This window comes from Arthrobacter sp. NPDC057009, from assembly GCF_042673905.1.
GTDB lineage: Bacteria > Actinomycetota > Actinomycetes > Actinomycetales > Micrococcaceae > Arthrobacter.
Window position 1 is genome coordinate 56,721 of the sequence record NZ_JBHUSB010000005.1, and the last position, 57,671, is coordinate 114,391.

The 57,671-nt window shown below is 66.8% G+C and carries 49 protein-coding genes and 1 tRNA gene (2 of these 50 cut by a window edge); 31 read left to right on the top strand and 19 right to left on the bottom strand.

Annotated elements, in window-relative coordinates:
- Positions 1-2,026 carry the 3' portion of an alpha-mannosidase gene (locus ACFTR6_RS07050; RefSeq protein ID WP_377957359.1) on the top strand. Its footprint begins 1,001 nt before the window's first position, so the window shows 2,026 of its 3,027 coding nt (coding positions 1,002-3,027); its start codon lies off the left edge, out of view; its stop codon occupies positions 2,024-2,026.
- A 314-nt stretch (positions 2,027-2,340) separates the two neighbouring features.
- Here ACFTR6_RS07050 and ACFTR6_RS07055 read toward each other — a convergent pair whose 3' ends face one another.
- The 7 genes from ACFTR6_RS07055 to ACFTR6_RS07085 all read right to left on the bottom strand — a co-directional run bounded on the left by ACFTR6_RS07055 (position 2,341) and on the right by ACFTR6_RS07085 (position 7,927).
- Positions 2,341-3,159 carry an amino acid ABC transporter ATP-binding protein gene (locus ACFTR6_RS07055; protein WP_377957360.1) on the bottom strand — a complete coding sequence of 273 codons (819 nt, stop codon included), beginning with the start codon at positions 3,157-3,159 and terminating at the stop codon, positions 2,341-2,343.
- Complete coding sequence (locus ACFTR6_RS07060; protein ID WP_377957361.1) at positions 3,146-3,811, bottom strand: amino acid ABC transporter permease; 666 nt, start codon at positions 3,809-3,811, stop codon at positions 3,146-3,148. The genes ACFTR6_RS07055 and ACFTR6_RS07060 overlap by 14 nt, the downstream gene beginning before the upstream one ends.
- Entirely contained in the window at positions 3,812-4,648 is an 837-nt protein-coding gene (locus tag ACFTR6_RS07065; protein WP_076798728.1) for an amino acid ABC transporter substrate-binding protein, read from the bottom strand.
- 308 nt (positions 4,649-4,956) lie between these two features.
- Positions 4,957-5,694: a hypothetical protein gene (locus ACFTR6_RS07070; protein ID WP_377957362.1), complete on the bottom strand. Its 738-nt coding sequence runs from the start codon at positions 5,692-5,694 to the stop codon at positions 4,957-4,959.
- Entirely contained in the window at positions 5,691-6,422 is a 732-nt protein-coding gene (locus ACFTR6_RS07075) for a hypothetical protein (RefSeq protein WP_076798726.1), read from the bottom strand. Before ACFTR6_RS07075 ends, ACFTR6_RS07070 begins: the two co-directional genes overlap by 4 nt.
- Before the next feature lie 36 nt (positions 6,423-6,458).
- A complete protein-coding gene (locus tag ACFTR6_RS07080) occupies positions 6,459-7,193 on the bottom strand; it encodes a hypothetical protein (protein ID WP_076798725.1) in 735 nt (244 codons plus the stop codon).
- Positions 7,190-7,927, bottom strand: coding sequence for a hypothetical protein (locus ACFTR6_RS07085; protein ID WP_377957363.1), 738 nt, complete (start codon positions 7,925-7,927; stop codon positions 7,190-7,192). Before ACFTR6_RS07085 ends, ACFTR6_RS07080 begins: the two co-directional genes overlap by 4 nt.
- Positions 7,928-8,125: 198 nt before the next feature.
- Here ACFTR6_RS07085 and ACFTR6_RS07090 point away from each other — a divergent pair, with 198 nt between their 5' ends.
- Both ACFTR6_RS07090 and ACFTR6_RS07095 read left to right on the top strand, forming a co-directional pair.
- Positions 8,126-9,790: an ABC-F family ATP-binding cassette domain-containing protein gene (locus ACFTR6_RS07090; RefSeq protein WP_377957364.1), complete on the top strand. Its 1,665-nt coding sequence runs from the start codon at positions 8,126-8,128 to the stop codon at positions 9,788-9,790.
- Complete coding sequence (locus ACFTR6_RS07095; protein ID WP_076798722.1) at positions 9,787-11,700, top strand: ABC transporter ATP-binding protein; 1,914 nt, start codon at positions 9,787-9,789, stop codon at positions 11,698-11,700. Before ACFTR6_RS07090 ends, ACFTR6_RS07095 begins: the two co-directional genes overlap by 4 nt.
- A 25-nt stretch (positions 11,701-11,725) precedes the next feature.
- Here the strand turns inward: ACFTR6_RS07095 and ACFTR6_RS07100 are convergent, their stop codons facing one another.
- The 4 genes from ACFTR6_RS07100 to ACFTR6_RS07115 all read right to left on the bottom strand — a co-directional run bounded on the left by ACFTR6_RS07100 (position 11,726) and on the right by ACFTR6_RS07115 (position 15,675).
- A complete protein-coding gene (locus tag ACFTR6_RS07100) occupies positions 11,726-14,497 on the bottom strand; it encodes a galactose oxidase-like domain-containing protein (RefSeq protein ID WP_377957365.1) in 2,772 nt (923 codons plus the stop codon).
- 148 nt (positions 14,498-14,645) lie between these two features.
- Entirely contained in the window at positions 14,646-15,050 is a 405-nt protein-coding gene (locus ACFTR6_RS07105) for an NUDIX domain-containing protein (protein WP_076798721.1), read from the bottom strand.
- On the bottom strand, positions 15,047-15,601 hold the full coding sequence (locus ACFTR6_RS07110; protein ID WP_377957366.1) for a DUF6314 family protein: 555 nt from the start codon (positions 15,599-15,601) through the stop codon (positions 15,047-15,049). The genes ACFTR6_RS07105 and ACFTR6_RS07110 overlap by 4 nt, the downstream gene beginning before the upstream one ends.
- Before the next feature lies 1 nt (position 15,602).
- Positions 15,603-15,675: transfer RNA gene (locus ACFTR6_RS07115), tRNA-Arg, on the bottom strand.
- 87 nt (positions 15,676-15,762) lie between these two features.
- Between ACFTR6_RS07115 and ACFTR6_RS07120 the strand changes: the two genes are divergently transcribed.
- Positions 15,763-16,548 (top strand): DUF998 domain-containing protein, encoded by a 786-nt coding sequence (locus ACFTR6_RS07120; protein ID WP_076798719.1) that lies wholly within the window; start codon positions 15,763-15,765, stop codon positions 16,546-16,548.
- On the opposite strand, the gene ACFTR6_RS07125 is transcribed toward ACFTR6_RS07120, so the two are convergent.
- A complete protein-coding gene (locus ACFTR6_RS07125; RefSeq protein WP_377957367.1) occupies positions 16,545-17,189 on the bottom strand; it encodes a hypothetical protein in 645 nt (214 codons plus the stop codon). The genes ACFTR6_RS07120 and ACFTR6_RS07125 overlap by 4 nt on opposite strands.
- A gap of 88 nt (positions 17,190-17,277) precedes the next feature.
- On the opposite strand from ACFTR6_RS07125, the gene ACFTR6_RS07130 reads away from it, so the two are divergent.
- From ACFTR6_RS07130 to ACFTR6_RS07200, 15 genes are all read left to right on the top strand, one after another.
- A complete protein-coding gene (locus tag ACFTR6_RS07130; RefSeq protein WP_377957368.1) occupies positions 17,278-18,126 on the top strand; it encodes an inositol monophosphatase family protein in 849 nt (282 codons plus the stop codon).
- Between the two features lie 109 nt (positions 18,127-18,235).
- Positions 18,236-20,764, top strand: coding sequence for a DNA helicase PcrA (gene pcrA / locus ACFTR6_RS07135; protein ID WP_377957369.1), 2,529 nt, complete (start codon positions 18,236-18,238; stop codon positions 20,762-20,764).
- Positions 20,765-20,889: 125 nt separating this feature from the next.
- Entirely contained in the window at positions 20,890-21,561 is a 672-nt protein-coding gene (locus ACFTR6_RS07140) for a hypothetical protein (protein ID WP_377957487.1), read from the top strand.
- A gap of 224 nt (positions 21,562-21,785) precedes the next feature.
- Positions 21,786-22,952 carry an ADP-forming succinate--CoA ligase subunit beta gene (gene sucC / locus ACFTR6_RS07145; RefSeq protein ID WP_076798716.1) on the top strand — a complete coding sequence of 389 codons (1,167 nt, stop codon included), beginning with the start codon at positions 21,786-21,788 and terminating at the stop codon, positions 22,950-22,952.
- A 30-nt stretch (positions 22,953-22,982) separates the two neighbouring features.
- Positions 22,983-23,885: a succinate--CoA ligase subunit alpha gene (gene sucD / locus ACFTR6_RS07150; RefSeq protein ID WP_076798715.1), complete on the top strand. Its 903-nt coding sequence runs from the start codon at positions 22,983-22,985 to the stop codon at positions 23,883-23,885.
- Positions 23,886-24,027: 142 nt separating this feature from the next.
- Positions 24,028-24,501, top strand: a complete 474-nt coding sequence (locus tag ACFTR6_RS07155; RefSeq protein WP_377957370.1) for an SRPBCC domain-containing protein — start codon at positions 24,028-24,030, stop codon at positions 24,499-24,501.
- A 222-nt stretch (positions 24,502-24,723) separates the two neighbouring features.
- Entirely contained in the window at positions 24,724-25,128 is a 405-nt protein-coding gene (locus ACFTR6_RS07160) for a tautomerase family protein (RefSeq protein WP_377957371.1), read from the top strand.
- A 217-nt stretch (positions 25,129-25,345) separates the two neighbouring features.
- Positions 25,346-26,377 (top strand): 5-dehydro-2-deoxygluconokinase, encoded by a 1,032-nt coding sequence (gene iolC / locus ACFTR6_RS07165; RefSeq protein WP_377957372.1) that lies wholly within the window; start codon positions 25,346-25,348, stop codon positions 26,375-26,377.
- Positions 26,378-26,400: 23 nt separating this feature from the next.
- Positions 26,401-27,309 carry a deoxyribose-phosphate aldolase gene (locus tag ACFTR6_RS07170; protein WP_377957488.1) on the top strand — a complete coding sequence of 303 codons (909 nt, stop codon included), beginning with the start codon at positions 26,401-26,403 and terminating at the stop codon, positions 27,307-27,309.
- 3 nt (positions 27,310-27,312) lie between these two features.
- Positions 27,313-29,262 carry a 3D-(3,5/4)-trihydroxycyclohexane-1,2-dione acylhydrolase (decyclizing) gene (iolD, locus tag ACFTR6_RS07175; protein ID WP_377957373.1) on the top strand — a complete coding sequence of 650 codons (1,950 nt, stop codon included), beginning with the start codon at positions 27,313-27,315 and terminating at the stop codon, positions 29,260-29,262.
- 47 nt (positions 29,263-29,309) lie between these two features.
- Entirely contained in the window at positions 29,310-30,821 is a 1,512-nt protein-coding gene (locus ACFTR6_RS07180) for a CoA-acylating methylmalonate-semialdehyde dehydrogenase (protein WP_377957374.1), read from the top strand.
- Positions 30,822-30,908: 87 nt separating this feature from the next.
- The gene (locus ACFTR6_RS07185) at positions 30,909-31,820 is read left to right on the top strand and encodes a sugar phosphate isomerase/epimerase family protein (protein ID WP_377957375.1); all 912 of its coding nucleotides are present in this window, start codon (positions 30,909-30,911) and stop codon (positions 31,818-31,820) included.
- Between the two features lie 50 nt (positions 31,821-31,870).
- Positions 31,871-32,884 carry a Gfo/Idh/MocA family protein gene (locus ACFTR6_RS07190; protein WP_087872175.1) on the top strand — a complete coding sequence of 338 codons (1,014 nt, stop codon included), beginning with the start codon at positions 31,871-31,873 and terminating at the stop codon, positions 32,882-32,884.
- A gap of 114 nt (positions 32,885-32,998) precedes the next feature.
- A complete protein-coding gene (locus tag ACFTR6_RS07195) occupies positions 32,999-33,874 on the top strand; it encodes a sugar phosphate isomerase/epimerase family protein (RefSeq protein ID WP_076798706.1) in 876 nt (291 codons plus the stop codon).
- Positions 33,871-35,349 carry a sugar porter family MFS transporter gene (locus tag ACFTR6_RS07200; RefSeq protein WP_377957376.1) on the top strand — a complete coding sequence of 493 codons (1,479 nt, stop codon included), beginning with the start codon at positions 33,871-33,873 and terminating at the stop codon, positions 35,347-35,349. The genes ACFTR6_RS07195 and ACFTR6_RS07200 overlap by 4 nt, the downstream gene beginning before the upstream one ends.
- 88 nt (positions 35,350-35,437) lie before the next feature.
- Here the strand turns inward: ACFTR6_RS07200 and ACFTR6_RS07205 are convergent, their stop codons facing one another.
- Positions 35,438-35,887 (bottom strand): MarR family winged helix-turn-helix transcriptional regulator, encoded by a 450-nt coding sequence (locus tag ACFTR6_RS07205; RefSeq protein WP_377957377.1) that lies wholly within the window; start codon positions 35,885-35,887, stop codon positions 35,438-35,440.
- 171 nt (positions 35,888-36,058) lie between these two features.
- On the opposite strand from ACFTR6_RS07205, the gene ACFTR6_RS07210 reads away from it, so the two are divergent.
- On the top strand, positions 36,059-37,324 hold the full coding sequence (locus ACFTR6_RS07210) for an MFS transporter (protein WP_377957378.1): 1,266 nt from the start codon (positions 36,059-36,061) through the stop codon (positions 37,322-37,324).
- Between the two features lie 6 nt (positions 37,325-37,330).
- Here ACFTR6_RS07210 and iolB read toward each other — a convergent pair whose 3' ends face one another.
- The 3 genes from iolB to ACFTR6_RS07225 form a co-directional block, all read right to left on the bottom strand.
- A complete protein-coding gene (gene iolB, locus ACFTR6_RS07215) occupies positions 37,331-38,248 on the bottom strand; it encodes a 5-deoxy-glucuronate isomerase (RefSeq protein ID WP_377957379.1) in 918 nt (305 codons plus the stop codon).
- Between the two features lie 132 nt (positions 38,249-38,380).
- Positions 38,381-39,121: a GntR family transcriptional regulator gene (locus tag ACFTR6_RS07220; RefSeq protein ID WP_377957380.1), complete on the bottom strand. Its 741-nt coding sequence runs from the start codon at positions 39,119-39,121 to the stop codon at positions 38,381-38,383.
- A gap of 158 nt (positions 39,122-39,279) precedes the next feature.
- Entirely contained in the window at positions 39,280-40,260 is a 981-nt protein-coding gene (locus ACFTR6_RS07225; protein WP_377957381.1) for a gamma-glutamyl-gamma-aminobutyrate hydrolase family protein, read from the bottom strand.
- Between the two features lie 94 nt (positions 40,261-40,354).
- Between ACFTR6_RS07225 and ACFTR6_RS07230 the strand changes: the two genes are divergently transcribed.
- From ACFTR6_RS07230 to ACFTR6_RS07245, 4 genes are all read left to right on the top strand, one after another.
- The gene (locus ACFTR6_RS07230) at positions 40,355-41,062 is read left to right on the top strand and encodes a FadR/GntR family transcriptional regulator (RefSeq protein ID WP_076798700.1); all 708 of its coding nucleotides are present in this window, start codon (positions 40,355-40,357) and stop codon (positions 41,060-41,062) included.
- A 264-nt stretch (positions 41,063-41,326) separates the two neighbouring features.
- Positions 41,327-42,694 carry an MFS transporter gene (locus tag ACFTR6_RS07235; protein ID WP_377957382.1) on the top strand — a complete coding sequence of 456 codons (1,368 nt, stop codon included), beginning with the start codon at positions 41,327-41,329 and terminating at the stop codon, positions 42,692-42,694.
- 36 nt (positions 42,695-42,730) lie between these two features.
- Entirely contained in the window at positions 42,731-43,507 is a 777-nt protein-coding gene (locus ACFTR6_RS07240; RefSeq protein ID WP_377957383.1) for an SDR family NAD(P)-dependent oxidoreductase, read from the top strand.
- Between the two features lie 108 nt (positions 43,508-43,615).
- Positions 43,616-44,749, top strand: a complete 1,134-nt coding sequence (locus ACFTR6_RS07245) for an LOG family protein (RefSeq protein WP_377957384.1) — start codon at positions 43,616-43,618, stop codon at positions 44,747-44,749.
- A 33-nt stretch (positions 44,750-44,782) separates the two neighbouring features.
- Here ACFTR6_RS07245 and ACFTR6_RS07250 read toward each other — a convergent pair whose 3' ends face one another.
- Together ACFTR6_RS07250 and ACFTR6_RS07255 are read right to left on the bottom strand one after the other, a co-directional pair.
- Positions 44,783-45,925 carry a matrixin family metalloprotease gene (locus ACFTR6_RS07250; protein ID WP_377957385.1) on the bottom strand — a complete coding sequence of 381 codons (1,143 nt, stop codon included), beginning with the start codon at positions 45,923-45,925 and terminating at the stop codon, positions 44,783-44,785.
- A 62-nt stretch (positions 45,926-45,987) separates the two neighbouring features.
- Entirely contained in the window at positions 45,988-47,160 is a 1,173-nt protein-coding gene (locus tag ACFTR6_RS07255) for a VIT1/CCC1 transporter family protein (protein ID WP_377957386.1), read from the bottom strand.
- Positions 47,161-47,409: 249 nt separating this feature from the next.
- Here ACFTR6_RS07255 and ACFTR6_RS07260 point away from each other — a divergent pair, with 249 nt between their 5' ends.
- Positions 47,410-47,637, top strand: coding sequence for a hypothetical protein (locus ACFTR6_RS07260; protein WP_377957387.1), 228 nt, complete (start codon positions 47,410-47,412; stop codon positions 47,635-47,637).
- Positions 47,638-47,775: 138 nt separating this feature from the next.
- Here the strand turns inward: ACFTR6_RS07260 and ACFTR6_RS07265 are convergent, their stop codons facing one another.
- On the bottom strand, positions 47,776-49,299 hold the full coding sequence (locus ACFTR6_RS07265) for a sodium:solute symporter (RefSeq protein ID WP_377957388.1): 1,524 nt from the start codon (positions 49,297-49,299) through the stop codon (positions 47,776-47,778).
- A gap of 293 nt (positions 49,300-49,592) precedes the next feature.
- Between ACFTR6_RS07265 and ACFTR6_RS07270 the strand changes: the two genes are divergently transcribed.
- From ACFTR6_RS07270 to ACFTR6_RS07295, 6 genes are all read left to right on the top strand, one after another.
- Positions 49,593-50,168 carry a helix-turn-helix domain-containing protein gene (locus ACFTR6_RS07270; RefSeq protein ID WP_076798693.1) on the top strand — a complete coding sequence of 192 codons (576 nt, stop codon included), beginning with the start codon at positions 49,593-49,595 and terminating at the stop codon, positions 50,166-50,168.
- Positions 50,169-50,336: 168 nt separating this feature from the next.
- Entirely contained in the window at positions 50,337-51,443 is a 1,107-nt protein-coding gene (speB, locus tag ACFTR6_RS07275) for an agmatinase (RefSeq protein ID WP_377957389.1), read from the top strand.
- Positions 51,440-53,146: a thiamine pyrophosphate-binding protein gene (locus ACFTR6_RS07280; RefSeq protein WP_377957390.1), complete on the top strand. Its 1,707-nt coding sequence runs from the start codon at positions 51,440-51,442 to the stop codon at positions 53,144-53,146. The genes speB and ACFTR6_RS07280 overlap by 4 nt, the downstream gene beginning before the upstream one ends.
- Before the next feature lie 198 nt (positions 53,147-53,344).
- Entirely contained in the window at positions 53,345-53,839 is a 495-nt protein-coding gene (locus ACFTR6_RS07285) for a MarR family winged helix-turn-helix transcriptional regulator (RefSeq protein ID WP_087872163.1), read from the top strand.
- Entirely contained in the window at positions 53,832-55,910 is a 2,079-nt protein-coding gene (locus ACFTR6_RS07290) for an MDR family MFS transporter (protein WP_377957391.1), read from the top strand. The genes ACFTR6_RS07285 and ACFTR6_RS07290 overlap by 8 nt, the downstream gene beginning before the upstream one ends.
- Before the next feature lie 243 nt (positions 55,911-56,153).
- A protein-coding gene (locus tag ACFTR6_RS07295; protein WP_377957489.1) for an ABC transporter ATP-binding protein crosses the window boundary here: on the top strand, positions 56,154-57,671 show its 5' portion. 216 nt of this gene lie beyond the right edge of the window; only the first 1,518 of its 1,734 coding nucleotides appear in the window; it begins with the start codon at positions 56,154-56,156; its stop codon lies off the right edge, out of view.

Here is a 57,671-nt window from a genome sequence, read left to right on the forward strand (position 1 = left end):
CGGCATGTGGGTGGAATCGGACACCAACATGCCCGGCGGGGAGGCCATGGCCCGGCAGTTCATGGAAGGCAAGAGCTTCTTCCTCAGGGAGTTCGATATCGAGTGCAGGGAAGCCTGGCTGCCGGATTCCTTCGGCTACTCCGCTGCCCTGCCGCAGATCGTCAAGGCCGCCGGCAGCCGCTGGTTCCTGACCCAGAAGATCTCCTGGAACCAGATCAACCGGATGCCGCACCACACCTTCAACTGGGAGGGCATTGACGGCACCCGCCTGTTCACGCACTTCCCGCCCGTGGACACGTACAACTCCGAACTCAGCGCCCGGGACCTGGCGCATGCCGAGCGCAACTACCGGGACCACGGGTACGGCACCACCTCGCTGGTTCCGTTCGGCTATGGCGACGGCGGCGGGGGACCCACTCGGGAGATGGTCGCTGCCGCGCACCGGGCAGCCGACCTGGAAGGCTCGCCGAAAGTCCGGATCGGTGCGCCGCGCAGCTTCTTCGAACAGGCCGAGGCGGAATACACCGCACTGCCGGTCTGGGTGGGCGAGATGTACCTGGAACTGCACCGCGGCACCTATACGAGCCAGGCCAGGACCAAACAGGGCAACCGCCGGTCCGAGCATCTCCTCCGCGAGGCAGAGCTCTGGTGCACCACCGCGGCCGTGCGCTCCGGCGGGACGTACCAGTACCCCGCGGCCGAGCTGAAGCGGCTGTGGCAGCTGGTGCTCCTGCAGCAGTTCCATGACATCCTGCCCGGCAGCGCCATCGCCTGGGTGCACCAGGACGCCGAGCGCAACTACGCGGCCGTGGCCAAGGGGCTGGAGGCGCTCATCGCTGAGGCGGTCGCTGCCCTCCTCGGTGAGGGGACGCAGGAGTTCCTGCTCAACGCCGGTCCCCATGCCCGGCTCGGAGTCCCCGCGCTCGCTGCCGCTGCCGCGCACACTTCCGGGGATGCGGTCCAGGCCACGGCACAGGACGGCGGCTTTGTCCTGGACAACGGCATCATCCGTGCCGTGCTCGATGACAACGGGCTGCTGACCTCCCTGCGGGATCACGGGACAGGCCGCGAGGCCATCGCCCCGGGGCAGTTCGGAAACCATCTGGAACTGCACCGCGACACCCCCAACGAATGGGATGCCTGGGACATCGACGAGTTTTACCGGCGCAACGTTGTCTCTTTGGACGACGCCGCAGAGGTGAGGCTGGAGCGGCACGGCGGGGACGCCGTCGTCGTGGTAGAACGCCTGACCGGTTCCTCCCGGATCATCCAGCGCATAACGCTGGCGGCGGGCAGCCCGTCCCTGCGGATCTCCACCGAGGTGGACTGGCAGGAACGCGAGAAGCTGCTCAAGCTGGGCTTCCCGCTGGACCTCAGGGCCGACCGGTCGGCGGCGGAGACCCAGTTCGGCCATATCTTCCGGCCGACGCACGTAAACACCTCATGGGAGGCGGCGAAGTTCGAAATCTGCGCGCACCGCTGGATCCACGTCGCCGAACCCGGGTACGGAGTGGCCATCGCCAACGCCTCCACGTACGGTCACGACGTTGCCCGGTCTGTCCGGGACGACGGCGGCACCACCACCACCGTCCGGCTCTCGCTGCTGCGGGCGGCCAAGTTCCCCGACCCCCAGGCCGACCGCGGCAGACACGTGCTGGACGTCTGGGTCCGGCCGGCGGCGGGAATCGCCGAGGCCGTGGAGGAGGGCTACCGCGCCAACCTCGCGCCCAGGACGGTGCGGGGCGCGCACCCGGCCGAGGCGCTGGTCTCCGTGGACAACACGGCGCTGGTGATTGAAGCCGTGAAGCTCGCGGAGGACGGCTCCGGGGATGTCATCGTCCGGCTGTACGAATCCCTGGGCCAGCGCTCGTCCGGCCGGCTCACCGCCAACTTCCCGGCGAAGGGAATCCAGGCCGTGGACCTGCTGGAGCGCCCGGTTGAGGCCGCCGGCGTTCTGGCCGGGGCGGACTCCGCGGAACTCACACTGCGCCCGTTCCAGCTGGTGACCCTGAGGCTCGCCCGCTAAACGGTGACTCGCCAGGGCGAATTGCCAAAAAGGGCCGCTCGAGGGGCGACGGTCCGGGGATTTACCAAAAAGGGCCGCGTTGCTTGACTGCTGGGCGGCTTTTTTGGCGAAACGGCGAAGTTCGGGGCGGTTGCCTTCGTGCTTGGCGTGCGCTGGCGAGTCGTGACTTTGTTCTGGGCTCGTCGATTTACCAAAAGGGGCCGCTCGAGGGGCGATGGTCCAAGGATTTACCAAAAAGGGCCGCTTAGCTTGGCTGCTGGGCGGCCCTTTTTGGCGAAATGGCGAAGGCCAGCGCTGCCGGCAGCTACCCCGGCTTAGAATTCGTGCAGCAGGCGCCGGACGAATTGCCGGGTCCGCTCCTGCCGCGGGGCACGCAGGACTTCTGCTGCCGGTCCGCGCTCCACCACGAGGCCGCCGTCCATGAAGATGACCTCGTCCGCCACCTGCCGGGCAAAAGCGAGCTCGTGGGTGACGATGACCATGGTCCACCCCTCGTCGGCGAGTTCCTGGATCACGCCCAGCACGTCGCCCACGAGTTCCGGGTCCAGCGCCGAGGTGGGCTCGTCGAACAGCAGCAGCTGGGGTCTCAGGGCCAGGGCACGCACAATGCCCACCCGCTGCTGCTGGCCGCCGGACAGCTCGAAAGGATACGCATCGCGCTTGTCTGCCAGCCCCACCCTGGCCAGGAGCTTTTCGGCCTCGGCAACCGCCTCCGTCCGCTTCCGCTTCTGCACCTGGACCGGCCCCTCAATGACGTTTTGCAGCACGGTCATGTGCGGGAACAGGTTGTAGTGCTGGAACACCATGGCGCTGCGGTCCCGCAGCTCCGAGATCTCTTTCTTGGAGACCTTGGCAGAGAAGTCCAGGACAAGGTCGGAGCCGGGACCCGTAAAGGTGACAGTGCCGGCGTCGGGCATTTCCAGCGCGTTCAGTGAGCGCAGCACGGTGGTCTTGCCCGAACCCGACGGCCCGATCAGGGCCACCACGTTGCCGCGGCGCACGTCCAGGTCGATGTCCCGCAGCACCACGTTGCTGCCGAAGGCCTTGGCGAGGTTGCGGACCGACAATACCGGCCTGGCCTGGGACGCGGCGCCGGAAGAGGCGGCGCGGGCTGCTCCGTCAGTGGGCGACATAGCGGTCCAGTCTCCTTTCAAGGACGGACTGCCCGGAGGAGAGCGCCAGGCAGATGACCCAGTAAATCAGGGCAGCCTCGAGGTACAGCACCATGAACTCCTGGCTGAAGGCTGCGATCTGCTGGGCCACACGGAAGAGTTCGGTGACCAGGATCAGCGAGGCCAGCGACGTGTCCTTGACCAGCGAAATGAAGGTGTTGGACAGCGGAGGCACGGACACCCTCGCAGCCTGCGGCAGGATGATGCGGCGCAGCGACTGGCCCCGTGACATGCCGATCGTGTGGCCGGCTTCCCACTGGCCCTTGGGCACTGACAGGATCGCGGCGCGGATGACCTCGGCGGCATAGCCGCCCACGTTGAGCGAAAAGGCGATGATGGCGCTGGGCCACGGATCAAGCTTCACGCCGACGGTCGGCAGGCCGTAGAAGATCACGAAAAGCTGCACCAGCAGGGGAGTGCCGCGGATCACTGATACGTAAAACCGGGCGATGCCGGACACCACCGTATTCCGGCTCAGCCGCATCAGCGCCACCACCAGGGCCAGCGCAAGGCCTATTGCGAAGGACGCCAGGGTAAGCGGGATGGTGCCGGTGACCGCCCCCACGACGAGGGGGCCGAAGGAGCTCCAGACGAGATCCCAGTTGAACGGCATCTACTTGGTGACGTCAGTGCCGAAGTACTTCTCGGAGATCTTGGCCAGCGTTCCGTCAGCGCGGAGGTCATCCAGCGCCTTGTCCACTGCGGCGGTCAGTTCCGTGGAGCCCTTGCGGAACACAAAGGCGCTTTCCGACTTCTCCGTGGTCTCGGCGGCGATCTTCAGCCCGGCGTCCGGATTCGTCTTGGCGTAGTCGAGGTAGGTGAGCTTGTCATTGACGATGGCGTCCACGCGTCCCTGCTGCACCAGCGCCACGCCCTGGGCCCAGCCCTCCACCGACTGGACGTTGGCGCCGGCGTCGACGGCCATCTTGTAGAAGTTGCTGGTCAGCGACTGGGCTGTGGTCTTGCCCTTCAGGCTGTCAAAGCCGGTGATGCTGTTGTTGTCCGCCTTCGTCACGATCACACCCGTGGAAACGGTGTACGGCTTGGAGAAGTCGTACTTGGCCTTGCGCTCATCGTTGATGGAGATCTGGTTGGCGATAGTGTCGAAGCGCTTGGCGTCCAGGCCGGCGAAGATGCCGTCGAACTGCGTCTCCTGGAAGGTGGCCTTCACGCCGAGCTTCTCGGCCACGGCGCGGGCGATCTCGACGTCATAGCCCGTGAGGTCGCCGGCTCCTTCTGCATGGAAGCTGAACGGCTTGTACGTGCCTTCGGTTGCGATGACGATCTCACCCTTCGATTTCACATCGCTTAGTGAGGTGTCTGAGCCGGCGGCGGTACCCGGGCTGCTGGCGGCCGGAGCCTGGGATCCGCCCCCGCAGGCCGTCAGAGCCAGGGCCAGTCCGGCAAGGGTGGCGGCGAGTGCGGAGCGGCGGGAATGGACCTTCTTCATGGCGGGTACCTTCTTCTTCAGGCGGCAGCGGCGGGCAGCGCAGCGGCCGGGGCCGCTGCGACGCCAATCCATGCAACGCATCGGAAAACACGTTTTATTTCGCCATCATACGGGGGTGGCAACGCCGCCAAAGTGCAGGTACCGGCGTGCCCTTAAATAGGCTGAGTGGGGGCGGTCCCCAACGGCCGCCACCACTCATCCCCCCAATGTATGCTCCGGCAGGCGCCACGGCTTGTGAGCCAGGCAGCAACTGCTTTCACACATTCATGATTCTCTCACGGTCTAATGATTTTGTGAATCCGGATTTGCTACCCCTCGGTAGATGACGTTCCATGACTGCCGTGCTTGGCTGCCTTTACCCTGGCAAGCCACACCAGCACCAGGCCGGATATGAAGAAAACCACGGCTCCGTTGTTCACCGCGGGCGCCGCGGCAAACAGCCGGAGCGGCGCGAATTCGAGGCAGAATCCGGCAACAGTGGCCGCTGCCCCCGCCGCCATCAGCGCTGCCCCGGTCCTGACAAGCGGAGGCAGTTTTTCCCTCACGCTGCGGAGCAGGGCGGGCAGCAGCGCAAGGGCCACGTAGGCAAGGTAGCCCCGGGCCGCGGCCCAGTAGTAGGGCATCAGCGCCTCATTCCGGCCGCTTGCGCCGGCCACGTCCCTGAAGCCTGCCGACGTCGCGGAGTGGTCCATCAGGAGGAAGACGGCCACGAGGACAGCACAGAAAACCGCAAGCACGACGAGCCCGGGACGCCCGGCGATCATGCGGTGGGCATCCGGGGCACCAAACCCCTTCGTGACCCGGACTGCAATGAGGTAGATCGTTGCAAAAACAACCAGGCGCAGGAGGAGGTGGGCAATGTTCAGGCCGCCGAGGGCGCGGTCAATGGCCACGTAGAACTGTTCGATGCTCAGGACCGCGGCAGCCGTCGCCAGCAGGAAGATGAAGAACAAGGTTGGATTGACCCCGCGAAGGGCGCTCGGGATCCGGGCCAGGGCGGCGCCCGCACAGACAACCAGCGTTATCCACGGAAGAACTTCGCTCATACCAGGTTCTCCCAAATTCTTTCGGTCTGTTCCTGGTCGTGTTCCTGCCGGCGCAGGGTTTTGCCGAGTGCCTGGAGGCGGTCGCCGGCCAGGGCGGTGAGCTCGCCGTCGGTCAGCCGGTCCAGGGCTGCCTGCCGGGCGCCGGGTGGCCAGCCGGCTTCGGCTTCGGTGACGAGCCCGGTGGCTACCAGTCCGCTGGCGGGTCCGACGCCGGCAGCCCGGGAGGTGGCGACGGCCAGTTCGGGGGCGAGCCGGTTGGCGGTCAGCTGGGCGGAGTAGTTTTGGGGAGCGACGCCGGTGGCGGCGGAGACGCGGTGGCGGAGTTCGCCGTCGTCGATGGCGTCCACCCAGTTCTTCACGGAGGTGGCATGCGGCGGCGGGCTGAGCGCAGTCTTGGCCCCGCCGGCGAACCCCTCGGGGGCGGTCCGGGCAATGACTGCCCGCAGGAGGTCGACCGTGGCAATTTGGCTTACCAGTTCCTTGTCGGTCGGAGGGACCGGGGAACCGGCGAGGGCGCTGTAGCTATCGAAGGTGGCCAGCGCGGCGACCGGATTGATGTTGTAGGCCCGGCTGATGCTCACGACGGTGGCCTCGGCAACCTTTCCCCGCACCATCTGCTGGGCGAGGGTGGTGCGCTTGACGCCTGAGACCCGGCAAATATCGGCAGTGCTGGTATCCGGTGCTACGCCACTAAGCCAGCGCTGGAATGCTTTGGCGGGGAGGGGCATGAAACGCTCTCTGCTGAACGAAATGTTGGACTCATACTAGCGGCGCCGGGCGGACACCGGTCCCGGCTTCCGGCGTGCCCGGCTGCCGGCCACCCAAATGAGCGCCAGGCCGACGACGAAGCAAAGGATGGCCGTGTAGTTGATGATGAAACGCAGGAAACCCAGCTCCGGCGGGATGGCCGGGAACAGCAGCGAAAGGGGGATCGCGATGGTACCCACGGCCAGGAGCGCCGCACTTATCCGCAGCAGGGCGGGCAGCTGGCCCTTGACGGCCCGCAGCAGTCCCGGCAGGATCGCGAGGCACACATAGGCAGGGTAGGCGCGGCCGGCGGCACCGTAGTACTCGACGAGCAGAGCGTTCCGCGGGTTCTTTGCCGCCACTTCCGCCATTCCTGCCGACGACCCCGATGTGTCCATGAGGGCAAAGCAAACCAACATCGCGACAGAAATCAATGCCAGGGCCGCCGTGCCGATGTTTCCCCTGATCAGCTGCCTTCCGCGGCTGTCGCCAAAGCCGGCGGCAATCCGAAGGGCAAGGAAAAAGATGGCTCCGAAGATGATGAACCGCAACAGGAGGTTGGCAAGGTTGGTCCCGCCAAGCGCGGCGTCGATCGCCATGTAGGGGCCGTGGATGCTCAGCAGGATGGCCAGTGTCAGGAGCGCCAGCGCATAGAAGATGGACGGGTTCTTCCGGCGGACCAGGTTGGGGATCCGGCTCAGCGCTGCGGCGCCGGACGCGATCAGGGTGGTCCATTGCAGGATCTCAATCATCCGAGGTTCTTCCAGATCTGTTCGGTTTGTCGTTGGTCGTGTTCCTGCCGGCGCAGGGTTTTGCCCAGTGCTTGGAGGCGGTCGCCGGCCAGGGCGGTGAGCTCGCCGTCGGTCAGCCGGTCCAGGGCTGCCTGCCGGGCGCCGGGTGGCCAGCCGGCTTCGGCTTCGGTGACGAGCCCGGTGGCTACCAGTCCGCTGGCGGGTCCGACGCCGGCAGCCCGGGAGGTGGCGACGGCCAGTTCGGGGGCGAGCCGGTTGGCGGTCAGCTGGGCGGAGTAGTTTTGGGGAGCGACGCCGGTGGCGGCGGAGACGCGGTGGCGGAGTTCGCCGTCGTCGATGGCGTCCACCCAGTTCTTCACGGAGGTGGCGTGCGGCGGCGGGCTGAGCGCAGGCGGCCCTGCGGCTGTCCCGCTATCCCCGTCCTGCTCGCTGCGGGCAATGATGGCGTGCAGCAGGTCCGCGGTTGCGATCTGGCTGACCAGTTCCTGCGGCGTGGGCGGAACCGGCGGCTTCCCCAGATCCCGGTAGGTGTCGAAGGAGCCGAGCGCCGCCACCGGGTTGATGTGGAACGCCCGGCTGATGCCCACCACGGTCGTTTCGGCCACCTTGCCGCGGACCAGCTGCTGGGCAAGGGTGGTGCGCTTGACCCCCGACGCCCTGGCCACATCAGCAATGCTGGTCTCCGGCGCCACCTCATGCAGCCAGCGCTGGAAGGCCTTGGCGGGTAGGGGCATGGAACGCTCTCTGCTGACGGTACAGGCTGACGGTACAAAGGGGCGGCCGCCAGCCTCGATTTTGCATAGCGCGCCGCTTCAACTATGCTAGTTGGTCGAACCCGCTGGTCCGTACACCCCCCAAGTCCGGACCAGCGGGTTCTTTCATGCCCGCCCTGATTTTCAGGCGAAGACGGGCAGCGGTGAGAGGATGGATTGATGACTGCAACCCTTGTTGCGAAGGACCTTTCGGGCGGTCACGATCACCGCACCCTCTTCTCCGGGCTGTCCTTCACGGTAGCCCCCGGGGATGTTGTTGGCGTGGTCGGCGCCAACGGTGCAGGCAAGTCCACGCTGCTGCGGCTCCTCGCCGGGGTGGAGCAGGCGCAGGAGGGCACAGTCAGCCTCGCCCCGTCGGACGCGTTCGTGGGCTGGCTGCCCCAGGAACACGAACGGATCCCCGGCGAAACAGTCGCCGCCTACATCGCCCGGCGCACCGGCTGCGCGAAGGCCACCGCGGAGATGGAAGCCGCCGCCGAGGCCCTGGGCTCGGGGGCGCCCGGCGCCGACGACGCCTATTCGACGGCCTTTGACCGCTGGATGGCCTCCGGCGCCGCAGACCTGGACGAACGCATCGCGCCCGTCCTCGCAGACCTGGGCCTGGAGGTCGGCCCCGATGCCGAAATGACCGGGCTGTCCGGCGGGCAGGCCGCGCGCGTGGCGCTCGCCGCCCTGCTGCTGAGCCGCTTCGACGTCGTGCTCCTGGACGAGCCCACCAATGACCTTGACCTTGACGGCCTGGCCAAACTGGAAGCCTTCGTGCAGGGGCTTCGCGGCGGCGTGGTGCTGGTCTCCCATGACCGCGAGTTCCTCGCCCGCTGTGTGACCTCCATCGTGGAACTCGACCTCGCCCAGAACTCTGTGGCGGTGTACGACGGCGGCTACGAGTCCTTCCTGGAGGAACGCGCCGTCGCGCGCCGGCACGCCCGTGAACGGTACGAGGAATTCGCCGCCACGAAGGCGGACCTGGTGTCCCGGGCGCGCACCCAGCGCGAATGGAGCTCGCAGGGCGTCCGGAACGCGATGCGGAAAAGCCCTGACAACGACAAGATCCGCCGTGCCGCGAGCACCGAGTCATCCGAGAAGCAGGCGCAGAAGGTCCGGCAGATGGAATCGCGTATCGCCCGCCTGGACGTGGTGGAGGAACCGCGCAAGGAATGGCAGCTGCAGTTCAGCATCGGGCAGGCGCCCCGCTCCAGTTCAGTGGTGGCAATGCTGCGCGACGCCGTGGTCCGGCGGGGCAGCTTCACCCTGGGGCCGCTGAACCTGCAGCTCAACGCCGGTGAACGGATCGGCATCACCGGACCCAACGGCGCCGGAAAGTCCACGCTGCTCCGGCTGCTTCTGGGAACCCAGGAACCGGACTCCGGCGACGCTTCCCGCGGCGTGTCCGTGGCCGTCGGCGAGATTGACCAGGCCCGCGGACTGCTGGCCGGACACCTGAAACTGGCCGACGCCGTCGAATCCGTCCTGACCGACTACACCTCCGCCGAGGTCCGGACCCTGCTGGCGAAGTTCGGCCTCAAGGCCGACCACACCCCGCGCACCGTGGACTCGCTCTCGCCGGGGGAGCGGACCCGCGCGGCCCTGGCCCTGCTGCAGGCCCGGGGCGTGAACCTGCTGGTCCTGGACGAGCCCACCAACCACCTGGACCTCCCGGCAATCGAGCAGCTTGAAGAAGCACTGGAAAGCTACGACGGCGCCCTGCTGCTGGTCACCCACGACCGGCGGCTGCTGGAAAACGTCCGGCTGGATGTGCGCTGGAACGTGGACAACGGCGTCGTCACCGAACTGATGGCAGGCAAGATGGAGCAGAACCAATGAGCATGGATGGCGTCGCCTGGCGCTCGCTGCACCAAATCACCCGGGCCAAGAGCGGCTCAAAGCCGTTTTCGAAAGAGACCCTCAAACGGGTCCTGGGCTTCGCCCGGCCGCACCGCGGCAGGCTGGTGGCCTTCGTGGCCGTTTCCATCGCCATGGCTCTGCTTGCCGTGGCCACGCCGGTGCTGGCCGGGCAGGTGGTCAACACGATCGTGGCCCGTGCCGATGCCGGTGAGGTGATCCGGCTGGCGGCCCTCATCGCCGGCGTCGCGGTCGCGGAGGCAGGCCTTGGCATGGTGAGCCGCTGGCTGTCCTCCACCATCGGCGAGGGCGTCATCGTGGACCTGCGCACCAAGGTGTTTGACCACGTGCAGAGAATGCCCATCGCGTTCTTCACGCGGACCCGTACCGGGGCCCTGGTCAGCCGCCTGAACAACGACGTGATCGGTGCCCAGTCCGCCTTTGCCGGAACCCTGTCCGGCGTGGTGAGCAACGCCGTCGCCCTCATCCTCACCCTGGTGGTCATGCTGAACACCTCCTGGCTGGTCACCGTGCTGGCCATGGTCCTGCTGCCGATCTTCCTGATCCCGGCCCGGCGGATGGGCTCCCGGCTGGCCGACCTGCGGCGCGAGGCGGCCGAGCACAACGCCGCCATGGGCACCCAGATGACCGAACGCTTCTCCGCCCCCGGCGCCACCCTGGTGAAGCTCTTCGGCCGGCCCGACGACGAGTCCCGCGAGTTCGCGCTCCGCGCCGGCCGGGTCCGCGACATCGGCGTGCGGACCGCCATGCTGCAGTTCACCTTCGTGACGGCGCTGACGCTCGTCTCCGCGCTGGCCCTGGCCCTGGTCTACGGCCTGGGCGGCTGGCTGGCCATCGGCGGGCAGCTCGCCCCGGGCGACGTCGTGGTGCTGGCACTGCTGCTGACCCGCCTCTACGCACCGCTCACCGCGCTGTCCAACGCCCGGGTGGAGATCATGAGCGCCCTGGTCAGCTTTGAGCGCGTCTTCGAAATCCTGGACCTCGAGCCGCTGATCAGGGAAAAGCCCGGTGCGCTGGAAGTCCCGCCCGGGCCGGTGGCCGTGGAGTTCGACGACGTGCGCTTCTCCTACCCCTCCGCGGACAAGGTCTCGCTGGCCTCGCTGGAGGAGGTCGCCACCTTGGATACCCGCGGCGGCGAGGAGGTGCTGCACGGCATCAGCTTCCGGGTGGAACCCGGACAGACCGTCGCCATCGTCGGGTCCTCCGGGGCCGGCAAGTCCACCATCGCCCAGCTGCTGACCCGGCTGTATGACGTCGATTCCGGCGCCGTGCGCCTCGGCGGCTTCGGGCCGGCGAGCGGCCTGGACGTGCGGGACCTGACCTTCGGCTCCATCCGCGCCACCCTCGGCATGGTCACCCAGGACGGGCACCTGTTCCATGAAACCATCGCCTCCAACCTTCGGCTGGCCCGCCCGGAGGCCACCGCGGAGGACATGTGGGCGGTGCTGCGCCAGGCCAGGCTCGAGACCATGGTCCGTTCTCTCCCCGACGGCCTCGAAACCGTGGTGGGGGAGCGCGGCTACCGGCTCTCCGGCGGTGAACGGCAGCGGCTCACGATCGCCCGGCTGCTGATCGCCCAGCCCCGCGTGGTGATCCTCGACGAGGCCACCGCCGCGCTGGACTCCACGAACGAGGCCGCCGTGCAGGCGGCACTGGGCGCTGCGCTGGAAGGGCGCACCGCCGTCGTCATTGCGCACCGGCTCTCGACGATCCGTGCCGCCGACGCCATCCTGGTGGTGGAGGACGGCCGCATCGTCGAACGCGGCACCCACACGGAGCTGCTGGCAGCAGACGGCCGCTACGCGGAGCTGTACCGTACCCAGTTCGCCGAGGCCACGGCCGTCGCGGAGGAGGCGGTCCCGGAGTACTGAGCGTAACCGGCGATAAGCCGCCGGATTAACGGAAGATGTTGTACGCGCTCCAGCCGGAACCCAGGATGGTACGGGCGCCCCAGGTCCCCTTGCTGAACGGGTCGTGGGCCAGCCTGCCGTCAGTAAGCCGGGTGATCAGTCCTTGCCTGCCGGGGGTGAAGCCAGACACCCTTGTGATGCTGTTAACGGCGTTCCAGCCGGTGCCGATCACGCGCCTGGGCTCCGCGACGAAGGCGCCGGCCCCCGTGGAGCGGTACAGCAGCAGGCTTCCGTCGCTGCGCTTTGCAAGCAGGTCCTGCCTTCCGTCCTGGTCGAAATCGGCCATGGTGAGGTATTGCCCCTTCCAGCCGGTGCCGCTCTTGGTGCGGGGGCTTAGCGTCTTTCCGGCGCTGTTGCCGAAGTGCCAGAGGGTTCCGGCGGAATCATAGGCAAGGATGCTCGGGTATTTGTCGGCCGTGCGCCAGCGGCCCACTGTCACGTGGTAGCTGCCCCATCCCGAACCGATCGCTTGAGCGGGCGCAAATCCTCCGCCGGCCTTACCCGGATGGAAGCTTAGCCGGCCGTCCTTCCACTGCGCGATGATGTCAAACACGCCGTCGACATTCCAGTCAGTCACGAACCCTTTGGCGAGCCCTGCCCAGCCGCTGCCAATTTTTTCCCGCGGCTGAAAGGTGCCCTGCCCGGTCGGCCGGTAATTCCACAGCACGCCGTCAGGCCCCGCCGCTACGGTGTCGGCGGCACTGCGGATGGCCATGCGTTGGGTGCCGGAAGCCGTCGCGGAGCCTATGCGGATGGTGGTTGCGACGCTGGGGACCCCCAGCTCGTCCACCGCAAAGAGCAGGTAATTGCCCGGCACGAGCACCCCGGGATCCGCCGGCAACTTCAGCGAGGCGGTGTTGCCCGACATCGTAGTTGCGGTCAGCGGGATCCGGCGCTGGTCCGTGTTCACGCTGTGCGTCACTGTGCTCATCCTCATCAGCGAGAACTTGCTGATCTGACTCCCTGTGGTTACCGATATGGTGGTGCCGTTCTCGGCAGAGGCCGGCGCTTTGACAATTCTGGGCCGGGCGCGTTCGTTGCCGTTTTCGTCCAGCAGGTAGGGCGGCGTGAAGATCTGCCCGTCCAGGTGGTTGGAAGCGCAGGGGCCGGCGCACAGTCCGCCGCCGCCTGTGAAAACCCGGCCATCCGGGAGAAGCGTGGCAACACTGTGATAGTTCCTGGGAATGGCCATAGGGGCCAGCGTGGTCCATTGCCCGGTCTGCGGATTCCAGATTTCCGGCGACATTCTGTCCCCGCTGGTGCCGGGGGTCTCCGGTGTGCCTTGACCGCCAACCACGAGTACCTGGCCGTCGGGCAGCGCCACCCCGTTGGCGTATTGGCGGCTGACGGCCATACTGGCGGTCCGGGCTACGGTCACGCCGGCATTGATGTCAATGGTGTAAGCGTTCGCCGTCGCAGGGGCGCCCGAATAGGCTGTGGACCCGCCCACGGTGAGGATCTTGCCGATGTCGTACATCACGCCATTGCCGTTCATCGCGTCTGCGCTGTCGGAGCGCAACCCGGCCGGGCTGATGGTGCCGGCTCCGGTTGTTGAGATCCAGTTCATTTGGCGGCTCGGCCCGGCGTGGAAGACCCGGCCGCCGGAGACGGCGAACAGCCACGCGTGGTTGTCGGAGCGGAACTCGCCCGCAGGATCCCTGGTCAGGATGCCGCCTGAGAGCACGTTGGGCAGCGGACGCCAGCCGCTGGCGGCGGACCAGACCTCACCGTGTTTGTAGCCGATGCCACCGGACCAGGAACCGCCGATGGTGAATACCTCGCCGTTGGACGTGGTGACTGTGGACTGGTACCCGCGGGGGATTGTCATGGGAGGGCCGGCGGCCCATGCATTCGTCCGCGGCTCATACAGGGTGGTTTTGGTGCTGCTGCTGCCGCCGGTAATCATGATCCGTCCGTCCGGCAGCATGGAAATTCCAGGGCAGAACATGTCATGTCTGGTGTTGGCCACCTGGGTCTGGCTCACTTCACCAGTGGTGAGGTCCAGTGTGGACGTCTGGGTTAAGCTGCCGCCGCCACCGAACATGGCGGGGGCACTGGCAGACCACGTCAGCAGCCGGTTGCCGGGCAGCACCGCCGCGGCGGCTGGGACGATCGGGAAGATGATTGTCGGCCCCCACGACCCCCGTGAGCCGGTTGCCACTGCATGTACCGACAACGTGCTGCCGGTCCGGCCGACCAGATTGATCTCCGCGGCGTTGCTCCAAGGCCCGCGGTTCCCGGCTTCGGCAGTGGCGCGCAGCTCAACATAGCGGGCGGATACTGGAGCAAACGTCGCACGCTTCTCGTCACTGGTGTCTGCCCAGGTTCCCCGGGCCACTGGCGCGCTCCAGTCAGTGCCGTCGGTGCTGATCCGGATCTCGAAACCGCCGATCCGCCCGTTTGGATCGCTGGACGGGAGGTAGCGGAAGCCCGAGATGCTTCGGGTTACTTTGGTGTCAATGGTCAGGGTATGCGGCGGTTGGGCTGCGGGGGAACCCGTTTTGCTTTTCCAGGAGGTGGCGGTGTCGCCGTCCAGTACGTTCGCCGCCCGGCCGGTGCCCCCTGTGGCCTCTTCGTCGCTTGCCGTGACTGTCCAACCGGCCCGCGGCAGGGCGTCGGGAGCGGCCTGCGCCGCCGCGGGCGGCAACAGCAGGACGTGTTCGTGCGTTGCCGGGGAGCTCCGGGTGCCGGGTGGAGCGGCCGCCGAGCAGCCCGCGGTCAACAGCAGTATGACCAAAAGTGCGGCATATGCATGCATTTTGCCTCCGCCGGCTCCAGTCACGGATGCCGGCTCCAGTCACGGATGTACGACAAAGGGTAGACGGGGAGGCTTGCAAAAACCTTGGCATCACCTTGGACCATGGGGGGCCCGCCTGAATGTCGGTCGGAAAGACCCTAAACCGGTGTCAGCGCCCGGACTCCGCCAGCGCCGGCAGGATATGGTCCGTGAGCAGCGGCGCCAGGTCGCCGGGCCACTCCGCCGCGAGGTCCAGCCACCGGATCTCGGCGATCTCTGCGGACGGGTGGGCCACCCAGGTGCCGGGGGCCGTGAAGACGGTCGCCTCGATTTCCGTGGCCGCCTCGTTGGCGGCGTCGGCCAGCCACACGCCCATGAGCGTCAGTTCGCGGGGGTCGACGATGATGCCGACTTCCTCCTGCAGCTCCCGCGCGGCGGCCTGCACCGCGGTCTCCCCGGGCTCGGGCTTGCCGCCGGGATGCATGAACTTGTCGGTGCCGCGCTTGCGGACTGTCAGGAGCCTGCCCGCGGCGTCGTAGACACACACGGCGGAAACGATGATGCGGGGATTCACGGGTTCGAGCCTAGCCGGTCAGGTGTTGCTGTGGTGGCCGGAAGCCTGCGCAGCACGGACTCCAGAAGCAGGTCCTTGCGCGGGCCGGTGACATCCCACACGTAGCTGAATTCGTTGTCGCCGCGGCGCACGTACGTGACCCGGTAGGTATCCGGATCGCACCAGTGCCGGTCCTGGCTGGCCTCCGGCGAGAAACCCATCCGGTGGAACGGCCGGCCGTCGGGGAACAGCATGTCCATGGCGTCGGGTGTGTCAGCTGGCCGGAGCAGGTAGTCGCGGGTGGCCGGGCCGGTGAAGGTGTCATTGTCCCCGGCAGGCCAGTTCACAGTAGGCCAGACCACTGTCCCTTCCTCATGGAAGCGGAGCCCGCCGTCGCCGTCGGGGGAAAAAATTACGACGCCGGTAAAGGTGCCGCGGGTGCCCGCGGCCCGGTCCAGCATGGTCCGCTCCACGGACCACCGCCCTGCCCGGGGAGGGCCGGAGGATGGTGGGTCCGCCGGCGGTGCGCCCAGCAGATAGTCGCGGAGTTCGGACGGGTGCTGCAGATTCAAGTGCCCTCGATTGGAATCGAACCAACGACACCGGCTTTAGGAGAGCCGTGCTCTATCCACTGAGCTACGAGGGCGGGCGCCCGCCGCGGCCGGTTGGTGGACCGGCCCCTTCGGGCACGCCTATAAGCATACAAGGTGACGGCGCGTACTACGCTCTTGCCATGGCCGCCGCAGCTCAAGTTCCCGCCTTTAGGGCAACGTTCCTGCCAGACACCGCCTCCACGCGGCAGTACATCGGGGCGTGGGCAGTGCTCAGCGTCGTGCAGTATCTGGTGGCGGAGGCCGCAGTCATCGGAGCCTGGGCCGGACCGGCCCCCTACAGCCGGCGGACGGGGCTGATCAGCGATCTGGGAGCCGTCACCTGCGGAATCTACGACGGCCGCAGCATCTGTTCGCCGCTGCACGTGCTGATGAACACCTCCTTCGTGGTGCAGGGCCTGGGAATGCTGCTGGGTGCGCTGCTGCTGAGCTCGGCGCTGCTGCGGGTGGCCGCCCGGGCCGGTGTGCGGGTGGCGGCGAGCCATACCGGCGAAGTGCCCTGGTACACGGCAGTGGCGGTGCGGATCCTGACCGGGACCGCCGGCACCGGCACGATCATTGTGGGGCTGGTCCCGGAGGACCTGGAATCGGCCTGGCACTATGCCGGCGCCGTGATGTACTTCATCGCCGGCTCCCTGGCGCTGCTGCTGCTCGGCACGCTGTGGCTCCGCCAGTCGCCGCTGGGCTGGTTCGTCCTCGCCGCTGGCGGCGTGTCCACGGCTGCGCTGGTCACGGCCGCCGTCGCTGGCCTGGACGTCCCCGAGCCCGGAACTCTGGAGCGGCTGATGGCCTATCCGATCACTATGGGGCTCTCCGCCGCCGGCCTTGTTGTCGCCCAGCGCGTCCGGAAGGAACGGCAGGTGCGCAAGGCCTTCGCCGCCCGGGCCCGGGCGGCGTCCGGCGGCTAGGCTTCCTGCTGCGGGGCGGCTTTCTTCGAAGACCGGCGTCCCAGGAACATGGCGGCGCCGCCGGCGAGGAGGCTGGCCACGAACAGCACCCAGCCGGCCACGGTGAGGCCCGACGCCAAGGCGACCTGGCCGGCGTCGAGGTTAACGGCGGCGATCATGGAATCTATGGTGACGTTGCCCCACAGCCGGACCACCACGAATAGCAGCGGCAGCGCCCACAGCGCCCAGCGCAGCGCCTTCCGGGCCACGTTGGTGCCAATCACCAGAAGCCAGGTGAAGCCGAAGATCAGCGGAAACAGGGTGCCTGCCGTCTTGTGGACGTAGTTGAGCTGGCCTCGGGCGTCCCCGTCCAGGGCGCGGCGGAGCTGTTCGACGTAGCCCGTGTCGAAGCCGCCCACCAGGGAGTCGGGCATGGCCAGCCCGCCGGAGAGCTGCGTGAGCTGGTTCAGCGTGAGCAGGTGGAGGTACCAGAACAGGAACAGGCTCGCCACCAAGCCCGCGATGACAATCAGGTTGGCGTTGTTCTGTGCCTTCGCGGGCGAGCGGCTGGTGCCGGGGTTGATCACCGGAGGCAGTTCGTGCTGGGGAACTGCGGCCCTTGCGCCGTGCTTCTTGATCCGCTGTGCAGGTGTCTTGGCCATGCGTCCATTATCGCCCGCCCCGATGCACCCGCCCCTCCCCACCCGGCGTGCTGTGCAGGGCAGGCCCGGCGCCGATAGGGTGGGAACCGTGACGGAACTGGGCAGACACAAACTGGGCAAACACAGCGCCACCAACCTGAGCCCCGAGCTCGATGACTACGAGCTGGCCGCCGAACTGGTCCGCGAGGCCGGGCAGCTGGCACTGCTGATGCGGCAGGGCGGCCTTGACGCCCAGCGCAAGACCTCCATCTCCGACGTCGTCACCGCCGCGGACCACGCCGCGGAAGCGTACGTCCTCGAGCAACTGCGGCGCTGCCGCCCCGACGACGGCGTCCTGGGTGAGGAAGGCGCCGCGGTGCATGGCAGCAGCGGCCGGACCTGGGTCATCGATCCGGTGGACGGCACCTACAACTTCCTGCAGGGGTCCACGTACTGGTGCTCAGCCATCGCGCTCAAGGACGAGTCCGATGTGCTCCTCGGCGCCATATTCCAGCCCGAGGAGGACAAGCTCTGGATCGGCGGCAAGCAGCGCGCCACCACCCTCAACGGCGACCCCGTCACCACCTACCGCGAGGACGGAACCAACCGCAACGCCGTCGACATTTCCCACCTCGGCGCCGCCACGTACATCCATCCGCGCTGGCTCTCCGACCCGATGTGCGCCATGCCGTGGCACGCCGCCGCCGTCTCCGCCGCGACGCTGCGGATGCTCGGATCCGGCTCCTGCGACCTGGGGCGCGTCGCTGACGGGCAGCTCGGCTGCTGGTTCCAGCACAGTTGCCCCGAATGGGACTGGCTGCCCGGAAAAGCGATCGTGACGGCCGCCGGCGGCATGGCCGGCACCGTCCGCGTCAACGGCCTGGAATGGTTCATGGCGGGAGGAACGACGGCGGTGCACCAGTTGCGTGCCGCCCTCGAGTCCGGCTCGGTCGACTAGGTTTCCGCCGGCTGCGCATTTTTGGGTGGCCTGCTTTGCCGGCCCGCCGCCTGAGTTATCCACAGGGCGGCTTCGGGTGTCAGTCCCACCGCCTAGACTTGTAGTCACCATGGATATGTTGTTTGACCCCTACGCTGACGGTCCGTTCAAGGCTGGTTCCCACGCCGGTGCCATCACAAAGTCGCGCCCCGAAACAGGGCTGATGACACCCGCATTCGGCGCCGGCCCGGGCGAACCCGCGGGCCACCCTGCAGCCGGCCAGGCAGACGAACATGCAGGGGAGCACGCCCGGCACCAGTTCCCGGACGCCGGGGCGCTGCTGGCAGGCCTGAACCCGCAGCAGGAAGAAGCGGTCAAACATTCCGGCAGCGCACTGCTGATCGTGGCCGGCGCCGGCTCGGGAAAAACCCGTGTGCTCAGTAACCGGATCGCCTACCTCATCGCCACCAAGCGCGCCCACCACGGCGAGATCCTGGCCATCACGTTCACCAACAAGGCCGCCGCGGAAATGCGTGAACGCATCGAGGCCCTCGTGGGCGGCCGGGCCAAAGCCATGTGGATCTCCACGTTCCACTCGTCCTGCGTCCGGATCCTGCGGCGCGAGGCCGCCAATGTCGGGCTGAAATCCAACTTCTCCATCTATGACTCCGCCGATTCCCTGCGGCTGATCACACTGGTGGCCAAGAACCTGGACCTGGACCCCAAGAAGTTCGCACCCAAGGCCATCCAGCACAAGATTTCCGCGCTCAAGAACGAGCTCATCGACGCCGATTCCTTCGCCTCCGCTGCCAACCACAGTGACCCGTTCGAAAGCGCCGTGGCGGATGTCTTCAAGGGGTACACACAGCGGCTGCGCCAGGCCAACGCGATGGACTTTGATGACCTGATCGCCGAGACCGTGTACATGTTCCGGGCTTTCCCGGCGCTCGCCGATTCTTACCGGCGCCGGTTCCGGCATGTCCTGGTGGACGAATACCAGGACACCAACCACGCGCAGTACGCCCTGGTCCGGGAGATCGTCGGCGAGGGGCCGGGAGCGGCGGAGCTGACCGTCGTCGGCGACTCCGACCAGTCCATCTACGCGTTCCGTGGCGCCGACATCCGCAACATCGTGGAGTTCGAGAACGACTACCCCGACGCGCACACCATCAAGCTGGAACAGAATTACCGCTCCACCCAGAACATCCTGAGCGCGGCCAACTCCGTCATCTCCCGGAACCCCAACCGCCCCGAGAAGAGGCTGTGGACCGCGGAGGGCGAAGGCCACAAGATCATCGGCTACGTGGGCGAAAACGAGCACGACGAAGCCCAGTTCATCGCCAAGGAAATCGACCGGCTCCAGGACGAGGACAACCTCCGCCCCGGCGACGTCGCCATCTTCTACCGCACCAACGCGCAGTCGCGTTCCATTGAGGACGTCCTGGTGCGCGTGGGCCTGCCGTACAAGGTGGTGGGCGGCACCCGGTTCTACGAGCGCAAGGAAATCAAGGACGCCCTGGCTTACCTGCGCGTGCTGGTCAACGCGGACGACGACGTCAACCTCCGCCGCGTCCTCAACGAACCCAAGCGCGGCATCGGGGACCGGGCCGAGGGTGCCGTGGCCGCGCTGGCAGAGCGGGAACGCATCTCGTTCATGGCCGCTGCCCGCCGCGCCGACCAGGCACCCGGCATGGCCACCCGCTCCGTCAACGCCGTGCTCGGCTTCGTCAAGCTCCTGGACGACCTCGCTGAGGTGGCCGCAGGCTCGGGCGCCGCGGCTGCGCTTGAGGCCGTGCTGGAACAGACCGGTTACCTCGCCACACTGCGCTCCAGTACCGATCCGCAGGACGAGTCCCGGGTGGAAAACCTCGCCGAGCTCGTCGCCGTCGTGCGTGAATACGAGCAGGAGAACCCCGAAGGCTCCCTCGAGGCGTTCCTGGAACAGGTATCGCTGGTGGCCGACGCTGACCAGATTCCGGACGCCCCCGGCGCAGACATCGACGCCGCGGTGGCCGAGGCGAAGCGGCTGGGCGTGGTCACGCTCATGACGCTGCACACGGCCAAAGGCCTCGAATTTCCGGTGGTGTTCCTTACCGGCATGGAGCACGGGCTCTTTCCGCACCAGCGCTCCGCCACGGACCCCAAGGAACTGGCAGAGGAGCGCCGGCTTGCCTACGTGGGACTGACACGCGCCCGGAAACGGCTGTACGTCACGCGGTCCGAGGTCCGCAACATGTGGGGGCAGAGCCAGTACAACCCGGCCAGCCAGTTCCTGGAGGAAATTCCCTCCGAGCTGGTCGAATGGAAGCGCGAGGGCACCAGCCGGCAGGTTGGGGGCTGGGGGAGCGGGGCGTCCATCGGGTCGAACCGGTACAGCGGATCCTTCTGGGGCGCGGGAACGGCCCGGGGCAACAGGGCTGATTCCTCCGCAGGGTTCAACGCCGACGTCCCTGCCGCCGTCGCGAAAAACCGCGTGCAGCCGCAGAAGGAAGTCATTGCGGTCAGCGTGGGGGACAAGGTCAACCACACCAGCTTCGGCAACGGCACGGTGCTCGCCGTCGAAGGCGCCGGGGACAAGACCGTGGCCAAGGTGAAGTTCGATGTCGGCGAGAAGCGGCTGCTGCTCCGGTACGCGCCGCTGACCAAGATCGACGCCTGAGCGTGCCGGTGCGGCGCCCCGAACGCGTTGCCGCCGGCCTGGCACGATTCTCCCCGGCGGCCCGGTTCTCCCCGGCGGCCCGGTTCTCCCCGGCGGCCCGGTTCTCCGCGGCGGCCCGGGTCGCCGTGGCCCTGGTCTCCACGGCCCTGGCCGGGTGTTCCGTGACCGTCGCGGATCCTGAGTACACGCCGCCGCCACCGCTGCCGGCCCTCGAACAGCTGAAACAGGCGCCGCTCACTGACCCCGCCGACTTCGCTGCGGGGGAGGACGTGCTGGCGTTTGTCACCGCGGACCGGAACCTGGTGTGCGCCCTGACGTCTGCCCGCGGGCCACACCTGAACCTGCCCTACGAAGCCAACAACTTCGGCGATCCTGACAACGCGAAACTGGCAACTGTGCCCGTGGCGCACTGCCAGCTCGCCGTATATCCCGCTCCGGCGGCCGCCGACGTCACCGACGACTGCTCGGGGACCGGGCTGGGTTACCTGGGCGGCGCCGCGCTCCTGACGCCTGACCGGGCCCGGTACGGCGAATGCAGGTCGGGCGTAACGCAGATGGAGGCCGAGTACGGGCCGAAGGGGAGGCCCGGCGGGCCCATCTCAAAGCTGCCCGTCCTGCCCGAGGGCGGCAACCTCGAACGCAACGGCTTGCGGTGCTCCGCGTACCGTTCCGGGGTAGCGTGCGGAAACGTCTCAGCGGGCGTCGGTTTCTTCCTCAGCCGGGATCATTACGAACTCATCCCGGCGAAGGGTAAAAACGCCCAAACGGCGCCCGCCAAGGCCCCAAAAACCCCGTAATCCCGCGGTTTTTCTACGGTCCATAGAATAGTGTCGTTACTCACAGAACAGGTAGTCTGGAACCGGCCGGTCCCTCCAAAGGACTAAAGTTCCGAGAGGAGCATTACGCCGCGTGGCTCGTTTCCGGACCTGCCGCAGGGCGCATAAATTCCGCAGCCCGGTCCCCACCCTTGGGTGTTGTCCGGCTGTACAGAAACTACTTCGACGTAGAAGGACACTAAACCGTGGACCTGTTTGAATATCAGGCGCGCGATATGTTCGAAGCGCACGGTGTACCCGTGCTCGCCGGCATCGTGGCGCACACTCCTGAAGAAGCAAAGGCAGCTGCCGAGAACATCGGCGGCGTAACTGTCGTCAAGGCACAGGTTAAGGTCGGTGGCCGCGGCAAGGCCGGCGGCGTCAAGGTCGCCAAGTCCGCCGATGAGGCACTTGAGCACGCCACCAACATCCTGGGCATGGACATCAAGGGCCACACCGTCAACAAGGTGATGATCGCTCAGGGTGCGGACATCGCCGAGGAATACTACTTCTCCGTCCTGCTGGACCGGGCCAACCGCAACTACCTGGCCATGTGCTCGGTTGAAGGCGGCATGGAGATCGAGCAGCTCGCCGTTGAGCGGCCCGAGGCCCTGGCCAAGGTTGCCATTGACCCCGCCGTGGGCATCGACCAGGCCAAGGCCGACGAAATCGTCGCTGCCGCCGGCTTCGCTGAGGAACTGCGCGGCAAGGTCGCCGGCGTCATTCTGAAGCTCTGGGACGTCTTCAAGAAGGAAGACGCCACCCTCGTGGAGGTTAACCCGCTGGTCAAGACCGGCGCGGGCGAGATCGTTGCCCTCGACGGCAAGGTCTCGCTGGACGAGAACGCGGAATTCCGTCACCCGAAGCACGTCCAGCTCGAGGACAAGGAATCCGCAGATCCGCTCGAGGCCAAGGCCAAGGCGCAGGACCTGAACTACGTCAAGCTGGACGGTGAAGTCGGCATCATCGGTAACGGTGCAGGCCTCGTCATGTCCACCCTGGACGTCGTCGCCTACGCCGGTGAGAAGCACGGCAACGTCAAGCCCGCCAACTTCCTGGACATCGGCGGCGGAGCCTCCGCCGAGGTTATGGCCGCAGGCCTGGACGTCATCCTGGGTGACGAGCAGGTCAAGTCCGTGTTCGTCAACGTCTTCGGCGGCATCACCGCCTGTGACGCTGTTGCCAAGGGCATCGTGGGCGCGCTGGCCGAGCTGGGCCACTCCGCCAACAAGCCGCTGGTCGTCCGCCTCGACGGCAACAACGTCGAAGAAGGCCGCCGCATCCTCGCCGAGGCCAACCACCCGCTGGTTACCCTGGCCGCCACCATGGACGAGGGCGCCGATAAGGCCGCCGAGCTCGCCAACGCCCGCTGATCGAGCCGGTCGAGATCTAGGAAAGAAAACATGTCTATTTATCTGAACAAGGACTCCAAGGTCATCGTCCAGGGCATCACGGGCGGCGAGGGCACCAAGCACACCGCCCTCATGCTCAAGGCCGGCACCAACATCGTGGGCGGCGTCAACGCCCGCAAGGCCGGTACCACGGTCCTGCACGGCGATAACGAGATCACCGTTTTCGGCACCGTCAAGGAAGCCATGGCGGAGACCGGCGCCGACGTCTCCATCGTCTTCGTGCCGCCGGCATTCACCAAGGCCGCCGTGGTCGAGGCCATCGAGGCCGGCATCGGCCTGGTCGTCGTCATCACCGAAGGCGTGCCGGTCCAGGACTCCGCCGAGTTCTGGGCACTGGCACAGGCCACGGTCGACGCCGACGGCAACCAGGTCACCCGCATCATCGGACCGAACTGCCCCGGCATCATCACCCCGGGCGAGGCCCTCGTGGGCATCACCCCGGCGAACATCACCGGCAAGGGTCCCATCGGACTGGTGTCCAAGTCCGGCACGCTGACCTACCAGATGATGTACGAACTGCGCGACCTCGGCTTCTCCACCGCCATCGGCATCGGTGGTGACCCGATCATCGGCACCACGCACATCGACGCCCTGGCTGCGTTCGAGGCCGACCCCGAGACCAAGGCCATCGTGATGATCGGCGAAATCGGTGGCGACGCCGAAGAGCGTGCCGCCGACTTCATCAAGGCCAACGTCACCAAGCCGGTCGTCGGCTACGTGGCCGGCTTCACGGCTCCGGAAGGCAAGACCATGGGCCACGCCGGTGCCATCGTCTCCGGTTCCGCCGGTACCGCCCAGGCTAAGAAGGAAGCCCTCGAGGCTGCAGGCGTGAAGGTCGGCAAGACGCCGTCCGAGACCGCCCGCCTGCTGCGCGAGGTCTTCGCAGCCCTCTAGGCCGCACCTCAGCCAACGCGGGGTCACTCCCAGCCCAATCCACCCCCCGGATCGGGCAACGAGTGACCCCGCGTTTCTGTTTAACTGTTGCGCCCGGACGGTTTGAGGTCTAGCGTGTGGCTGCAGCCAGGAAGGACCGATCATGAGCAACGCACTCCAGTTCACCGTCCCGGACAATGTCCCCTTCATTGACTGGCAGCGGGAATTCGATTTTCCGGCGGCGGAGGTGTTCCGCGCCCACAAGGAGCCCGGGCTGTTTGCCCAGTGGCTGGGCCCGCGCGGCACCAACGTGGATATTGACCATTATGACTACCGTTCCGGAGGAAGCTATCTGTACAACCACGCCGGCACCGATGGCGTGACGCACGCCGCCAACGGGTTCTTCCACACGGTCCGGGAGAATGAGTTCACCGTCCAGACGTTCGAATTCAGCGGGTTTCCGGATGTTGTGATGATCGAGTTCACGAACTTCGAGGACCTCGGCGGTGGCCGCTCCCGCCTCCGTGGCCATCTGGTATGCCCCACTGTCGAGGCCCGCGGCGGCATGGCCCCGCAGGAGATGGAAAGCGGCATGCGTGACAGCTACGAGCGCCTTGAGGAGATACTCGCCAAGTAGGGCCGACAGTCAAAGAACATTACGACGGCGGCCGGTGACCTTCAGTTCGAAGGTCACCGGCCGCCGTCGTCCGTCTTAACACCCAACTGACTGGCAGTAGATGTCGTTTTGAGGGCTGAAAACGACAACTACTGCGAGCTGGTTGGGCAGGGGGCGAGGCAGGCCCTTGCGCGACGATTCAGGTTTGATAGTATGTCAGGACAAACTATCAAAGGAGATACAATGCCGCTCGTGCGAATCGACGTCCACTCGGGACGCAGCCATGATGAACTCAACCTCTTGAGCAGGGGCATCCATGACGCGATCCTGGCTGAATACGGCATCCCGGAGCGCGACTACTTCCACATCGTTACCGAACACGGCGCGGGGCAGATTGTGGCCCAGGACGCCGGGCTGGGCTTCGAGCGGACGCGCGACGTCGTCATGATCCAGATCTTCACGCAGGGCGGGCGGAGCCAGGGGGCGAAGCAGAGCCTTTTCGCTGCCGTCGCTGAAAAATTGGGGGCCCTGGGCGTTGCCGGCGAGGACGTTTTCATTGGCTACGTCGAGAACACCGCGGGCGACTGGTCCTTCGGTTTTGGCCGCGCGCAGTACGTCACCGGAGAGCTTGCCGTTCCGAAGAAATAGGGGCGGAATAACCCCCGCGCCAGGCGTCTTTTGCCGTGCTGCGAGAGATGCGCTGGAGTGCCGGCGCTTGTTGTAAATATGTCAGTACAAACCTTTGACAGGACATAAATTCTAGGGCACAGTAGTTCTTGTGGCCCCGCTCACGGGGCCGCGGAACGGGGCTCTGGCCGTTCGGCTGCTTAGAGGTTGAGATCCAAAAGAAAGGTCCACGATTACCGTGACCCACGAACTGCTCACGATCGGGCGAATCAGCGTTGATATCTACCCGAACGACATCGGGGTGGGGCTGGAGGATGTGACGTCCTTCGGCAAGTACCTTGGCGGCTCCCCGTCCAACGTTGCTGTTGCCGCTGCCCGCCACGGCCGCCGCACCGGCGTTATCACCCGCACCGGCGATGACCCGTTCGGTACCTACCTGCACCGCGAACTGGAGAAGTTCGGCGTGGACGATTCCTTCGTCTCCCCGGTCCAGGGCCTGCAGACGCCGGCCACGTTCTGCGCCATCATGCCCGAGACCCATGAGTTCCCGCTGTATTTCTACGGCCGGTTCCCGACGGCGCCGGACCTGCAGATCAAAGCCGACGAGCTGGACACCGACGCCATCCGCAACGCAGGGATTTTCTGGTCCACGGTGACCGGCCTGTGCCAGGAGCCCAGCCGCGAGGCGCACATCAAGGCCCACGAGGCACGGCCCCGCACCGGCCTGACCGAAGGCCAGCACACCATCCTGGACCTCGACTACCGCCCGATGTTCTGGGCTTCGGAGGAGGAAGCCCGGGAGCAGGTGGCCCGGATCCTGCCGCACGTTACCGTCGCGATCGGCAACGACCAGGAATGCTCCGTGGCCGTTGGCCCGGGCACCCCTGATGAGCAGGCCGACCGGTTGCTGGACGCCGGCGTTGAAATCGCCGTCGTGAAGCTCGGCCCGGAAGGCGTGATGGCCAAGACCCGTACCGAACGCGTCGTGTCCGCGCCGGTTCCGGTGGAGACGGTCAACGGCCTGGGCGCCGGCGACTCCTTCGGCGGCGCCTTCGTGCACGGCCTGCTCTCCGGCTGGCCGCTGGCCCAGGTCCTGGACTACGCCAACGCCGCCGGCGCCATTGTCGCCTCCCGGCTGTCCTGCGCGGATGCCATGCCGACGCCGGCGGAGGTCACCTCGCTGCTGGCTGAGCGCGGACGCCTCGTTCCCGATGCTGCTGTTCCCGGCCAGGATTCCAGTGCACTTACCCCTGAAGGAGCGGCCCTGTGAGCCTCCACCCCGGCACCGCGACGATCGCGGTGGATGACGACCCCCGCCGCTACGAGCACCTGAGCACGATCCGGCTCGAAGACCCTTCCGCTGTGGCACGTGCCGCGAAGGCCCGCCGCCGCCACTCCGGCCTGAAGTACGGCCGGCAGAACTTCATCGTCGCGGCCGACCACCCGGCCCGCGGCGCCCTCGCCGTCGGTAACGACCCGGTGGCGATGGCGGACCGCCGCCAGCTCCTGGACCGGCTGCAGATCGCCCTGGCCAACCCGGCCGTGGACGGCATCCTCGCGTCCCCGGACATCATGGACGACCTGCTGCTGCTGGGCGCCCTTGACGGCAAGCTGGTGTTCGGATCGATGAACCGCGGCGGCCTGGCCGGGCTGGTCAACGAGTTCGATGACCGTTTCACCGGCCACACCGCTGCCGCCCTGGAGGAACTGGGCGCGGACGGCGGCAAGATGCTGACCCGCATCTGCCTCGGCGACCCGGACACCGTCGTGACCCTCGAGGCGACCGCGAAGGCCATTGATTCTTTGGCCGAGCGGAAGCTCATCGCCATGGTGGAGCCGTTCCTGTCCGTCCGGGAGAACGGCCGGGTCCGCAACGACCTGTCCACGGACGCGGTGATCAAGTCCGTCGGCATCGCCGAGGGCCTGGGGTCCACCAGCGCCTATACGTGGATGAAGCTGCCGGTCGTGGATCAGATGGAACGCGTCATGGCCGCGACCACGATGCCTACGGTGCTGCTGGGCGGAGACCCGGCCGGCACGCAGGACGAGGTGTTCGCGACCTGGGGAGCGGCGCTGGCGCTGCCGGGCGTGCAGGGCCTCACGGTCGGCCGCACGCTGCTCTACCCGGCCGACGGTGACGTTGCCGGGGCTGTGGCAGCGGCCGCTTCGCTCCTCCACCACACCACTGAAGTATCGGAGTAAACGATGGGAACTGGAACCCGCCGGATGACCGTGGCGCAGGCAGTGGTCGAGTATCTTTCCAAGCAGTACACCGTTGATTCCGTGGGTGGGGTTGATTTCCGTGAGCGGCTGATCCCTGGCACGTTCGGTATTTTCGGTCACGGCAACGTGGCCGGTGTGGGCCAGGCCCTGAAGCAGTACCAGGCAGCCGATCCGCGGATCATGCCGTACTACCAGGGCCGGAACGAACAGGCCCAGGTGCACCAGGCCGTCGGGTACGCCCGGCACACCCGCCGCCGGCAGACCTACGCGGTCAGCACCTCGATCGGCCCGGGTTCTTCGAACCTGCTCACCGGTGCCGCGCTGGCCACCACGAACCGCCTGCCGGTCCTGCTGCTCCCGTCGGACACCTTCGCGACCCGCGCCGCGGACCCGGTCCTGCAGCAGCTCGAGCAGCCCTACGCCTACGACCTGACGGTCAATGACGCGTTCCGGCCGCTGTCGAAGTTCTTCGACCGGGTCACCCGGCCGGAGCAGCTGTTCTCCGCGTTCCACCACGGCCTGCGGGTCCTGACCGACCCGGCCGAAACCGGCGCGGTGACCATCTCCCTGCCGCAGGACGTCCAGGCCGAAGCCTTCGACATCCCCGAGGAGTTCCTCGCCGAGCGTGAGTGGCGGATCCGCCGCCCCGAAGCCGACGATGCGGACATCGCCCGCGCCGCCGCAGCCATCCGGGCCGCGAAGCGCCCGCTGATCATCGCCGGCGGCGGTGTCCTCTACGCCTACGCCAACGAGGAACTGGCCAGGTTCGCCGAACTGACCGGCATCCCGGTCGGCAACACCCAGGCCGGCGTCGGCGTCCTGCCCTGGGATCACAAGTACTCCCTCGGCGCGATCGGCTCCACCGGCACGACGGCGGCCAACGCCCTCGCGGCCGAAGCGGACCTGATCATCGGCATCGGCACCCGCTACGAGGACTTCACCACCGCCTCCCGGACCGCGTTCCAGAACCCGGACCTGAAATTCATCAACATCAACGTCGCCCCGATCGATGCGTACAAGCACGGCACGCACCTGCCGATCGTCGCCGACGCCCGCAAGGCCCTGGTCAAGCTCAACCAGGCCCTGGGGGGCTACCGCGTCGGCGCCGACCTCGAAGAAAAGGTCGCGGCCGAGAAGAAGCGTTGGGACGCTACCGTGGAGGAGGCCTTCGACACCCGGTACACGCCCCTGCCGGCGCAGAACGAGATCATCGGCGCCACCAACCGGGCTATGGACGCCCAGGACGTGGTGATCTGCGCCGCCGGGTCCCTCCCGGGTGACCTGCACAAGATGTGGCGCGTCCGTGACCCGTTCGGGTACCACGTCGAATACGCCTACTCCTGCATGGGCTACGAAATTCCGGGCGGCTTGGGCGTCAAGCGTGCCGCTATCGCCGAAGCCAAAGCAGGCGGTGAGAAGCGCGACGTCGTTGTCATGGTGGGGGACGGCTCCTACCTGATGATGCACACCGAACTGGTCACCGCCGTCGCCGAACGGATCAAGCTGATCGTGGTCCTGATCCAGAACCACGGCTACGCCTCCATCGGCTCGCTCTCGGAGATGCTCGGCTCCCAGCGTTTCGGCACCCAGTACCGGGCCCTGGACGAGGAACACCACTCCTTCGACGATGGCGAGCGGCTCCCGGTGGACCTGGCCCTGAACGCCGAATCCCTCGGCGTGAAGGTCATCCGGATCGAACCCGGTGAGAAGGCCATCGCCGAACTCGAACAGGCCATCCGCGACGCCAAGGCCGCCCCGGAAAACGGCGGCCCGATCGTGATCCACGTCGAATCCGACCCGCTGCTGGACGCACCGTCCTCCGAATCCTGGTGGGACGTGCCCGTCTCCGAAGTCTCGGAGTTGGAGTCCACCCAGCAGGCCTACAAGACCTACACAGACCACAAGAACCGCCAGCGCAAACTGCTCGGCTGAATCCCCCAACGCTTCACGACCAGCTACAGACCAAAGGAAGTCATTACATGTCAACGACGACCGTTACCACCACCATCAACCACTTCATCAACGGTGCCGAGACCGCCGGCGAGGGCGACCGCACCACCCCGGTCTACAACCCGGCCACCGGCCAGGTCAGCGCGGAGTTGCGCCTGGCCAACCGGGCAGACCTGGACACCACCGTCGCCGCCGCCCGTGCCGCTGCCGATTCCTGGGGTGATATTTCCCTGGCCAAGCGCACCGCCGTGCTGTTCAAGTTCCGCGAACTCGTCGCCGAGCACGTCGACGAACTCGCCCAGCTGATCACCGCCGAGCACGGCAAGGTCCTTTCCGACGCCAAGGGCGAGATCGGCCGCGGCCTGGAGGTCATCGAATTCGCGTGCGGCATCCCGTCCCTGCTGAAGGGTGACTACTCGGACCAGGTCTCCACCGGCATCGATGTCTTCTCCTTCCGCGAGCCCCTCGGCGTGGTTGCCGGCATCACGCCGTTCAACTTCCCGGTCATGGTGCCGCTGTGGATGGCGCCGATGGCGATCGCCACGGGCAACGCGTTCATCCTCAAGCCCTCCGAACGCGACCCCTCCGCGTCCCTGCTGCTCGCGAAGCTGTGGAAGGACGCCGGCCTGCCGGACGGGGTGTTCCAGGTCCTGCACGGCGACAAGGAAACCGTCGACGGCCTCCTGACCCACCCGGACGTGGACGGGATCTCCTTCGTCGGCTCCACCCCGATCGCGAAGTACGTCCACGAGACCGCCACCAAGCATGGCAAGCGCGTCCAGGCCCTGGGCGGGGCGAAGAACCACGCCATCGTGCTGCCCGACGCCGACCTGGACAACGCCGCCGACCACCTGGCCGCCGCCGCGTTCGGCTCGGCCGGGGAACGGTGCATGGCGATCTCCGTCGCCGTCGCCGTCGGGGACGCCGCGGACCTGCTGGTCAAGAAGGTCGAAGAACGCGCCACCGCGGTCAAGGTCAACAACGGCACCGTCCCCGGTGCGGAGATGGGCCCGGTCATCACCCCGGCCTCCAAGGAACGCATCGTCAAGATCGTCACCGAAGCCGAAGCCGCAGGCGCTGCCATGGTCGTGGACGGCCGCGACCTCGTCATCCCCGGCCACGAGGAGGGCTTCTGGGTCGGGCCCACCGTCCTGGATCACGTCAAGACCGAAATGAGCGCCTACACCGAGGAGATCTTCGGACCCGTCCTCGTCGTCGTCCGCGTCGACACCCTCGAAGACGGCATCCGCCTGATCAACTCCAACCCCTACGGCAACGGCACCGCGATCTTCACCTCCTCCGGCGCCGCCGCCCGGAAGTTCCAGCGCTCCGTCACCGTCGGCATGATCGGCATCAACGTCCCCCTCCCGGTCCCGGTCGCGTACCACTCCTTCGGAGGCTGGAAGGCCTCGCTCTTCGGCGACAAGCACATCTACGGCCCCGAAGGCGTTTCCTTCTACACCCGCGGCAAGGTCGTCACCTCCCGCTGGCCCGAACCCACCCACGCCTCCGGCGCCTCCTACAACTTCCCCTCCAACTAATCCCCACCACCGTCGATTGCTCCGTAAACGCCGTTTTGAGCGTCCAAAACGGCACCTACGGAGCAATCGACGCAAAGGAACAGACAAATGACTGAGAACAAGCTGATCATCGGCACCGCGCCCGACTCCTGGGGTGTCTGGTTCCCGGATGACCCCAAGCAGACCCCCTGGGAGCGCTTCCTGGACGAGGTGGCCGAATCCGGCTACAAGTGGATCGAGCTGGGCCCCTACGGCTACCTGCCCACCGACCCCGCACGTCTGGCCGAAGAACTGAAGCAGCGTGACCTGCAGGTCTGTGCCGGAACGGTCTTCACCGCTTTCCACCGCGGCCTGGACCAGTGGGAGACGGCCTGGGAGCCGGCCCGCAAGGTGGCGGAACTGACTGCAGCCATGGGCGGCGAGCACATCGTGGTCATCCCGGCCATGTGGCGTGACGACGTCACCGGCGAGGCCGTGGAGAGCGGCACGCTCAGCGACAAGGCATGGAGCGACCTGTTCGCCGGCCACAACCGCCTCGGCAAGACGCTGCTCGAGGACTTCGGCCTCAAGCAGCAGTTCCACTCCCACGCCGACTCGCACGTCGGAGCGCAGGAAGACATCGAAACCCTGCTGGGTGCGACCGACCCGCAGTACCTCAACCTGTGCCTCGACACCGGACACGCTGAATACTGCGGCGCCTCCAGCCTGGAGCTCATCAAGAACTACCCGGACCGGATCGGCTACCTGCACCTGAAGCAGATCAACCCGGACGTCCTGAAGAAGGTCAACGAGGAAAACATGACCTGGGCAGCGGCGAACCTGGCCGGCGTCATGACGGAACCGCCCAACGGCCTGCCGGACCTGCGTGCGGTCATCGAGGCCGTCGAGGGCCTGAACCGGCCGATCTTCGGCATCGTGGAGCAGGACATGTACCCGGTGGCCTTCGACGTCCCGATGCCCATCGCCAAGCGGACCCGCAACTACCTGCTGTCCTGCGGCTCCCGCACTGCGGTCAACTGACAAAGCGGTCGACCAGCAACACCCGATCCGTCCGAACTAAAGGAAGAACAATGACTGAAACCCTTCGCGTCGCCGTCATCGGCGCCGGCCGCATGGGCGCGGACCACATCCAGCGCCTCAGCAAGCGCATCCACGGCGCTGAAGTTGCCGCCGTCGTCGATGTTGACCTCGCCCGCGCCCAGGCCGCCATCGAGGGAATCCCCGGGGCTGTTGCCCTGGCAGACGCCGAAGAGGCACTGAACAATGGCGACGTCAACGCCGTCCTCATTGCCACCCCGGGCTTCCTGCACGAGGAAATCCTGCTCAAGGCCATCGCCAAGGACATTCCGATCCTTTGTGAGAAGCCGCTGACGCCGGACGCGGAGTCGTCCTGGAAGATCGTCCAGGCCGAGGAGCAGCTGGGCCGCAAGCGCATCCAGGTTGGCTTCATGCGCCGCTTCGACGCTGAATACGCCGCCCTCGGTTCGGTCATCCGCAACGGTGAGCTCGGCGAGCTGCTGATGCTGCACCACCAACACCGGAACCCGAGCACCCCGGCGGGCTTCACCAACGAGATGCTCATCAACGATTCCGTGGTCCACGAGTTCGACGCCATCCGCTTCTTCACCGGCGAGGAGATCACCTCCGTCCAGGTCCGCCTCGGCAAGGCCACGAAGAACGCCCCGGCCGGCCAGCACGACCCACAGCACGTCCTGATCGAAACCGAGTCCGGTGTCCTGGCCGACGTAGAAATCTACGTGAACGCGAAGTTCGGCTACGAAGTGGCCACGCAGGCGTCCTTCGAGGACGGCATCGTGAGCATCGGCGGCGACAGCGGCCCGTACCTGCGCAGCAATGGCCGCTGGGGCGGCAAGGTCACGCCCGGCTTCGAGGAGCGTTTCGGCGCCGCTTACGACGTCGAAATCCAGGCCTGGGTGGACGCCGCCCTCCGCGGTGAAATCGGCGGACCCAGCGCCTGGGACGGCTACGCCACGGCGGCCTGCTGCGAAGCGGGCGTGGAAGCCCAGAAGAACGGCGAGAAGGTCGCCGTGAAGCTGAACGCCAAGCCTGCCCTCTACAGCTAGCACCGCACCTGGAGTTTTTGTCCAGATAATGCGCCTTCATGCCCGCTCACGGCTGCGTTATCTGGACAAAAACTCCTTCTGTTATCCGACTCTTTCCACAATGGAGTGTTCCTCGTGAAAATCGCCCTTGACCCCACCCCGTTCCACCACAGCCACAGCCTGCTGGAGTTCCCGAAGGTGGTGGCGGACCTCGGCTACAAGTACATGCAGATGACGCCGCATCCGGATTTCATCCCCTTCTACAACCACCCCAAGGCCGACGACGAGCTGGTGGGCCAGCTGAAGAAGGCGTGCACCGACGCCGGAATCGAAATCGCGTCCATCCTGCCTGTGCTGCGCTGGTCCGGTCCGGACGAGGACGCCCGTGAGGCAGCGGTGCGCTACTGGAAGCGCGCCATCCAGATCGCCGTGGACCTGGGCGTGAGCACCATGAACACCGAGTTCAGCGGCCGGCCGGAGCTGGCTGAGGAGTCCGAGCGCGCGTTCTACCGCTCCATGGAGGAACTGCTCCCCATCATCGAGCGCGAAGGCATCGACCTGCTCATCGACCCGCACCCGGACGACTTCGTGGAGGAGGGCCTGGCCGCGATCCGCGTCATCCGTGGCCTGAACTCGAAGAACGTCGGCATGGTCTACGTGGCCTCGCACAGCTTCCACATGAAGAACTCGCCGCTGGACATCATGCGCGCGGCGGGGGACAAGCTCCGCCTGGTCCACGTTGCGGACACCATGGACCACCACGCGTCACACGGCCTGCGCTACATCACCAACCCGCCGGGCAACGCCGTCCGGGTGCACCAGCACCTGAAGATCGGCGACGGCGACGTGAACTGGGACGAGTTCTTCGGCGGTCTGAAGGAAATCGGGTTCCTGGACCGGGATAACACCGTGATGGTCTCCAGCGTCTTCGCCGAAAACGAGAACGCCGACGAGGTATCCCGCTTCCAGCTCGAGACCATGAAGCAGTACGTGCAGAAGGTCAGCGTATGACGGCCGCGCCTTCTGGGAAGGCCGACTTAAAGCACAAGCGGGCACACTTGAAGCACAAGCGGGCGCTCCGCACCGTTACCATCATCTCCACGTTCGGCGGCCTCCTCTTTGGCTACGACACCGGCGTCATCAACGGTGCCCTGCCGTACATGCAGGAGGACCTGGGCCTGACCCCGCTGGCCGAAGGCATGGTGACGTCGTCATTGCTGTTCGGCGCCGCTTTCGGTGCCCTGTTCGGCGGCCGGCTGGCGGACCGGAACGGCCGCCGCAAGATGATCATGGTCCTGGCCGTGATCTTCCTGGTGGGCACGCTTGCCTGCACGCTGGCTCCCAGCACCGAGTTCATGGTCGCGGCCCGGTTCGTCCTGGGCCTGGCCGTGGGCGGAGCGTCCGTGACGGTGCCCGTGTACCTGGCCGAGGTGTCGCCGTCGGCCCGCCGCGGGCGGATCGTGACGCAGAACGAGCTCATGATCGTCACCGGCCAGCTGCTGGCCTTCATCTTCAACGCCTACCTCGGCAACACCTTCGGCGAGGCCGGCGGCATTTGGCGATGGATGCTGGTGATTGCCACGCTGCCGGCGGTCGCGCTGTGGATCGGCATGGCCTTCATGCCCGAAAGCCCCCGCTGGCTGGCCTCCATGGGCAGCTTCGGCGAGGCGCTCGGCGTGCTCCAGCGCATCCGGTCCAAGGCCGAGGCAGCGGCGGAGTTCGAAGAAGTCAAGGCCATGGCGGTGGAGGACTACAAGTCCAAGATGGGGTCCTGGAAGGACCTGCAGGTTCCCTGGCTGCGCCGGATCTTTTTCGTGGGCGTTGGCCTTGCGGTCATCCAGCAGATCACCGGCGTGAACTCGATCATGTACTACGGCACGCAGATCCTCGCCGATGCCGGCTTCGGCCGGGAGGCGGCCCTCAGCGCCAACATCGCCAACGGCGTCATCTCCGTGCTGGCCACGTTCGCCGGCATCTGGCTCCTTGGCAAGGTGGGGCGCCGGCGGATGCTCATCACCGGGCAGGTCGGAACCACCTCGGCGCTGCTGCTGATCGGCCTGTTCTCGCTGGTCCTGCCCGAGGGCACCGCCCGCGGCTACGTGATCCTGGCACTGACCGTCACGTTCCTGGCCTTCCAGCAGGGCGCCATTTCGCCGGTCACGTGGCTCATGCTCTCGGAGATCTTCCCGCTGAAGCTCCGCGGCCTGGGCATGGGTGCATCCGCCTTCGTGCTCTGGATCGTGAACTTCCTGATCGGCTTCGGCTTCCCGCAGCTGCTGGCAGCCGTGGGCATCTCCAACACGTTCTTCGTGTTTGCAATCCTCGGGGTGGGGGCGATTCTGTTCGCCGCAAAGTACGTTCCGGAGACCAAGGACAAGAGCCTCGAGGACGTGGAACACTACTTCAAGCACCAGGCAGGTGTCCCCACGGAGGCGGCGACTGCCGGAGCCGGGACCGCCGGCGAAACGCGCACCCCCGTCCACTGACAGAAACACTGAATTCTACGAACGGGTAATGCCCCCTCGAGGTCCTCGAGGGGGGCATTACCCGTTCAAGGACCGGACCGGCGTGAAACTACACGCCGGCGTGGAGCCGGGGGAAGGCTTCCACCAGGGGTGCCAGCTCCGGCACCTGCTGCGCTTCGGCCAGGGTCCGCTCCAGTGTGGCGTCGTGGACCGGCCGCGCGTCTGCCAGCAGTTTGCTCCCGCTGCCGGTGAGTTCGGTGTAGATCCCGCGCCGGTCATCCGCGCACAGGATCCGTGTCAGCAGGCCGCGGTCCTCCAGCCGGTTCACCAGGCGCGTGGTCGCGCTGGGGGAGAGGGCCGTGGCCCGTGCAAGCTGCTGCATGCGCATATGCCAACCGTCCTGCCGGCTGAGCGCATCCAGCACCGTATATTCGACGACGGATAGCTGCGCCTGTCCCTGCAGCGACCGTTCCAGCTCCGCCTCGATCAGCCCGTGCAGGGCGGCAAGTGTGCGCCAGCCCTGGGCACGCACCTCCACGGCGTCGTCCTTGATCCCCACAGGCTCCACTCCTTCAGCTCTACGGCTCCCAGAAGGGAGCACGGCACAAATAGTTGCTTGCGCGGTATATTTTTTCATGCAATAGTTGCTTCTGCAACGAAATATAGCGCGCTTGCAACTAATAGCTTACGCCGCGCTTCCCATTCAGTACAGTTCCGAAGGAGCACATCCATGCCTGTTGGCCTGATAGCCCTAGCCCTCGGCGGGTTCGGCATCGGACTCACCGAGTTCGTCATTATGGGGCTGCTCCCCGAAGTCGCTGCCGACTTCAGGGTGAGTGAAGCCTCAGCCGGCTGGTTCATCTCCGGCTATGCCCTCGCCGTCGTGGTGGGAGCCCTGGGGCTCACCGCCGCCGTCTCCCGCTTCCAGCGCAAGCCGGTCCTGGCCGTGCTGCTGGTGCTCTTTATTGCCGGCAACCTGCTCTCTGCCGTCGCCCCCGACTACTGGACGATGATGGCAGGCCGGGTGGTGGCAGCCCTCGCGCACGGCGCCTTCTTTGGCATCGGTGCGGTGGTGGCTGCCGGAATGGTTCCGCCCACCAGGAAGGCGGCCGCCATCGCCATCATGTTCACCGGGCTTACAGCTGCCAACGTCCTCGGGGTTCCGCTCGGCACCCTGCTGGGGCAGGCGGCAGGCTGGCGTTCCACTTTCTGGGCCATCACCGGCATCGGTGTGCTGGCGCTGGCAGGCATCCTGGCCCTGGTGCCCAAGGCCGGGAGCGGCGAGGCGGCTCCGGGCGGCCTGCGCAGCGAGCTGCGAGCCTTCCGCTCCGGGCAGGTGTGGCTGTCCATCCTGGTGACCATCCTGGGCTACGGCGGAATGTTCGGCGCCTTCACCTATATCGCCTTCACGCTCACGGAGGTTTCCGGATTCGCCGCCTCCACGGTGCCCTGGCTGCTGATTGTCTTCGGCGTGGGCCTGTTCATCGGCAACACCCTCGGCGGCCGGGCGGCCGACCGCAACGTGGACCGCACCCTGCTCGCCGTGCTTTCCGTCCTGGTGGTTGTGCTGGTGGCGTTCGCCCTGAGTGCAGGCAACCAGATGTTCACCATCGCCTCGCTGCTGCTCCTGGGCGGTTCCGGCTTCGCAACGGTGCCGGGCCTGCAGATGCGCGTCATGAAGTACGCGGCCAAGGCGCCCACGCTGGCGTCCGGAGCCAACATCGGCGCGTTCAATGTGGGCAACGCCCTGGGCGCCTGGCTAGGTGGGGTCACCATCACTGCCGGCCTCGGCTACACCTCGCCCATCTGGGCCGGGGCAGCGATTACCGTGCTGGGCCTTCTGGTGATGGCCGGTGCCGCCGCCGGGGCAAAGGCAAGTGCCCGACGGGCTGCGGCTACCGGGCTAACGGCCGCGTCCCAGACGGGGGTGGAGACGGAAGCGGCCGGTTCAACCGAAGCTGAACCGGCCGACGTCGAACCCGTCTCTGTGCGCTAGGCGCATCTACGCCTTGAAAGGCAGCCGCGGGTCGATGTTCTGGCCTTCCCAGGTCTGGCGCACCCAGCCATGGTGCGGGTCATCGCTGATGAGCCAGTCCCGGACGCGGCCGGGTCCGGCCATGACGTTGAGGTAGTACATGTCGTAGCCGGGCGCGGCCATGGCCGGGCCGTGCCAGCCGTAGGGGACCAGCACCACGTCGCCGGTGCGGACTTCGGCGGCGACGTCGATCGGGCGGTCGTCGGAGGCGTAGACCCGCTGGTAGCCGATGGCATCCGCATCCCCGCCCGGCCCGGCCGAACCCGGACCTGCCGAACCGGCTCCGTTGGCCACCCGCGTCTCGAAGTAGTAGATCTCCTCGAGCCGGGTCTCGCCCTCCTTCTCCTCGTCATGCTTGTGCGGCGGGTAGGAGGACCAGTTGCCCGCCGGCGTGATGACTTCGCAGACGATGAACCGGTCCGCCTCCAGTGCGGCGGGGGTGCCGAAATTGTGGACCTGGCGCGAGCAGTTTCCGGCACCGCGCAGCTCCACGGGCGTCTCCGCCGCAGTGACCAGGCGGGTGGGGTACTGGACCTTGGCGGGAGCCGTAGCGATGGCAACCCGGCCGCCGTCGGACGACGAGACGGTAACCGCCTTGTCCGTCCCGGAGTACAGCACATCGGTGGGGCCGCTGAAGACACTCGCCCGCCCGGCGAGCGGATGATCCAGCCCGTCAACCGTCACCGTGAACGCCCCGCTCAGCGGGATGACAATCCGTTCCTCGGCGGCCGCGGGGAGTTCGACGGCGGCGCCCGGAGCCAGCGTGGCCACCTTCAGCCCAGTGTGCTCCCAGCCCTGCACGGCAAGTTTCGAGTCCGACGTTCCCAGCGAAACGTCCCAGCAGCCTTCGGCGGCGCTGCCCAGGGGGTATACCCATTCGGCCATAAGTTCGTGTCCCTTTCGGATAGGTGGAAATGGCGCCCCGCCGGCAGTCGGCAAAAGGGCAGGCCAACGGCTGCCCCCACCCAGGCGGGGGACTGAACCGTCCTTGCTTTGCCGGCCCGGGGCTGAATCGCGCTAGCGCTGGACCAGTGTCATTTCGAAGCTGTAGGAGTCACCCCGGTAGACGTGGTGTCCGGTCTCCACGTTTCGCCCCGTGTCGTCGACGGCGGTGCGTTCCATCGTGACCAGGGCGGAACCGGGCTGGGTCTCCAGGAGCGGGGCCTGGTAATCGTTGGCCACCATGGCGCCGATGCGCTGCGTTGCCAGCCGGAAGTTGACGCCGCCGCTGCGCAGGATGCTGTACAGGCCCTGCGTCTTGAGCAGGTCCTCATCAATGTGCGTGATGTCGTCGCGCACCCAGTTCTCCATCAGGGCCAGTGGCTTGCCGGCCACTTTCCGGAGCCTGGTGAAGTGGTAGACCTTGGCCCCGGCGGTGAGGTGGAGGGCCTCCCGGGTGGCGGCGTCGGCCTCTATGTGCGCAAAGGTGAGCACTTCGGTGGTCGGCTTGCTGCCGTTGTTCGTCAGGTCGTCGTACAGGCTGGACAGTTCAAGCGGACGGCGGACCTGGCTCGACACCACCTGAGTGCCGACACCCCGCTTGCGCACGAGCAGCCCGGAACGGACCAGTTCGTCCATGGCCTTGCGCATGGTGGGGCGCGAGAGGTTCAGCTGGGCGGCGAGGTCGATCTCGTTCTCCAGCCGGCTGCCGGGTTCCAGCAGGCCGGTATGGATGGCAGCTTCAATGCCCTGGACCACCTGATGGTACAGCGGCACCGGCGACGACCGGTCGATGCTGAGGTGTAGTTGGTTCGCCATTGAATGCTCCCTTTGTGCCGCAGGTTCCTGCGTCCAGGAAGCCTGTATGTCAGTGCATGTCCGTTTGTTAGGACATACTCTGATTTTGATCATAGCAGGGCGCGGCCGCCAGTCAAGGAGCGGAACCGGTCCGCACGGCAGCCGAGGTGCTTCGCCGGTCAGGGCTTGCCGCAGGCCTCCACGAAGACACGGAACGGGGCGAGCCTTTGCTCTTCGGTCAGTTCCAGGGCCTCGGGGTGCCACTGCACCGAGGCCACCCACCGCTCCGGATCCTCGAGTGCCTCCACCGTGCCGTCATCCGCGACGGCGGTCACCAGCAGCCCCGGAGCCACCCGGTCGACGGCCTGATGGTGGCCCGAAGCGATCTTGACGCCCATCGCTGCAGTGTCGCCTGCGGCTGCATTGCCCGCAGCTGCCTTACCCGCGTCCGCAGAGGCTGCGCCCGCCGAGGCCGCCGTCCCCCCGTCCGGACTGTCGACGGCGGCATACATCTTTGCCACCTTGGAGCCCGGGATGATGGTCACCTCGTGCCAGACCCAGGGCCTGTTGGCGGCTGCCGGGATCTGGCGGTGCGGCACGGTTCCTGGCGTCATGTCCTGGATCAGCGTCCCGCCGTACAGCACATTGAGCAGCTGGTGTCCGCGGCAGATGCCCAATACCGGCATGCCGGAATCCAGCGCGTGCCGCGCCACCGCGAAGTCCAGCCGGTCCTGCTCCTCGCTGACGTCGTAGAGCGTAGGTCCCGGCTCCTCGCCGTAGAGGCGGGGGCTAATGTCACCGCCGCCGGGAAGTACGACGCCGTCAAGCGCCCCGGGCGCGTCCGGCGCCTTTTCGCCGTCGGCCGTTCCACTGTTGGGGGTTCCGCGAACTCCCGCCTCCAGCGACTCAGGGGTGAGCAGCACCGGCTCCCCGCCAGCATCGCGGATGAGGCTGACGATGCAGCCGAAGAGGCGGTTGGCCTTTGCCACCCGCGGATCCGGATCCGAAGTGTTATTGAGCCGGACAGGGATACCGATTCGGGGCCGGCGCCCATGGCCCGGCGTCGTGCTGTCTGTCGCATCCCGGTTCTGCGCTGTGTCCAAATCCTGCACTGCCTCCGGATCCTGCACTGTTCCTGAATTCCGCGTTGAATCCTGCATCCTCAAATTCTGCCCCATGACGGATCCTTTTTACTGGGTCTGCCGCGGTTCGGTAGTGTTGGGAGCAGTAGGCAAGGCGAAAGTAGGGCAGTCGATGGGGCGCAGGACACTTGTTGACGACCTCGTTGACGGTCTGCTGGACGACATTCTCGATGGCAGGCTGAAGCCGCACGATGCACTGCCGCCGGAAGCCGACATCGCCAAGGCCTACGACGTCAGCCGGCTGACCGCCCGTGAAGCCCTGAAAGCACTTCGGGCCCAGAACATCCTGTACGTCAAGGCCGGCCGCGGCACGTTCGTAAACCCTGCCGACAACTGGACTGGCCTCGATGCCATCATCAAGGCAGCCTCGCACGGCAATGCGGACGACCAGGTTTCCCGCGGGCTCATTGAGGTGCGGCGCATGGTGGAAACCGGTGCCGCTGCGCTCGCCGCCCGCCGCCATACCCCCGAACACGCCGAGGAGATGAGGGCGTCCATCGCGGACATGAAGCGGTTTCACCAGGACCGCGACCTGGACGGGTTCGTGGCCGCGGACATAGCCTTCCATGACACCGTCCTGAAGGCCTCCGGCAACCCGTTTGTGCGTGCCCTGCTGGCCCAGCTGGGCCAGTCCCTCTACCGCGCGCGCCGCGAGACGTCGGCCATCGAGGAGATCCAGCGCCACGCCATCGCCTTCCACCAGCGCGTGCTGGAAAGCATCCTCACCGGTGACCCGGAGCTGGCCCGTAAAGCCATGGATGAGCACATGGACCAGACCTTCGAGGACTACGAGCGCTACGTTCACGGCAGCCGCTCCTAAGGCCCCCTTTTCTCCTTCCCCGGCTCCACCCACTGTTCCCGAGTTTTCTCCCGGTCCGGGAGTGACTGGGCGTGTCTTTGGGCGGGTTCGCCCTTCCGCCTTGACGTAACGCTCGTCACCCTCCTAAACTTTTGGTCATGTTCTTCCGTCAGATGTCTGACATCAGATAAAACAGACATAATCGCTGATCGGAATCCACAAAAGATAAGCAGCGGAAACCCACCCGCAGAGCCGCCGGGCCGGGAACCGCCAGACAGAAGGTCGATGATGACTTCATTAACCAAAACGTCCTCCGGACTCGGCGAGCTTGGAGACCGCACGCTCCGCAAAGTCCGCCGCCGCGTCATGCCGCTGATCGTGCTCCTGTACTTCATCGCATACCTGGACCGCAACAACGTCGGCTTCGCCAAGCTGACCATGAGCGAGGACATCGGCCTGACCGCTGCTGCCTACGGTCTGGGTGCGGGCATCTTCTTCCTCGGCTACGCACTCCTGGAAGTACCCAGCAACGCCGGGATGTACAAGTTCGGCGCCCGCAAATGGCTGGCCCGCATCCTGATCACGTGGGGCATCTTCGCCACGGCCATGGCCCTGGTGAACGGTGAAACCACCTACTACATCATCCGGTTCCTGCTCGGCGCCGCCGAAGCCGGCTTCTTCCCGGCCATCCTCTTCTACCTGACCCTGTGGTTCCCGGCCGCGCAGCGCGTCACCGTCCTGGGCATCTTCATCCTCGCCCAGCCCATCTCCAACGCCCTCGGCGCCCCGGTGTCCGGCCTCCTGCTGCAGATGGACGGCATCTGGGGCCTGCACGGCTGGCAGTGGCTGTACATCATCGAAGGCATCCCGGCTGTCCTGCTCGGCCTGCTGACCCCGATCCTCATGACGGACCGCCCCCGCGACGCCAAGTGGCTCAACGCCGACGAGCGCGAGTGGCTGACCAACACCATGGACGCCGAACTCGCAGCCAAGTCCAAGGGCGGCAACCACAACTTCCTGGCCGGCCTCAAGGACAAGCGCACCGTTGTTTACTCTGCCCTGTACTTCGGCCTCGTCTGCGGCATCTACGGCCTGGGCCTGTGGCTTCCCACCATCGTGGCCGCCCTGGGTGACTTCTCCACCGCGCAGGTCGGATTCATCGTCCTGATTCCGTACTCCATCGCAGCAGTCTTCGTCTACTTCTGGAGCAAGCGCGCCGACAAGACCGGCAAGCGCGCCTGGCACACCTCCGTCAGCATGGTGCTGGCAGGTCTTGGACTCCTCTCCGCCGGTTACCTCCTGCAGGTCAACCCCGTCCTGGCACTCATCGCCCTGACCGCAGCCGCCATGGGCATCTACGGAGCCATCGCACCGTTCCTCTCCATGCCGTCCGCCGCCCTCACCGGCGCGGCAGCCGCTTCCGGCCTCGCCCTGGTCAACTCGCTGGGCAACCTTGGCGGCTTCGTGGCCCCGTACGCCGTCGGGATCCTGAAGGATGCCACGGGCAACAACCAGAGCGGCCTGCTGTTCCTCTCCTTCTGCCTGTGCGTCACGGCTGTGGCCACGTACCTGTATGCCCGTAAGCGCCCCGAAGGCGACGCGGCACTGGACCCGGCAGCCAAGGTCACCGCAGACGTCCCGGCCAACCGCTAAAGACCCATCCGAGAACCACCCGAAGGAATACCCGCAATGAGCTCAACCACCCCCTTCCCCGCAGAACGCACCGTTGTGCTGACCGGCGCGGCGTCCGTCCGCGGCATTGGCCGGGCAGCGGCTGACCGCATGGCCAGCGAGGGCTGGTCCATCGCGATCCTGGACATCAACGCCGAGGACGCGAGGGCCGCCGCGGCGGAGATCGGGTCGAACCGTGCCGTGAAGGCGATCGGCGTCGGAGCCGACGTCTCCGACGAAGCATCCGTGGACCGGGCGATCAGCGAGATCGAAGAGTCGATGCCGCCGATCGTGGCACTGGCCAACCTGGCCGGCATCAGCTCCCCGACCCCCTTCATGGAGACCACGGTTGCCGAGTGGGACAAGGTCTTCGCCATCAACATGCGCGGCACGTTCGTGGTGTCCCAGCGGGTGCTCAAGGGCATGATCGAACGCAAGCTGGGCCGCATCGTGAGCATCTCCTCCATCTCCGCCCAGCGCGGCGGCGGCACCTACTCCAAGGTGGCCTACAGCGCCTCCAAGGCCGGCATCATCGGCTTCACCCGTGCCCTGGCCCGCGAAGTCGGCGAGTTCGGCGTGACCGTGAACGCCATCGCCCCGGGCCCGATCGACACCGACATCATGGGCGGAACCCTGACCGAGGAGCGCAAGGCCCAGATGTCCGAGGGCATCATGATGGGCCGCGTGGGCACCCGCGAGGAAGTGGCTGCGCTGATCTCCTTCCTGCTGGGTGCGGACTCGGGCTACATCACCGCCGCGACCTACGACATCAACGGCGGCCTCCAGGTCTCCTGACCTGGTTTCTTAGCCGTTGGATTTTCCCGAAGTGCCCCGCCGGTCTCCCGGCGGGGCACTTCGCTTTTGGGCCCTGTGCGCTCCCGGCACCGCATTAGGCTAGGCATCATGAACCCCTCCGGCAGCCTGAACCCCAGCCCGCGGACCCTTGAGGTGGACAGCATCGCCAAGTTCGACCGGCTGGTGAGCGCCGGGGCCACGGCGATGCACGGCTGGCACGCGCAGTCGCTTGATCTCCGCGGACGGGGCACTGCCTTGGCGGCCCTGGACGCCGAGGGGGCGATTTTCCTGGGCTGTACGTTCGACCCGGGCGTGGAGGCGTCACTCCGCAGCCGGGGTGCCCTGATTTTTCCAAAGCTCACCGGCGTTCCTTTCAACCCGTACCGGGCCGGGCTTTACACTCCGCAGGAGCTGTACGCAGGCATCCTTGACGGGCCGTACGAGAAAACCCCGGACGCTTTGGTCTATCAGTGGAGCATGCGGCCAGGCCAGCGGCACCGCCTCGATTCCACCCTGGCGGCAGCCCTGCACGATCACGCCGTCGGGGACTCCCTGGAGGAATTTGTCCGCACCCTCAACAGCGGCGGCCGTTCCATCGTCGGGGTCATGGGCGGCCATGCCCTGCAGCGGGGGACCACCGGCTTCGCCGCCGCGGCCCTGCTGGGACGGCTCCTGGCCCGCCGCGGCCATCTGGTGGCTACCGGCGGAGGCCCCGGCGCCATGGAGGCCGCGAACCTGGGTGCCTACCTGAGCACCGCCAGCGACGCCGACTTCCAGGACGTGCTCCGTGACCTGGCAGCCGTTCCCGGCTTCCGTCCCTCGGTGTCCGCCTGGGCACGTGCTGCGGCAGCCGCCGTCGAGCGCTTTCCGGCCGGGACCCCTTCCCTGGGCATTCCCACTTGGTTTTACGGGCACGAGCCGCCCAACTATTTCGCCACCCACATCGCCAAGTACTTCGCCAACGCCGTCCGCGAGGCCATCCTCCTGGAGGTCTGCAACGGAGGGATCGTGTTCCTGCCCGGCGCCGCGGGTACGGTCCAGGAGATCTTCCAGGACGCCTGCGAGAACTACTACGGCGTCCCGGAGACCATGACCCCCATGGTGCTCGTGGGCAGGGAACACTGGGAGCAGAAATTTCCGGCCTGGCCCATGCTGCAAAGCCTCGCTGCGGGCCGGGCCATGGAGCAGCGGATCTTCCTGGTGGACAGCGTGGACGAGGCGCTCGCGGTCCTCGGCGGGTAAACCGGCGGGCCGGGTGAACGGGGCCGCGCCGGCTTACAGGTCCTTGCGGCAGGGTGCTTTGCCCAGCCGATACAGGCCGTTCAGGTCTCCGGCCGCCAAGCCCTCCGGCGAGCCGATCTCCGGGTACATGAGCTGGAAGGGGTCGTTGACGTGCTCCAGCCCCATCACGTGGGCCAGTTCATGGAGGATGACGGCACTGGCGTAGGAGGTGCCGTCCGGGCGTCCCAGCTCCACAGCCATTTGGGGTGCATCCAGTTCCAGGCTCCCGGTGACATAGCTCTTGGGCCCGTTCCCGTAGCTGTAGAGGGTGCTGCCGCCCGTGCCGATGACCTTGCCGCCCAGCTTGGGGGCCACCTCCGGCGTGGTCCAGCTGATGAGCAGGGGTGCCCAGCGGTCGCCGTATTTTTCGGGCTGGTACGGGGCACGCCGGGCCGACGGCTGCTCTTCGGTGACGCCGTCGTTGACGAACTGGATGCCGGTGGCGCGGGAGATGGCCTGGATCGCTGCCGGAACCAGGCCTGCAGCACCTTCCGGGGCAAGCCTGGCATCCACCACGTAGTGCAACGGGCGGCACGGCGAGTAGCCCACGGGGGAGCCGTCGGCGTTCACGGCCAGGAACTTGAACGAGGCGCTGGGCTCCGGGGGCGCCTGCGGCCTGCCCAGGGGAGTGGCAGCCTCCCCGAGGCCCGGCGGGGGCGCACCGGCGGCAGTGCCCGCGCCTCCGGGCACACCGGCCTCCGCCCGCCTGGACTGCGGGCTTGGTCCGGCTTGGGCAGGTACCGCGGACGGGTCTTGTTCCGTCTGGTCGTGCCCTGCCTGGTCCTGGCCGGTGTCCTGCTGCTGGACGTCCTGCTGGACGTCCTGCGGGGCATCCTCCTGCCGGGACGCGGACGGATCCCCGGAACCGATGCGGAAGTTCAGAGCGCCGGCAAAACGGGGGTCGCCGTACGCCATCCCCGCTGCGAGGAATGCGGCACAACCGAGGGCAGCGAGCACGACCAGACTGCGGATGAACCTTGCCGCTGCCGTGGCCGGACCGGAATGGCGCGGCCGGTGCCGGTGTCTTGGCTGGCTGTTTCCCGGATCCTGACGCTCCACTGCACCCCTTTCGCGGCATTCTCCTGCCGCGCCGCCCGCACCACGGAACCGGGCGAGGGCAAACAAGGCAACAATCACTAAGCAAGCTTACTTTACAGTTCCGCCCGCCAGGCCGGTAAATTGGCCGAAATGCCGGTGAGTCAGGCTATGACGGCGCCGAAGGCCATTCCCAGGAGGTACGTGACGCCGGCTGCTCCGAGCCCGATGGCGAGCTGCCGCAGGCCGCGGGTCAGCGGCGACGTGCCGGACAGCAGCCCGACAGTCCCGCCGGTGGCCAGCAGTGCGACGCCCACCAGGACTGCCGCCACGATGAGGGCACTGACTCCGGTCATGCCGAAGATAAACGGAATAATGGGCACGATCGCGCCAGAAGCGAAGAAGCAGAAGCTGGACAGCGCGGCGCCCCAGGCCGTGCCGACGGCTTCGTGCTCGTCCTCGGTCTCGGGCAGTTCAGGATGCAGCGAGAGGCTGGGATCGCAGTCGCACGTGAAGAGGCCCATGCGCTCGGCCACCCGGTGTTCGGCAGCCTCCCGGGACATGCCGCGTGCCAGGTACACCAGCAGGAGTTCGTTGTGCTCAATGTCCAGCTGCGGCGCCGCCACCAGCGTCACCTGGGTGGGGCGGGTCGCGTCGAGGAGCTCCCGCTGGGAACGGACGGACACGAATTCGCCCGCGCCCATGGAGAACGCGCCGGCCAAAAGCCCGGAGATGCCGCTGAGCAGGACCACGCCGCTGCCAACGCCCGTGGCGGCCATGCCCATCACCAGCGCGAGGTTGCTGACCAGGCCGTCGTTGGCTCCGAAGACGGCGGCGCGGAACGTGCCGGCGAGCCGGTTGCGGCCGCGCGTTGCCAGCCCCCGGACCACTTCCTCATGGATCTGCTCGTCGGCCGCCATGGCCGGGGTGGCCGAGGGTTCCTTTGTGTAGGGGGAGCGGCCCTCGGCCCGCTGCGCCAGCGCGAGCACAAACACGGAGCCGAAGTGCCGGGCGAGGAAGCCCAGCAGGCGGCTGCGGAACGAGGCGTGCCGGGGCTTGCCGGCATGCTCCCCGAGCAGCTTCAGCCAGTGGGCTTCATGCCGGCCCTCGGCCTCGGCCAGGGCCAGAAGGATGGCGCGCTCTTCGCCGGAGCGGTTCTGGGCGAGGTCGCGGTAGACGGCAGCCTCGGCCCGTTCGTCCGCGAGGTACTGGCGCCAGCGCTTGATGTCGGCGGGGCTGGGTTCTGGGCGGGATGCCGGGGCACCGGCGGGAAGGCGGTTGGTCGAGCCGGGCGCGTCGCCGGTGGTGTGGGGGTCAGATTTTGCGTGCTGAGACACGGGAACTCCTGGGTAGATGGGACGGATGCGGCCCCATTGCATCGCCCACTTTACCCCGGAATTCCGGGGATTTTCGGCCGGTAAGCCTTAGCCGGAAGTTTAGGGAAACCTCAACAACCCTGTCTGCGGAGGCAATCCCGCCTGCCTGCCTGAACGCCCTTGACCCCCTGCACCGGCGGTGATCTGATGAAAATGTGCCGCGCCGACGGCGGGGTATTGAAGTAGTCCAACCACACGGAGGTCTGCCTGATGAACACCAACGGAACGCACCCCGAGCCGGACACCCGCATCGACTCCGATCCCGCCTACGACTTTGCCGAGGACGCGCCGGTGGAAGACTGGGACGCGGAAGACGAATTCCTTGATTCCGAGGAGCGGGTTGTTCCCGGCAACTCCGAGGGAGCGGACGGCGACGAACGGGTGGTTCCGCTGGACGCGGACGACGAGTTTCGTGCGGACGAAGGCTACGAAGCCTAAAGCGCCTTTTTAGCGCTGATCCTTTCCGTCCCGCTTTAGCCCAACTCGTTAAACCCCGACGGCGGTGCCTCCCCGCGCTGGGAGGCACCGCCGTCGTCGTGCTTGTACTTTATCTGCCAGCGGCAGATTACCGGCGGTTCAGACGGAGCCGGCCGAAACCGGCACCTCCTCGGTGTCCTTGCCGGTGACCCGAAGGAACCAGCGGTTCATGACCGCGGGGTCCGTGGGCTTGGTCAGCAGCGACACTGCAACGTAGACCACTGCCGAAGCGATCAGGCCATAGTAGATCGGCTCGTTGGCGAAGACGCCTTCCAGCGGTTCCTTGGCGTTGATCTCCAGGACGATCATGGTGCCGAGGGTCACCACGGAGCCGACTGCCATGGACGCGGCGGCCGCGATGCCGGTGCCGCGCTTCCAGACGAGACCGCCGAGGATGGCCACCAGGAGGCCGCCCACCAGGATGTCGTAGGCGATGGTCAGGGCCGCAACGACGTCCTTGGTGATGATGGCGATCAGGATGGCGACAATGCCCAGGCCGAGGACCCACATGCGGTTGGCCTTGACGTCGTGCTCGGGGTTGTCGGAATCGTCAGTGTTGATGGTCTTGCCGAACCAGCCGGCGACGAACGGCAGCACGTCTGCGCGGGCCACGGTGGCGGCCGCAATCAGGGCGCCGGAGGCGGTGGACATCATGGCCGCGACGGCGGCGGCGAGCACCAGGCCCCCGATGCCGATGGGGAGCAGGTTCTGCGCCACCTCCGCGTAGACAACGTCCTTGCCTTCGGTATTGACGTCGATGTTCGGCAGCGCCACCCTCGCGCCGAGGCCGATCAGCGCGCCGGCGGCGCCGTACAGGATGCAGTAAATGCCGGCGGTGGCACCTCCCCAGCGGGCAACCCGCGGCGTCTTTGCCGTGAACACGCGCTGCCAGATGTCCTGGCCGATCAGCAGGCCGAGGGTGTAGACCACGAAGTACGTGATGATCGTCTGGACGCCGATGCCGTCAATCTGGAAGAAGCTGGCCTCCACCCGGCTGCGGATGCCGTCAATGCCTCCTGCGGCGTTGAGCGTGAAGGGCAGCATGAGGACGAAGATGCCCACAGTCTTGATGACGAACTGGACCTGGTCGGCCAGGGTGATGGACCACATGCCGCCGATGGTGGAGTAGACCAGTACGATCGCGCCGCCGATGGCGATGGCCAGTGCGCGGTCCCAGCCGAACAGCACCACGAAGATGGTGGCGTATGCGCCGGTGGAGGTGGCGCACAGCATCAGGGTGTAGGCGAGCATGACGATTCCGGAGGTCCGGGTGGCCTCGCTGCCGTACCGCAGGGACAGCATCTGGGAGACGGTGTAGATCTTCAGCTTCTGGATGGTGCCCGCGAACAGCAGGCTCAGCAGCAAGACGCCGGCGCCGATCGCCACCACGAGCCACATGCCCGAGATGCCGAACTTGTAGCCCAGGCCGACGCCGCCGACGGTGGAGGCGCCGCCCAGAACCACGGCTGCCATGGTTCCCGTGTAGAGCAGCGGACCCAGGCGGCGGCCGGCCACGAGGAAATCGCTGTTGTTTTTGGTGCGGGACTTGCCCCACCAGCCGAAGGCCAGCATCGCGGCCAGATAGGCCACCACGATGGCGATATTGACGAAACTTGCGTCCATGATTGGGGGATCCTTGGAGCTTTGGCAGCTTACGGACCGGTCCTGGAAACGGGGCTTCCGGGACGGCGCTGCATTGAACGGAAATCTGGGGAAACGCTGGGTTCCTTGGTGTGCCTCTCCTCGTGGGAGTTGTTCCACAAGCAACACATGTTGCGTAAAAGCGTAGGCTGTGATTCGAGTAACAGTCAAGACGCAAAGCCCGCAAGGCGCGCCTGGCCCGCGTCACAGAAGGGCCAGGCCGATAATATGGCTCCAATGTTGGGGCCGTGCGGCCGGCCGTGAAAGGTTCGTAAATGAAGGCACTTCCAGTTGAGCCGAGCAATGTTCCCGTTGCCATCGGTTCAAGAATCCGTGCCGCGCGCCAGTCCCAGCGGCTCACCATCGAGCAGGTGGCCGACGCCACCGGATTGACCAAAGGCTTCCTGAGCCGAGTGGAGCGCGACCTGACCTCGCCGTCGGTGGCCTCGCTCGTCACGCTGTGCCAGGTCCTGTCGATCTCCATTGGAGACCTGTTTGCTGCGCCCGAAACGCACCTGACCAAACGCGATGCGGGGCCGCGCATCTCCCTCGGCGGGCAGGGCATCGTCGAGCGGCTGCTGACCGCCCGGTCCGAGCGCCGCGTGCAGATCATCCAGGCGGTTATCGACCCCCGGGGCCGCGGCGAATCAGAGCTCTACGCCGTGGACTGCGATGTCGATGTCCTGCACGTGATCAAAGGGACCATCAAGCTCATCCTCACCAATGAGGAGTACGAACTGACCACCGGTGACACCGTCACCTTCCCCGGGCGGGAGCCGCATACCTGGGTCAACCCCACCGATGAGTCCGTCGAAGTCCTCTGGGTGCTGGTGCCGGCCGCCAGCCGGTAGGGCTTTCGGTTGATGCCCGGGCCCGCATGTCTGCTGTGGGGCCCGGGTTTTTTATGCTCCGGCTTCGAGGCCTGATGTAAACAGCCGGTGCACATTGGGCAACTTCGAGTGTATGATGGCTGTCACAACCCACCCTCGACATTCAATCCTCGAAGGAGAGGCGTTCCTTTGGAAGAGCTGCGCATCGAAGCCAACGGCAACCTTGGCCCCATCGATTCATCCCGTATTCCCCGCTACGCCGGGGCCGGCACCTACGCCCGCCTGCCGCGCCTGGACCAGGTGGCGAAATCCGACATCACCGTGGTGGGCGTGCCCTTTGACTCCGGGGTCTCCTACCGGCCCGGTGCCCGTTTCGGCGCCAACCACGTCCGCGAGGCCAGCCGGCTCCTCCGCCCGTACAACCCGGCCTGGGATGTCAGCCCCTTCGAGAACTGCCAGGTGGCCGACGCCGGTGACATGGCCGTGAACCCGTTCAACATCAACGAGGCCATCGAAACCATCCAGCAGAACGCCCTCGATCTGACGGCGGCCGGCAGCAAGCTGCTCACCCTCGGCGGCGACCACACCATCGCGCTGCCGCTCCTGCGCGCCGCCGCCGAGCGGGCCGGCGGCCCCATCGCCATGCTGCACTTCGACGCCCACCTGGACACCTGGGACACCTATTTCGGTGCGGAGTACACCCACGGCACGCCGTTCCGCCGTGCCGTGGAGGAGGGCATCCTTGATACGGAGGCCATCAGCCATATCGGCACCCGCGGCCCGCTGTACGGGAAGAAGGATCTCGACGACGACCACCGCTTCGGGTTCGGGATCGTCACCTCCGCGGACGTTTACTACCAGGGCGTGCTGGAGACGGTGGCCAAGGTCCGGGACCGGATCGGAAACCGGCCGCTGTACATCTCCGTCGACATCGACGTCCTGGACCCCGCCCACGCCCCGGGAACCGGCACGCCGGAAGCCGGCGGCATCACCAGCCGTGAACTGCTGGAGATCATCCGCGGTTTCCGCGGCATGAACCTCGTGGGCGCCGACGTCGTCGAAGTGGCCCCGGCCTACGACCATGCCGAGATCACTGGTGTTGCTGCAAGCCACGTTGCCTACGAACTTGTCACCCTCATGGCGGACAACACCGTAGCCGGCGACCGCTTCGGCGCCGAGACCGGCTATGCTGCCCAGGCACTGGGCCGGGAAGTCCGGCGTCCTGCAGGGTTCGCGGCAGCCTCCCCGGCGCCGGCCGACAACGGTGCTGTCCGCGCCGCCGTAGGCTCCAAATGACCGGCACCGAACCCGGCGCTGCCTCGGGATCAGGCTCCGGGGAGGGTGTGCGCAATGGCGGGGACCTCGTCGTCGAAACCCTCGAGGCGCTCGGCGCCAAGACGGTGTTCGGCATTCCCGGCCAGCACGCGCTGGGTCTCTTCGACGCCATGGGCCGGGGCAGCCTGAAGTTCGTGTCCTCCCGGGTGGAGAACAACAGCGCCTTCGCCGCCGACGGCTACTCGCGCGCCACAGGGGAGGTGGGCGTGCTCTTCCTGTCCACCGGGCCGGGCGCACTGACCTCGCTCGCCGGGCTGCAGGAGGCCTACGCCACGGGTGTGCCCATGGTGGTGGTTGCCAGCCAGATCCCGCTTGAGGGCCTGGGCGCGCGGCGGAAGGGCATGCTGCACCAGTTGGATGACCAGAAGGCCTCGGCCGCGAACGTCACCAAGAGCCAGCGCCTGATCCAGCACGCCTCCGGCATCCCGTCGGCCATCCAGGACGCCTGGACCGAGGCGATCTCCTCGCCGCAGGGGCCGGTCTGGTTGGAAATCCCGCAGAACGTGCTGCTGGACCCGATCGTGGTGCCGCCCGTCGAGGACGCGCTGGCCGAAGCAGCGGACAATCCGCCGCGCGTCGAGCTCGTCCGCGAAGCCGTGAAATGGCTGTCGACGGCGGAGCGCCCCGCCATCATCGCCGGCGGCGGAACCCGCCGCGGCCGGGCGGAAAAATCACTGCTCTCGATCGCGGAAAAGCTCCGTGCCCCCGTCATCTGCACGCCCGGCGGCAACGGCGCCTTCCCGTGGAACCACGAACTGTCGCTCCAGTCGTGGATCGAGGACCGCCACATGACGGACCTCCTCGAAGACGCTGACGTCCTGGTCGTCATCGGCTCTTCGCTGGGCGAAGTCACCTCCAACTACTTCACGTTCGAACCGCGCGGCCGCATCATCCAGATCGACGCCGAACCCCGCGTCCTGGAATCCAACCGCCCAGGCCTGGGCATCCGCGCCGACGCCGGACAGGCGCTCGCCGCCCTCGACGCTTCCCTGTCGGCTCCGGCCGAGCGCCGGGCCGACTGGCACGGAACATCGCCCGAGGATTTGGTGCGGGAGTCGCTGCGCAAGGTGAAGGAGCGGCTGGAATCACAGGACCTCGCCAAGGAACTGAAGTTCATGGCCGACATCCGCGAGGCGGTTCCGGCGGACATGCAGACGTTTTGGGACATGACCATCTCGGCGTACTGGGGCTGGAGCTGCTGGGACGCCCGCGAGGGCCAGTTCCACTCCGCCCAGGGCGCCGGCGGCCTCGGCTACGGCTTCCCGGCGGCGATCGGCGGGGCCGTGGGCCTGGAAACCGTGGGCAAGTCAGCGGCCTCGGCCCGGGTGCTCGCCGTCTCCGGCGACGGCTCGGCCATGTACTCGATCGCGGAACTCGCCACCGCCAAGCAGCACAACGTGCCGGTCACCTGGCTGATCGTGGACGACGGCGGCTACGGCATCCTGCGCGAATACATGGTGGGCGCCTTCGGCAAGGCCACGGCCACCGAACTCGCCCGCCCGGACTTCGTGAAGCTGGCCGAATCCTTCGGCGTTCCCGCCACCCGGGTTGCCCCGGAAAACGTGGGGGACGCGCTCAAGGCCGCCTTCACCGCGGACGGGCCCAACGTCGTCGTGGTTGAAACGCTGCTGAAGATGTTCGCCCCGACCCACCTGGACACCTGACCCTTCGACCACCTGACACCCCCCACCCAGCGCGAACGTACACTTGTGGCCCCATTTTCACCCGGAATTGGGGCCACAACTGTACGTTCGCGCATCTGTCATTTAAAGGGGACCGCGAGCAGCACCCATTGCTTAGTTTCCTAAAGCAACCATTTATTGCTATAGTTGCCTAAGGCAAGCAATGAGGGGTTTTCCACTATGGCAGTTGCACCTAACACGGCCGCCGAACTCGTGCGGCAGATCTTCGACCTCCAGCGCGCCGTGCGGTGCGTGACCGTCTCGACCTCCCGTGGTCTGGAAGCCGGCGTTGCGCTGCAGGGCGTCCTGCGGTTCGTGGGGGAGCAGGAATCGCGCGCCACCCACCTCGCCGCACGGCTGGGCGTCAGCGCGCCGGTCCTCAGCAGGCACATCGCAGAGCTCGAGGAACTCGGGCTGGTGCACCGCCGGCCCGATCCCGACGACGGCCGGGCGCAATTGGTGGCCCTCACCGACGCCGGCCGCGCGAAACTCATCGCCATCGAGGAGCACCGCGTTGCCACGCTGCAGGAATTCCTTCGGGACTGGAGCCAGCAAGACGCCGAGGAGACGGCGAAAGTACTCCACAAACTCTCGGAGTCCCTTCGGGAATCCGCCCGGGCAACGGCGGCCGGGCCGAACACAACCACCAAACGCAAGGAGCACATCAATGGCTAGCCACGCCGCCGTCTCCGGGACGGCCACGCCACGGCCCCCGGCCCGCACGCCAGAGGCGCCCATGACGCACCGGCAGATCATGGAGGCCCTGACCGGGCTCCTCGCCGCCTTCTTCACCGCGATCCTCAGCAGCACCATCGTGGCCAACGCGCTGCCCACCATCATGTCCGAGCTCAAGGGCACGCAGACGGACTTTGCGTGGGTCATCACGGCGGCGCTGCTGGCCAACGCGGCCACCACGCCCATCTGGGGCAAGCTCGCTGACCTGTTCGACAAGAAGGTCCTCGTCCAGCTCAGCATCGTGATCTTCGTGGCGGGATCGGTAATGGCCGGCCTGTCTGAAAACATCCCGCTGCTGCTGACGGCCCGTGTTGTCCAAGGCATCGCCATGGGCGGCCTTACGGCCCTGGCCCAGGCGATCATCGGTTCCATGATTCCGCCGCGCGACCGCGGAAAGTACTCCGGCTACATGGGCGCAGTCATGGCCGTCGGCACCGCCGGCGGGCCGCTGCTGGGCGGCTTCATCGTCGACAGCCCGCTGGGCTGGCGCTGGACGTTCTTCGTCTGCGTGCCGCTCGCCGTCGTCGCCCTGATCCTGCTCCAGATCACGCTGAAGATCCAGCACGTCAAGCGGCCGGCCAGGATCGACTGGCTCGGATCCATCCTCCTGACCTCCGGCGTCAGCCTTCTCCTCATCTGGGTGTCGTTCGCCGGCAACCCCGACTACTACGACTGGTGGTCCTGGCAGTCGCTGCTGATGGTGGGCGGCGGCGTCGTGCTCCTGGCGCTGCTGGTGGTGGTCGAATCCAAGGTTCCGCAGCCCATCATCCCGCTCAAGATCATCTCCGAGCGCACCACCGCCCTGGCCATCTGGGCCTCCGTGGCCGTGGGCGTGGCGATGTTCGGCTCCTCCACCTTCCTGGGCCAGTACTTCCAGGTGGCGCGCGGCGCAACACCCACCGAGGCCGGCCTGCTGACCTTGCCCATGATTGCCGGCAACCTGATCGGCTCCGTACTCTCCGGGCAGCTGATTAGCCGGACAGGCAAGTGGAAGCGCTACCTGATCGCCGGCTCCGTGCTGCTGATCGCCGGGCTGGGCCTCGCCAGCACCATGGACCACACCACGGAACTGTGGCACTCCGGAGTCTTCACGGCCATCCTTGGCCTCGGGCTGGGCATGCTGATGCAGAACCTCGTCCTGGCGGTACAGAACACCGTCAGCGCCAGCGACATCGGCACCGCCAGCGCGTCCGTGGCGTTCTTCCGCTCCGTGGGCGGCGCGATCGGCGTGTCCGTGCTGGGTGCGGTCATGAGCAACCGGGTCAAGGAACTGGCCACGCAGGGCCTCGCCGATGCCGGAATCAAGGCCGGCTCGGGCTCGTCCGGGGCCAGCCTCGACCTGGTCCACATGCCTGCCCCGATCCGGGACATCATGCGGGCCGCCTACGGTGACGCCACGGCCGAGATTTTCCTGATCGCCGGCGCCATCTCTGTGGTTGCCCTAATCGCTGTGCTCCTGATCAAGGAACAGCCGCTGCGCCGGACCGTGGACATCCGGCCGGGCAAGGCTCCGGATTCTGCCGACGGCGGTTCAGGGGACGCTGCCCCGGGTTCCGGTGCGGCTTCTGCCGCGGCTCCCGGGCTCGCCGCGGCCGGCTATTCCGACGACGACCTCGAGCGTGAGTTCGCCGAAGTGCTGAACCGCCAGCTGGCCGGCAATGCCAAGGCGGCGTCCTATCCCGCCCGGCAGAGTATGCCGGAACCCGTCCTGCCCATGAATGAACCGCCGGCGCGGGCGCGGACCTTGCTCGCCGAGATGCACAGCCGTCCTGCGGACCTGCTTCCCCTTATCCAGGAAACGCAGGGGCTCCTGGCGGAACAGCAGCTTCAGCTCGCCAAGGCCCTGAACACCGTTGCACTGCAGGCGGAGCAGCAGCGGCTCGTCGCGCAGGAGCAGGCCCGGGTGGGCGAAGAACTGAAGGCACTGAGCCGGCGGCTGGCCAAGGAACGAAAGCTCCAGAGCGCCGCTGCCCATTACATCGCCTCGCACGGCAAGCACCGGAGCGAGTAACCAATAGCGCGAACGTACACTTGTGGCCCTTGGGAACCGCTTTCCTGGGGCCCCAAGTGTACGTTCGCGCTGGGGCCCGGTGGTCGTGGCTGGGGTGGGTTCCGGCGTCGTCCGCTGGGATGATCTTTGCCCGAGACGTTTCGCACGGGCAACGGATTTCGTAGAGTTGGATGGCTTTGCTGTCAGACCCGTCTGCTATTACTTCTCTTGACTCATTCGCGCTCTCCCGAAGGACCCGTGAGCATGCTCGTCACCCTGATACGGCGCTACTCCAAACCGTATTTGCCGTACATCCTTGCTGTGATCGCCTTCCAGCTGGCATCCACCATCGCAGCGCTCTACCTGCCCAGCCTTAACGCCCAGATCATCGACGAGGGCGTCTCCCGCGGCGACACGGATTTCATCTGGCGCACCGGGGCGCTCATGCTCCTGGTGGCCTTCCTGCAGGTGGGCACGGCCATTGCCGGGGTCTACTTCGGGTCAAAGACGGCCATGGCCGTGGGCCGGGATCTCCGCCGCGGTGTTTTCCGCAAGGTGACCAGCTTCTCCGCCAAGGACGTCAACGCGTTTGGCGCGCCCACCCTGATCACCCGCGGCACTAACGACGTCCAGCAGGTCCAGATGCTCGTGCTGATGGGCCTGAACTTCATGGTGTCCACACCCATCATGTGCATCGGCGGCATCATCATGGCCCTGCGTGAGGACATCAACCTGTCCTGGCTGGTCTGGGTTTCGGTCCCGGTCCTCTTCGTGGTGGTGGGCTACCTCGTCGTGCGTCTCATTCCGCTGTTCCGCTCCATGCAGACAAAGATCGACCGCATCAACGAGGTGCTGCGCGAGCAGATCATCGGCATCCGCGTGGTCCGGGCCTTCGTCCGGGAACCCTACGAGACGGAGCGGTTCGGCCAGGCCAACAGGGAACTGACCGACGTCTCGCTGAAGATCGGCGCATTGTTCGTTCTGATGTTTCCCGCCATCGGCATGATCCTGCACCTGTCCACCGCGGCGGTGCTCTGGTTCGGCGGCCAGCGGGTGGACTCGGGCGACATGCAGGTCGGCGCCCTGACAGCATTCCTGCAGTACCTGCTCCAGATCCTGATGGCCGTGATGATGGGCACCTTCATGGCCATGATGATCCCGCGCGCGTCCGTCTGCGCGGACCGCATCGGCGAGGTGCTCGACGTCGAACCCTCCATCCTTGAGCCCCGGCAGCCGGTCACCCCAGGACAGCTGGAAGGCGTGGTGGAGTACCGCAACGTCAGCTTCGCCTATCCGGGGGCCGAGGCGCCGGTCCTGAGCAACATCAGCTTCACCGCCCGGCCGGGGCAGACCGTGGCGATCATCGGCTCCACGGGTGCAGGCAAGACCTCCCTGCTGTCACTGCTGCCGCGGCTCTACGACGTCGTGGACGGTGAAGTACTCCTCGATGGCGTCTCCGTCAGCCAGCTGGACCGTGCGGAAATCACCAGGCGCGTTGCCCTGGTTCCGCAGCGGCCCTACCTGTTCTCCGGAACCATCGGGCATAACCTCCGGTTTGGAAATCCGGAAGCCACCGACGACGAACTCTGGGACGCCCTCCATGTGGCCCAGGGCGACGGTTTCGTGAAAGAGAAGAAAAACGGGCTCGCGTCCCGCATCGCCCAGGGCGGCACCAATGTGTCCGGAGGCCAGCGCCAGCGGCTTTGCATCGCGCGTGCCCTGGTCACCAGGCCCAAGGTCTACCTGTTCGACGATTCCTTCTCCGCCCTGGATGTCGCCACG

Bases quoted from the DNA above. Each gene is read 5' to 3' on its own strand.
- ACFTR6_RS07055 (WP_377957360.1), bottom strand. From the start codon at position 3,159: ATGTCGCCCACTGACGGAGCAGCCCGCGCCGCCTCTTCCGGCGCCGCG.
- ACFTR6_RS07060 (WP_377957361.1), bottom strand. From the start codon at position 3,811: ATGCCGTTCAACTGGGATCTCGTCTGGAGCTCCTTCGGCCCCCTCGTC.
- ACFTR6_RS07065 (WP_076798728.1), bottom strand. From the start codon at position 4,648: ATGAAGAAGGTCCATTCCCGCCGCTCCGCACTCGCCGCCACCCTTGCC.
- ACFTR6_RS07070 (WP_377957362.1), bottom strand. From the start codon at position 5,694: ATGAGCGAAGTTCTTCCGTGGATAACGCTGGTTGTCTGTGCGGGCGCC.
- ACFTR6_RS07075 (WP_076798726.1), bottom strand. From the start codon at position 6,422: ATGCCCCTCCCCGCCAAAGCATTCCAGCGCTGGCTTAGTGGCGTAGCA.
- ACFTR6_RS07080 (WP_076798725.1), bottom strand. From the start codon at position 7,193: ATGATTGAGATCCTGCAATGGACCACCCTGATCGCGTCCGGCGCCGCA.
- ACFTR6_RS07085 (WP_377957363.1), bottom strand. From the start codon at position 7,927: ATGCCCCTACCCGCCAAGGCCTTCCAGCGCTGGCTGCATGAGGTGGCG.
- ACFTR6_RS07090 (WP_377957364.1), top strand. From the start codon at position 8,126: ATGACTGCAACCCTTGTTGCGAAGGACCTTTCGGGCGGTCACGATCAC.
- ACFTR6_RS07095 (WP_076798722.1), top strand. From the start codon at position 9,787: ATGAGCATGGATGGCGTCGCCTGGCGCTCGCTGCACCAAATCACCCGG.
- ACFTR6_RS07100 (WP_377957365.1), bottom strand. From the start codon at position 14,497: ATGCATGCATATGCCGCACTTTTGGTCATACTGCTGTTGACCGCGGGC.
- ACFTR6_RS07120 (WP_076798719.1), top strand. From the start codon at position 15,763: ATGGCCGCCGCAGCTCAAGTTCCCGCCTTTAGGGCAACGTTCCTGCCA.
- ACFTR6_RS07125 (WP_377957367.1), bottom strand. From the start codon at position 17,189: ATGGCCAAGACACCTGCACAGCGGATCAAGAAGCACGGCGCAAGGGCC.
- pcrA (WP_377957369.1), top strand. From the start codon at position 18,236: ATGGATATGTTGTTTGACCCCTACGCTGACGGTCCGTTCAAGGCTGGT.
- sucD (WP_076798715.1), top strand. From the start codon at position 22,983: ATGTCTATTTATCTGAACAAGGACTCCAAGGTCATCGTCCAGGGCATC.
- ACFTR6_RS07155 (WP_377957370.1), top strand. From the start codon at position 24,028: ATGAGCAACGCACTCCAGTTCACCGTCCCGGACAATGTCCCCTTCATT.
- ACFTR6_RS07160 (WP_377957371.1), top strand. From the start codon at position 24,724: ATGCCGCTCGTGCGAATCGACGTCCACTCGGGACGCAGCCATGATGAA.
- iolD (WP_377957373.1), top strand. From the start codon at position 27,313: ATGGGAACTGGAACCCGCCGGATGACCGTGGCGCAGGCAGTGGTCGAG.
- ACFTR6_RS07180 (WP_377957374.1), top strand. From the start codon at position 29,310: ATGTCAACGACGACCGTTACCACCACCATCAACCACTTCATCAACGGT.
- ACFTR6_RS07185 (WP_377957375.1), top strand. From the start codon at position 30,909: ATGACTGAGAACAAGCTGATCATCGGCACCGCGCCCGACTCCTGGGGT.
- ACFTR6_RS07190 (WP_087872175.1), top strand. From the start codon at position 31,871: ATGACTGAAACCCTTCGCGTCGCCGTCATCGGCGCCGGCCGCATGGGC.
- ACFTR6_RS07200 (WP_377957376.1), top strand. From the start codon at position 33,871: ATGACGGCCGCGCCTTCTGGGAAGGCCGACTTAAAGCACAAGCGGGCA.
- ACFTR6_RS07210 (WP_377957378.1), top strand. From the start codon at position 36,059: ATGCCTGTTGGCCTGATAGCCCTAGCCCTCGGCGGGTTCGGCATCGGA.
- iolB (WP_377957379.1), bottom strand. From the start codon at position 38,248: ATGGCCGAATGGGTATACCCCCTGGGCAGCGCCGCCGAAGGCTGCTGG.
- ACFTR6_RS07220 (WP_377957380.1), bottom strand. From the start codon at position 39,121: ATGGCGAACCAACTACACCTCAGCATCGACCGGTCGTCGCCGGTGCCG.
- ACFTR6_RS07225 (WP_377957381.1), bottom strand. From the start codon at position 40,260: ATGCAGGATTCAACGCGGAATTCAGGAACAGTGCAGGATCCGGAGGCA.
- ACFTR6_RS07230 (WP_076798700.1), top strand. From the start codon at position 40,355: ATGGGGCGCAGGACACTTGTTGACGACCTCGTTGACGGTCTGCTGGAC.
- ACFTR6_RS07235 (WP_377957382.1), top strand. From the start codon at position 41,327: ATGATGACTTCATTAACCAAAACGTCCTCCGGACTCGGCGAGCTTGGA.
- ACFTR6_RS07240 (WP_377957383.1), top strand. From the start codon at position 42,731: ATGAGCTCAACCACCCCCTTCCCCGCAGAACGCACCGTTGTGCTGACC.
- ACFTR6_RS07245 (WP_377957384.1), top strand. From the start codon at position 43,616: ATGAACCCCTCCGGCAGCCTGAACCCCAGCCCGCGGACCCTTGAGGTG.
- ACFTR6_RS07260 (WP_377957387.1), top strand. From the start codon at position 47,410: ATGAACACCAACGGAACGCACCCCGAGCCGGACACCCGCATCGACTCC.
- ACFTR6_RS07265 (WP_377957388.1), bottom strand. From the start codon at position 49,299: ATGGACGCAAGTTTCGTCAATATCGCCATCGTGGTGGCCTATCTGGCC.
- ACFTR6_RS07270 (WP_076798693.1), top strand. From the start codon at position 49,593: ATGAAGGCACTTCCAGTTGAGCCGAGCAATGTTCCCGTTGCCATCGGT.
- ACFTR6_RS07280 (WP_377957390.1), top strand. From the start codon at position 51,440: ATGACCGGCACCGAACCCGGCGCTGCCTCGGGATCAGGCTCCGGGGAG.
- ACFTR6_RS07285 (WP_087872163.1), top strand. From the start codon at position 53,345: ATGGCAGTTGCACCTAACACGGCCGCCGAACTCGTGCGGCAGATCTTC.
- ACFTR6_RS07290 (WP_377957391.1), top strand. From the start codon at position 53,832: ATGGCTAGCCACGCCGCCGTCTCCGGGACGGCCACGCCACGGCCCCCG.